Source organism: Sphingomonas antarctica (assembly GCF_965137005.1).
In the GTDB taxonomy this organism is placed as follows: domain Bacteria; phylum Pseudomonadota; class Alphaproteobacteria; order Sphingomonadales; family Sphingomonadaceae; genus Sphingomonas_O; species Sphingomonas_O antarctica.
In genome coordinates this window covers 110241-163943 of sequence record NZ_CBCRXM010000005.1, presented here as the reverse complement: position 1 = coordinate 163943, position 53703 = coordinate 110241, and the positions used below count along the sequence as shown (strand labels likewise).

Annotated in this window: 66 protein-coding genes and 1 tRNA gene (2 of these 67 running past the window's edge); 19 read left to right on the top strand and 48 right to left on the bottom strand. The window is 63.7% G+C overall.

The features are described 5' to 3' along the window. The 5 genes in view from ACM9ME_RS07775 to ACM9ME_RS07755 are tightly spaced (at most 46 nt apart) and all read right to left on the bottom strand, a layout consistent with a single transcriptional unit that may run on beyond the window. Positions 1–335: the start of a CaiB/BaiF CoA transferase family protein gene (locus ACM9ME_RS07775; RefSeq protein WP_415642884.1), read on the bottom strand. The gene continues 856 nt to the left of window position 1, outside the view; the window shows 335 of its 1191 coding nt (coding positions 1–335); it begins with the start codon at positions 333–335; its stop codon lies off the left edge, out of view. After that, complete coding sequence (locus ACM9ME_RS07770) at positions 332–1510, bottom strand: acyl-CoA dehydrogenase family protein (protein WP_415642883.1); 1179 nt, start codon at positions 1508–1510, stop codon at positions 332–334. The genes ACM9ME_RS07775 and ACM9ME_RS07770 overlap by 4 nt, the downstream gene beginning before the upstream one ends. An 11-nt stretch (positions 1511–1521) precedes the next feature. Then, entirely contained in the window at positions 1522–2031 is a 510-nt protein-coding gene (locus ACM9ME_RS07765) for a MaoC family dehydratase (protein WP_415642882.1), read from the bottom strand. Then, a complete protein-coding gene (locus ACM9ME_RS07760; RefSeq protein WP_415642881.1) occupies positions 2024–2836 on the bottom strand; it encodes an HpcH/HpaI aldolase/citrate lyase family protein in 813 nt (270 codons plus the stop codon). Before ACM9ME_RS07760 ends, ACM9ME_RS07765 begins: the two co-directional genes overlap by 8 nt. Positions 2837–2882: 46 nt before the next feature. Next, positions 2883–3557 carry a hypothetical protein gene (locus ACM9ME_RS07755; protein WP_415642880.1) on the bottom strand — a complete coding sequence of 225 codons (675 nt, stop codon included), beginning with the start codon at positions 3555–3557 and terminating at the stop codon, positions 2883–2885. A 116-nt stretch (positions 3558–3673) separates the two neighbouring features. Here ACM9ME_RS07755 and ACM9ME_RS07750 point away from each other — a divergent pair, with 116 nt between their 5' ends. Genes ACM9ME_RS07750 through ACM9ME_RS07720 form a run of 7 tightly spaced genes read left to right on the top strand, consistent with a single transcriptional unit; the run spans position 3674 to position 12216 of the window. Beyond that, entirely contained in the window at positions 3674–6196 is a 2523-nt protein-coding gene (locus ACM9ME_RS07750) for a TonB-dependent receptor (RefSeq protein WP_415642879.1), read from the top strand. After that, positions 6196–6903 (top strand): DUF3108 domain-containing protein, encoded by a 708-nt coding sequence (locus tag ACM9ME_RS07745; RefSeq protein WP_415642878.1) that lies wholly within the window; start codon positions 6196–6198, stop codon positions 6901–6903. The genes ACM9ME_RS07750 and ACM9ME_RS07745 overlap by 1 nt, the downstream gene beginning before the upstream one ends. Beyond that, a complete protein-coding gene (locus ACM9ME_RS07740) occupies positions 6900–8132 on the top strand; it encodes an MFS transporter (RefSeq protein WP_415642877.1) in 1233 nt (410 codons plus the stop codon). Before ACM9ME_RS07745 ends, ACM9ME_RS07740 begins: the two co-directional genes overlap by 4 nt. After that, positions 8116–9642 (top strand): FAD-binding oxidoreductase, encoded by a 1527-nt coding sequence (locus tag ACM9ME_RS07735; protein ID WP_415642876.1) that lies wholly within the window; start codon positions 8116–8118, stop codon positions 9640–9642. The genes ACM9ME_RS07740 and ACM9ME_RS07735 overlap by 17 nt, the downstream gene beginning before the upstream one ends. Continuing rightward, the gene (locus tag ACM9ME_RS07730) at positions 9639–10670 is read left to right on the top strand and encodes a nitrilase-related carbon-nitrogen hydrolase (RefSeq protein WP_415642875.1); all 1032 of its coding nucleotides are present in this window, start codon (positions 9639–9641) and stop codon (positions 10668–10670) included. The genes ACM9ME_RS07735 and ACM9ME_RS07730 overlap by 4 nt, the downstream gene beginning before the upstream one ends. Then, positions 10667–11860, top strand: coding sequence for a class I SAM-dependent methyltransferase (locus tag ACM9ME_RS07725; protein WP_415642874.1), 1194 nt, complete (start codon positions 10667–10669; stop codon positions 11858–11860). The genes ACM9ME_RS07730 and ACM9ME_RS07725 overlap by 4 nt, the downstream gene beginning before the upstream one ends. Further along, on the top strand, positions 11857–12216 hold the full coding sequence (locus tag ACM9ME_RS07720; protein ID WP_415642873.1) for a hypothetical protein: 360 nt from the start codon (positions 11857–11859) through the stop codon (positions 12214–12216). Before ACM9ME_RS07725 ends, ACM9ME_RS07720 begins: the two co-directional genes overlap by 4 nt. Position 12217: 1 nt before the next feature. Here ACM9ME_RS07720 and ACM9ME_RS07715 read toward each other — a convergent pair whose 3' ends face one another. From ACM9ME_RS07715 to ACM9ME_RS07685, 7 genes are read right to left on the bottom strand one after another with little or no spacing between them, the layout of a single operon-like run. Beyond that, positions 12218–12757, bottom strand: a complete 540-nt coding sequence (locus tag ACM9ME_RS07715) for a VOC family protein (RefSeq protein ID WP_415642872.1) — start codon at positions 12755–12757, stop codon at positions 12218–12220. Continuing rightward, on the bottom strand, positions 12757–13200 hold the full coding sequence (locus ACM9ME_RS07710) for a hypothetical protein (RefSeq protein ID WP_415642871.1): 444 nt from the start codon (positions 13198–13200) through the stop codon (positions 12757–12759). Before ACM9ME_RS07710 ends, ACM9ME_RS07715 begins: the two co-directional genes overlap by 1 nt. After that, positions 13197–14609, bottom strand: coding sequence for an aldehyde dehydrogenase family protein (locus ACM9ME_RS07705; RefSeq protein ID WP_415642870.1), 1413 nt, complete (start codon positions 14607–14609; stop codon positions 13197–13199). The genes ACM9ME_RS07710 and ACM9ME_RS07705 overlap by 4 nt, the downstream gene beginning before the upstream one ends. After that, on the bottom strand, positions 14606–15520 hold the full coding sequence (locus tag ACM9ME_RS07700) for a polysaccharide deacetylase family protein (protein ID WP_415642869.1): 915 nt from the start codon (positions 15518–15520) through the stop codon (positions 14606–14608). The genes ACM9ME_RS07705 and ACM9ME_RS07700 overlap by 4 nt, the downstream gene beginning before the upstream one ends. Further along, positions 15517–15879, bottom strand: coding sequence for a hypothetical protein (locus tag ACM9ME_RS07695; protein ID WP_415642868.1), 363 nt, complete (start codon positions 15877–15879; stop codon positions 15517–15519). Before ACM9ME_RS07695 ends, ACM9ME_RS07700 begins: the two co-directional genes overlap by 4 nt. An 8-nt stretch (positions 15880–15887) precedes the next feature. Beyond that, positions 15888–16748 carry a polysaccharide deacetylase family protein gene (locus ACM9ME_RS07690; RefSeq protein ID WP_415642867.1) on the bottom strand — a complete coding sequence of 287 codons (861 nt, stop codon included), beginning with the start codon at positions 16746–16748 and terminating at the stop codon, positions 15888–15890. Then, positions 16745–17407, bottom strand: coding sequence for an isochorismatase family protein (locus tag ACM9ME_RS07685; protein WP_415642866.1), 663 nt, complete (start codon positions 17405–17407; stop codon positions 16745–16747). The genes ACM9ME_RS07690 and ACM9ME_RS07685 overlap by 4 nt, the downstream gene beginning before the upstream one ends. 78 nt (positions 17408–17485) lie before the next feature. Here ACM9ME_RS07685 and ACM9ME_RS07680 point away from each other — a divergent pair, with 78 nt between their 5' ends. The 9 genes from ACM9ME_RS07680 to ACM9ME_RS07640 all read left to right on the top strand — a co-directional run bounded on the left by ACM9ME_RS07680 (position 17486) and on the right by ACM9ME_RS07640 (position 28973). Beyond that, a complete protein-coding gene (locus ACM9ME_RS07680; RefSeq protein WP_415642865.1) occupies positions 17486–18763 on the top strand; it encodes an alpha/beta hydrolase in 1278 nt (425 codons plus the stop codon). A gap of 2 nt (positions 18764–18765) precedes the next feature. Then, positions 18766–19254: a DUF3598 domain-containing protein gene (locus tag ACM9ME_RS07675; RefSeq protein WP_415642864.1), complete on the top strand. Its 489-nt coding sequence runs from the start codon at positions 18766–18768 to the stop codon at positions 19252–19254. Further along, positions 19247–20602, top strand: a complete 1356-nt coding sequence (locus tag ACM9ME_RS07670; RefSeq protein WP_415642927.1) for a 3-isopropylmalate dehydratase large subunit — start codon at positions 19247–19249, stop codon at positions 20600–20602. Before ACM9ME_RS07675 ends, ACM9ME_RS07670 begins: the two co-directional genes overlap by 8 nt. Then, positions 20599–21198, top strand: a complete 600-nt coding sequence (leuD, locus tag ACM9ME_RS07665; protein ID WP_415642863.1) for a 3-isopropylmalate dehydratase small subunit — start codon at positions 20599–20601, stop codon at positions 21196–21198. The genes ACM9ME_RS07670 and leuD overlap by 4 nt, the downstream gene beginning before the upstream one ends. Further along, positions 21195–22103 carry a hydroxymethylglutaryl-CoA lyase gene (locus ACM9ME_RS07660; protein WP_415642862.1) on the top strand — a complete coding sequence of 303 codons (909 nt, stop codon included), beginning with the start codon at positions 21195–21197 and terminating at the stop codon, positions 22101–22103. The genes leuD and ACM9ME_RS07660 overlap by 4 nt, the downstream gene beginning before the upstream one ends. Further along, a complete protein-coding gene (locus tag ACM9ME_RS07655; RefSeq protein ID WP_415642861.1) occupies positions 22103–23197 on the top strand; it encodes a CaiB/BaiF CoA transferase family protein in 1095 nt (364 codons plus the stop codon). The genes ACM9ME_RS07660 and ACM9ME_RS07655 overlap by 1 nt, the downstream gene beginning before the upstream one ends. Before the next feature lie 86 nt (positions 23198–23283). Next, the gene (locus ACM9ME_RS07650; RefSeq protein WP_415642860.1) at positions 23284–24294 is read left to right on the top strand and encodes a Vgb family protein; all 1011 of its coding nucleotides are present in this window, start codon (positions 23284–23286) and stop codon (positions 24292–24294) included. A 178-nt stretch (positions 24295–24472) separates the two neighbouring features. Further along, positions 24473–25459 (top strand): ribosome small subunit-dependent GTPase A, encoded by a 987-nt coding sequence (gene rsgA / locus ACM9ME_RS07645; protein ID WP_415642859.1) that lies wholly within the window; start codon positions 24473–24475, stop codon positions 25457–25459. A 91-nt stretch (positions 25460–25550) separates the two neighbouring features. Beyond that, positions 25551–28973, top strand: a complete 3423-nt coding sequence (locus ACM9ME_RS07640) for an amidohydrolase family protein (RefSeq protein ID WP_415642858.1) — start codon at positions 25551–25553, stop codon at positions 28971–28973. Between the two features lie 40 nt (positions 28974–29013). Here the strand turns inward: ACM9ME_RS07640 and ACM9ME_RS07635 are convergent, their stop codons facing one another. The 3 genes from ACM9ME_RS07635 to ACM9ME_RS07625 are packed head-to-tail and all read right to left on the bottom strand — an operon-like array spanning position 29014 to position 31926. Continuing rightward, entirely contained in the window at positions 29014–30240 is a 1227-nt protein-coding gene (locus ACM9ME_RS07635) for an NAD(P)/FAD-dependent oxidoreductase (protein ID WP_415642857.1), read from the bottom strand. Positions 30241–30255: 15 nt separating this feature from the next. Next, positions 30256–31275 carry a tRNA preQ1(34) S-adenosylmethionine ribosyltransferase-isomerase QueA gene (gene queA, locus ACM9ME_RS07630; RefSeq protein ID WP_415642856.1) on the bottom strand — a complete coding sequence of 340 codons (1020 nt, stop codon included), beginning with the start codon at positions 31273–31275 and terminating at the stop codon, positions 30256–30258. Next, complete coding sequence (locus ACM9ME_RS07625) at positions 31276–31926, bottom strand: peptidylprolyl isomerase (RefSeq protein WP_415642855.1); 651 nt, start codon at positions 31924–31926, stop codon at positions 31276–31278. Between the two features lie 144 nt (positions 31927–32070). On the opposite strand from ACM9ME_RS07625, the gene ACM9ME_RS07620 reads away from it, so the two are divergent. Then, a tRNA-Val gene (locus ACM9ME_RS07620) sits at positions 32071–32146 on the top strand. Positions 32147–32246: 100 nt separating this feature from the next. Here ACM9ME_RS07620 and ACM9ME_RS07615 read toward each other — a convergent pair. Both ACM9ME_RS07615 and ACM9ME_RS07610 read right to left on the bottom strand, forming a co-directional pair. Beyond that, on the bottom strand, positions 32247–32786 hold the full coding sequence (locus tag ACM9ME_RS07615) for a hypothetical protein (RefSeq protein WP_415642854.1): 540 nt from the start codon (positions 32784–32786) through the stop codon (positions 32247–32249). Beyond that, positions 32787–33350, bottom strand: coding sequence for a helix-turn-helix domain-containing protein (locus tag ACM9ME_RS07610; protein WP_415642853.1), 564 nt, complete (start codon positions 33348–33350; stop codon positions 32787–32789). A gap of 91 nt (positions 33351–33441) precedes the next feature. Between ACM9ME_RS07610 and ACM9ME_RS07605 the strand changes: the two genes are divergently transcribed. Continuing rightward, positions 33442–33927 carry a DUF6456 domain-containing protein gene (locus ACM9ME_RS07605; RefSeq protein WP_415642852.1) on the top strand — a complete coding sequence of 162 codons (486 nt, stop codon included), beginning with the start codon at positions 33442–33444 and terminating at the stop codon, positions 33925–33927. Here the strand turns inward: ACM9ME_RS07605 and ACM9ME_RS07600 are convergent. The 29 genes from ACM9ME_RS07600 to ACM9ME_RS07460 all read right to left on the bottom strand — a co-directional run bounded on the left by ACM9ME_RS07600 (position 33917) and on the right by ACM9ME_RS07460 (position 51489). Continuing rightward, positions 33917–34489 (bottom strand): DUF4287 domain-containing protein, encoded by a 573-nt coding sequence (locus tag ACM9ME_RS07600; protein WP_415642851.1) that lies wholly within the window; start codon positions 34487–34489, stop codon positions 33917–33919. The two genes, ACM9ME_RS07605 and ACM9ME_RS07600, sit on opposite strands and share 11 nt — an antisense overlap. A gap of 3 nt (positions 34490–34492) precedes the next feature. Next, positions 34493–35137: an adenylate kinase gene (locus ACM9ME_RS07595; RefSeq protein WP_415642850.1), complete on the bottom strand. Its 645-nt coding sequence runs from the start codon at positions 35135–35137 to the stop codon at positions 34493–34495. Beyond that, positions 35134–36501: a preprotein translocase subunit SecY gene (gene secY, locus ACM9ME_RS07590; protein ID WP_415642849.1), complete on the bottom strand. Its 1368-nt coding sequence runs from the start codon at positions 36499–36501 to the stop codon at positions 35134–35136. The genes ACM9ME_RS07595 and secY overlap by 4 nt, the downstream gene beginning before the upstream one ends. 70 nt (positions 36502–36571) lie before the next feature. Then, positions 36572–37126 (bottom strand): 50S ribosomal protein L15, encoded by a 555-nt coding sequence (gene rplO, locus ACM9ME_RS07585; protein WP_415642848.1) that lies wholly within the window; start codon positions 37124–37126, stop codon positions 36572–36574. A 68-nt stretch (positions 37127–37194) separates the two neighbouring features. Beyond that, entirely contained in the window at positions 37195–37371 is a 177-nt protein-coding gene (rpmD, locus tag ACM9ME_RS07580) for a 50S ribosomal protein L30 (RefSeq protein WP_415642847.1), read from the bottom strand. Positions 37372–37376: 5 nt separating this feature from the next. After that, positions 37377–38126, bottom strand: coding sequence for a 30S ribosomal protein S5 (gene rpsE, locus ACM9ME_RS07575; RefSeq protein ID WP_415642846.1), 750 nt, complete (start codon positions 38124–38126; stop codon positions 37377–37379). Then, a complete protein-coding gene (gene rplR / locus ACM9ME_RS07570; RefSeq protein ID WP_415642845.1) occupies positions 38127–38480 on the bottom strand; it encodes a 50S ribosomal protein L18 in 354 nt (117 codons plus the stop codon). Further along, positions 38480–39013: a 50S ribosomal protein L6 gene (gene rplF, locus ACM9ME_RS07565; RefSeq protein WP_415642844.1), complete on the bottom strand. Its 534-nt coding sequence runs from the start codon at positions 39011–39013 to the stop codon at positions 38480–38482. The genes rplR and rplF overlap by 1 nt, the downstream gene beginning before the upstream one ends. Continuing rightward, complete coding sequence (gene rpsH / locus ACM9ME_RS07560) at positions 39014–39409, bottom strand: 30S ribosomal protein S8 (protein ID WP_415642843.1); 396 nt, start codon at positions 39407–39409, stop codon at positions 39014–39016. A gap of 10 nt (positions 39410–39419) precedes the next feature. Next, entirely contained in the window at positions 39420–39725 is a 306-nt protein-coding gene (rpsN, locus tag ACM9ME_RS07555; RefSeq protein ID WP_415642842.1) for a 30S ribosomal protein S14, read from the bottom strand. Between the two features lie 3 nt (positions 39726–39728). Then, a complete protein-coding gene (rplE, locus tag ACM9ME_RS07550; RefSeq protein WP_415642841.1) occupies positions 39729–40322 on the bottom strand; it encodes a 50S ribosomal protein L5 in 594 nt (197 codons plus the stop codon). Beyond that, positions 40315–40632, bottom strand: a complete 318-nt coding sequence (gene rplX / locus ACM9ME_RS07545) for a 50S ribosomal protein L24 (RefSeq protein ID WP_415642840.1) — start codon at positions 40630–40632, stop codon at positions 40315–40317. The genes rplE and rplX overlap by 8 nt, the downstream gene beginning before the upstream one ends. After that, the gene (gene rplN / locus ACM9ME_RS07540) at positions 40632–41000 is read right to left on the bottom strand and encodes a 50S ribosomal protein L14 (protein ID WP_415642839.1); all 369 of its coding nucleotides are present in this window, start codon (positions 40998–41000) and stop codon (positions 40632–40634) included. Before rplN ends, rplX begins: the two co-directional genes overlap by 1 nt. Next, positions 41000–41266: a 30S ribosomal protein S17 gene (gene rpsQ / locus ACM9ME_RS07535; RefSeq protein WP_415642838.1), complete on the bottom strand. Its 267-nt coding sequence runs from the start codon at positions 41264–41266 to the stop codon at positions 41000–41002. The genes rplN and rpsQ overlap by 1 nt, the downstream gene beginning before the upstream one ends. A gap of 1 nt (position 41267) precedes the next feature. Continuing rightward, entirely contained in the window at positions 41268–41480 is a 213-nt protein-coding gene (gene rpmC, locus ACM9ME_RS07530) for a 50S ribosomal protein L29 (protein ID WP_415642837.1), read from the bottom strand. Next, entirely contained in the window at positions 41480–41914 is a 435-nt protein-coding gene (gene rplP / locus ACM9ME_RS07525) for a 50S ribosomal protein L16 (protein WP_415642836.1), read from the bottom strand. The genes rpmC and rplP overlap by 1 nt, the downstream gene beginning before the upstream one ends. A 10-nt stretch (positions 41915–41924) precedes the next feature. Next, positions 41925–42632, bottom strand: coding sequence for a 30S ribosomal protein S3 (gene rpsC / locus ACM9ME_RS07520; RefSeq protein ID WP_415642835.1), 708 nt, complete (start codon positions 42630–42632; stop codon positions 41925–41927). A 1-nt stretch (position 42633) separates the two neighbouring features. Continuing rightward, on the bottom strand, positions 42634–43017 hold the full coding sequence (gene rplV, locus ACM9ME_RS07515) for a 50S ribosomal protein L22 (RefSeq protein WP_415642834.1): 384 nt from the start codon (positions 43015–43017) through the stop codon (positions 42634–42636). Further along, a complete protein-coding gene (gene rpsS, locus ACM9ME_RS07510) occupies positions 43017–43292 on the bottom strand; it encodes a 30S ribosomal protein S19 (RefSeq protein WP_415642833.1) in 276 nt (91 codons plus the stop codon). The genes rplV and rpsS overlap by 1 nt, the downstream gene beginning before the upstream one ends. Positions 43293–43295: 3 nt before the next feature. Next, a complete protein-coding gene (rplB, locus tag ACM9ME_RS07505; RefSeq protein ID WP_415642832.1) occupies positions 43296–44147 on the bottom strand; it encodes a 50S ribosomal protein L2 in 852 nt (283 codons plus the stop codon). A 4-nt stretch (positions 44148–44151) separates the two neighbouring features. Then, the gene (locus ACM9ME_RS07500) at positions 44152–44499 is read right to left on the bottom strand and encodes a 50S ribosomal protein L23 (protein ID WP_415642831.1); all 348 of its coding nucleotides are present in this window, start codon (positions 44497–44499) and stop codon (positions 44152–44154) included. After that, complete coding sequence (gene rplD, locus ACM9ME_RS07495) at positions 44492–45121, bottom strand: 50S ribosomal protein L4 (RefSeq protein ID WP_415642830.1); 630 nt, start codon at positions 45119–45121, stop codon at positions 44492–44494. Before rplD ends, ACM9ME_RS07500 begins: the two co-directional genes overlap by 8 nt. Further along, positions 45118–45957: a 50S ribosomal protein L3 gene (rplC, locus tag ACM9ME_RS07490; RefSeq protein WP_415642829.1), complete on the bottom strand. Its 840-nt coding sequence runs from the start codon at positions 45955–45957 to the stop codon at positions 45118–45120. The genes rplD and rplC overlap by 4 nt, the downstream gene beginning before the upstream one ends. 189 nt (positions 45958–46146) lie before the next feature. Continuing rightward, positions 46147–46458: a 30S ribosomal protein S10 gene (rpsJ, locus tag ACM9ME_RS07485; RefSeq protein ID WP_415642828.1), complete on the bottom strand. Its 312-nt coding sequence runs from the start codon at positions 46456–46458 to the stop codon at positions 46147–46149. 104 nt (positions 46459–46562) lie between these two features. After that, positions 46563–47753, bottom strand: coding sequence for an elongation factor Tu (tuf, locus tag ACM9ME_RS07480; protein ID WP_415642827.1), 1191 nt, complete (start codon positions 47751–47753; stop codon positions 46563–46565). Positions 47754–47828: 75 nt separating this feature from the next. Continuing rightward, positions 47829–49925, bottom strand: coding sequence for an elongation factor G (fusA, locus tag ACM9ME_RS07475; protein ID WP_415642826.1), 2097 nt, complete (start codon positions 49923–49925; stop codon positions 47829–47831). 80 nt (positions 49926–50005) lie between these two features. Beyond that, positions 50006–50476: a 30S ribosomal protein S7 gene (rpsG, locus tag ACM9ME_RS07470; protein ID WP_415642825.1), complete on the bottom strand. Its 471-nt coding sequence runs from the start codon at positions 50474–50476 to the stop codon at positions 50006–50008. 166 nt (positions 50477–50642) lie between these two features. Further along, positions 50643–51014, bottom strand: coding sequence for a 30S ribosomal protein S12 (gene rpsL / locus ACM9ME_RS07465; RefSeq protein WP_415642824.1), 372 nt, complete (start codon positions 51012–51014; stop codon positions 50643–50645). 289 nt (positions 51015–51303) lie between these two features. Further along, complete coding sequence (locus ACM9ME_RS07460; protein WP_415642823.1) at positions 51304–51489, bottom strand: hypothetical protein; 186 nt, start codon at positions 51487–51489, stop codon at positions 51304–51306. Between the two features lie 121 nt (positions 51490–51610). Here ACM9ME_RS07460 and ACM9ME_RS07455 point away from each other — a divergent pair, with 121 nt between their 5' ends. After that, a complete protein-coding gene (locus ACM9ME_RS07455; protein WP_415642822.1) occupies positions 51611–52507 on the top strand; it encodes an iron-containing redox enzyme family protein in 897 nt (298 codons plus the stop codon). Positions 52508–52571: 64 nt separating this feature from the next. On the opposite strand, the gene ACM9ME_RS07450 is transcribed toward ACM9ME_RS07455, so the two are convergent. Both ACM9ME_RS07450 and lepA read right to left on the bottom strand, forming a co-directional pair. Continuing rightward, positions 52572–53189: a CatB-related O-acetyltransferase gene (locus tag ACM9ME_RS07450; protein ID WP_415642821.1), complete on the bottom strand. Its 618-nt coding sequence runs from the start codon at positions 53187–53189 to the stop codon at positions 52572–52574. Continuing rightward, on the bottom strand, positions 53189–53703 hold the 3' portion of the coding sequence (gene lepA, locus ACM9ME_RS07445) for a translation elongation factor 4 (protein WP_415642820.1). Its footprint extends 1291 nt past the window's final position; the window shows 515 of its 1806 coding nt (coding positions 1292–1806); the start codon falls outside the window, past its right edge; it ends in the stop codon at positions 53189–53191. Before lepA ends, ACM9ME_RS07450 begins: the two co-directional genes overlap by 1 nt.

The window sequence follows — 53703 nt, the reverse complement described above, 5'->3', positions numbered from 1 at the left end:
TAGGTCAGACCGAGCTTCGCCGGCAGGTCGCCACGCGCATTGTTGGTGACCGCATGCGCCGTCGTGACCAGCTTCCGAAAGATTGCCTGCCCCTCCGCCACCCGCAAATCGAGCGTCAACGACCGCTTGTTGAGGTTGAACGTCTGGTAAAACAGGCTGTCATTTTCGCCGAGGTAGAACGGCCCCGCCCCCCGCGCGCTGTCACCGCCTTTTGGCGGTTCGATCTTGATGACCTCCGCTCCCAGCTGCGCGAGAAACATCGTGCCATAGGGTCCGGCACCATATTGCTCGGATGCCAGGATGCGGGTGCCGGTAAGAGGAAGCGCGTCGGTCAAATGGGGTTGGCCTTCAGCCATTGTTTGGCGACGATCATCCGCTGCATCTCGTTGGTGCCCTCGCCGATGCACATCAGGATCGAATCGCGATAATAGCGTTCGATCTCATACTCCTTCGAATAGCCATAGCCGCCATGGATGCGCAGCGCCGTTTCGCTGTTCTTGACCGCCGCTTCGGAGGCGAAATACTTCGCCATGCCGGCTTCCATGTCGCACCTTTCGCCGCGGTCATAGGCCGCCGCCGCGTCGAACGTCAGCAGTCGCGCCGCGCGCGCGCGCGTCACCATTTCGCCGAGATAGAGCTGGATCGCCTGATGGTCAGCGATCTTCTTGCCCATCGTCTCGCGCAATTGCGCATATTCCGTGGCGAGGCGTAGCGATCCTTCGGCCAGTCCGACACCGCGCGCGGCAACATTGATCCGCCCCAATTCCAACCCGCCCGTGGCCTGGAAGAACCCCTGCCCCTCGATGCCTCCGATCAGGTTGGCTGCGGGAATGCGATAATCCTCGAACAGCAATTCGGCGCTGTCGATGCCTTTATAGCCCAGCTTCTCAAACTTCTGGCCGGTGGTGAAACCGGGACCCTTGGGCGCGATCATCAGGCTCATGCCCTTGTAGCGCGGGCTGGCCTTGGGATCGGTCTTGACGAGCAGCGCGAAGCACGACCCCTCAATCCCGTTCGAAATCCACGTTTTGGTGCCATTGATGACGTAATCATCGCCGTCGCGGACCGCGGTCATACGGATCGCCTGCAGGTCGGTGCCGGCATTGGGCTCGGTCAACGCCAGGCCGCCGCGAATGTCCCCGCTGGCGAATTTGGGCAGCCACTCCCGCTTCTGATCTTGGGTGCCGAAGCGTTCGACAGCCGCAGCCATGATCAGATGCGAATTAAAGATGCCGGTGATCGCCATCCAATAGGACGATATGTGCGCGACGATCTTCGCATAGGTCGTGGCGGGCAAACCCAGCCCGCCATAGTCCGCGCTGATCGTCGCGCCGAACAGGCCCATATCGGCCATTTGCGCCACCAGTTCGGCCGGCCAGATGTCGTCGTGATCGTGATGCATCACAACCGGGCGCACTTCTTTTTGCACCCAGCGGTCGATCGAATCGAGCAAGGCGGCTTCTTCGTCCGCATCCATTTCGGGGCGGGCGGTAGACGGGGCTGTGATCATGCTCGACATCCTCAATCGTCCATCGCGCCGAAGCCACGCTTCCACACGAGGACGGTTCGCTTGTAATGGCTGACGACCTTGCCATCCTGGTTCTTGCCGACAGTCTTGAAGGTCACGATCCCCTGGTCGGGACGGCTCTTGCTCTCGCGCTTTTCCAGCACTTCGCTTTCGCAATAGAGCGTGTCGCCGACGAACAGCGGGTGAGTCATGCGGACTTCGTCCCAGCCCAGATTGGCGATCGCTTTTCCGCTGGTATCCGACACGCTCATCCCCGTCATCAACGCGATGGTGAACGGGCTGACGACGAGCGGCTTCCCGAACTCGGTCTTCTTTGACAATTCATAATCGAAATGCGCCGGATGCGTGTTCATCGTCAGCAGCGTGAACCATACATTGTCAGCGTCGGTGATGGTCCGGCCGGGACGATGCTCATAGATATGGCCGACCTCGAATTCCTCGAAGTAGCGCCCTTGCACCTCGCGGAAGCGCCCGGGGGCCACCTCGATCACGCCGTCACGCATTCAGTTTCTCCAGTTCCAAAATCCGGCGGTATCGCGCCATCACCGGCGCTTCGAGCATCTTGCCATTATGCCGCACCGCAGCTTCGCCAGCCGCGGCGTAAACCGCCTCCGCCTCATGCGCTTCCGTCACCTCGTCGGCGGTGGGCCGCATCACCTGATGGACGACTGGCACATGTTTGGGATGAACCACCGATTTGGCGGTGAAACCCATGGCTTTCACGCGAGCGACATCGGTGGCCAGGCCATCGAGATTGTCGAGGTCGAGATACGGCACGTCGACGCTGGCGATCCGCGCCGAAGCACAAGCCATGACGATTTGCGCGCGCGCCGCATAGAGCGCGTCCCAGCTCATCTCGACGCCGAGCTCGCCCGCAAAATCGGCTCCACCAAGCATGATCCCGGCAACTCCGGGCGCGCGGGCGACCGCATCGGCCTGGCGCAACCCGCGCACCGTTTCGATCAGTGGCAGTAACGCGACCTGCGGTCCAAACGCGGCGTGCACGATTTCAAGTTCGGCGGCACTTTCGACCATTGGCACCATTACAAAAGGTGGCGGGATGGTCGCATCGCCGATCGCCCACAAATCGGCGAGACCATGCCGCGTCCGCACCCCGTTGACGCGAATCCCGAGGCGCGTATCGCCCATCGCAGCGAGCGCGGAAGCGCGAGCCGACTCCTTATCCGCCGGGCCAACCGCGTCTTCCAGATCGATAACGACGATGTCAGCCCCCGACGCCAAAGCCTTGGCAAACCGTTCGGGACGGCTTCCGGGCACAAACAACAGGCTTTGAAACGCTTTCAACATCGACCCCCGTAATAGCCTCTAAATTTGTCCGGACAAATTATCCGCGTCAAGCTGGTTTGACGAGGCCTATCCAACTGGCGACTATTAGCAGGGCATAGACGCACCATACCCAGATGCGGGTCCGGTTCATCACGCGCAACAATGGAATCTCAATCTCGTCACAGGATCCTTGGGCAATCAGGCGGCCGAGCAATGGCCCGACGGGCTTGAACGCGACATCGATCATGATTGCCGCGGCGAAGATCAGGCCGAACAGGATCGCTTTCCACGCCAGCCATCCAACGGCGATCGGACCTCCGGTCGCAAGACTGGTAAGTCCGACGCCCAGATAACCGGCGAGGATGACTAGCTTTAGCGGCAGTTCGATTCGCCGGTTGCGCGCGGCGCGCGGCGTGCCGTCATGCGCGTGCGCGTCCCAGATCAGCCACAGCCACAAAGCGGCGATCGCATAGGCCGCCACAACGACTGGCAGCGGCACCTCCCACCATCCCCCTACCCGCGCGACGCTGAGCGAGACCGGCACCATCAGCGCCCATGCGGTGCGCGGTGTCATGTCGACCAGCACCAGCAATTTGAGCAGCGCCAGCCGTTGGTCGAGCGAATAGACGTGGCGCTTGCGAAAATGCTGGCCGAGCACGAACACCCCGACATCTGCGCCAAGCCACAGCACGAAGAGCAGCAGGTGCAGATAGACCAGGCTGGGATAGGCATAAGCGGTCATTTTTTGCGCTCCGCTGACATGGGCTTGACAGGTCAGCCCACACATGAAAATTTGTCCGGACAAATCATAAAAAGACTTCGCGGGCAAGGGCGGCACCGAACAGGGAGTACGCGATAATGAACAGGGTTGACTGGCTATGCGGCGCGGCACTGGCGCTGGCAATTTCGGCTCCGGCTCAGGCGCAGGATACGGCGAGCAGTACGTCCGCCGACGAGACGCGGCCGGGCGATGGCGTCACCGACATCGTCGTGACGGCGCAACGCCGTGCGGAGCGCATCCAGGATGTGCCGATCGCGATCTCCGCGTTCTCCGCCGACCAGCTACGCACCCAAGGTATTTCGAACACGCTGCAGATCGGCCAGTTCGTCCCCAATCTCGTCGCGCAGAACAATACCGGCATCGGCTCGGCCAATGCCTACTTCCTGCGCGGTCTTGGTTCGACCGAGACGATTGCGACCTTCGATCCGCCGGTCGGCACCTATGTCGACGACATTTACCTCTCGCGCCAGAATGCCAACAACCTGTCGCTGTTCGACGTCGAGCGGGTCGAGGTTCTGCGCGGGCCGCAGGGCACTTTGTTCGGGCGCAACACCACTGGTGGCGCGATCAACGTGATCATGGCCAAGCCCGGCGACGAGGTGAAGGGTTTCGCCGAACTGGGTTATGGCCGCTACAGCAAAGTCGCCGGACGCGCGTCGATCGATCTGCCGATTGCGCCGGGCTTTGCGATTAAGGTATCGGGCTATGGTCAGCATGATCGTGGCTATGCCAAGAACGTCACCACCGGCGAGCGGCTCAACGACGATAACGGCTGGGGCGCACGGGTCGGCATTCGCGGCGACCTGTCACCCGATGTTCACTGGAATGCCGCATACATGCATGTCGTCAGCGAAGGCGACAATATCCTGAACTTCGATTGCAATCCAAAGAATCCGACAGACTGCGATGGACGCTTCGTCACCACCGGATTGCGCAAGGCGAAAGGGCTCAACCAGTTTGCGCCGGTCGTGGTTACGGGACGCAAGGCAAATTACGGCCTCGGCCAACGAGCGGCGAGCGACATCATCACATCAAACCTGTCGATCGGCATTGCGGACAAGACCACGCTGTCGCTGATCACCGGATATGTCAGCCTGGTCCAGCAATTCGCCTATGACTTTTTCGACGGACGCGGCGGGCCATCGATCACCACGCCGTTCCCAACGGTGCAGGGTTATGCCCGTGGCGGGTTTACGATCGCCAATGACGGTCATCACGACCAGTTCACGCAGGAGGTGAAGCTGAACGGATCGGTCGGTCCGTTCGATTACGTTGCCGGCGGCTATTATCTCGATGAGCGCAACAAGACCGACTTGGCCGATTTGTTCAGCATCTCTCCGGCGACGACGTTGCTGCTCGGCGATCGCTTGGTCCGCAACAAGACCCGGGCGTTGGCGGGTTACGCCCAAGTCGATTGGAACATCACCGACCAGTTCAAGGTGACGGCGGGCGTTCGTTACACCGACGAAAAGAAGACGCTGAAGCTCAGCGACAATCGCGCGTCGTGTAACGACGGTACGCTGGAGGCGACATGCCTCGACAATTCGACGCTGATCGTCCCCGCCAACGGGACGACGGTGCTGACGCCGCAAATCATCCCGACGGTTCAGCGCGCCAAATTGTGGACGCCGCGCTTCGCCATCAATTACAAGCCCGACCGCGATATCCTGCTATTCGCCAGTGCGACGCGCGGGTTCAAATCGGGCGGCTGGAACGCGCGTGCGACCGCGCCGAGCCAGTTCCTGCCATTCGATCCGGAAAAAGTGTGGAGCTACGAAGTCGGCGTCAAATCCGAATTCTTCAATCACCGCGTCCGCGCGAACCTGACCGCGTTCCGGCTGGATGTCAGCGACCTGCAGATCCTTGCGGGCCTGCTCAATCCGACGACCGGCGCGCTGACTTTCCTGACGCGCAATTTCGCCAACTACCGCAACACCGGGCTGGAGGCGGAGTTCACTGTCGTCCCAACGCAGGGATTAAACCTCTACGCCAATGTCGGCTATCAGGATGACAAGTATCGCGTGCCCACCGGGCGCCCGGCCTATGACAAATACGGCATCCGCTCAGTCGAAGGGCAGCTCGCCGATTGCCGCGCGGCGCTGGCGGCGGGCAAAGTCGCAACAGGCCCGAACACGCCCGCGACGCAACCGTCGATCACGGCTTGCGCGGCAGGCATCGTTACCGCAGACGGACAAATCGCGACACCGGTACGAACGCCGAAAATCAGCCTCGCCATCGGCGGCAGCTACGAGGCCAAACTCGGCAATTACAGCCTCGTGCCCTCGATCAACGGCTCGTACCATTCGAAACAGGAAGTCGCGATCGCCAACTTGTCGCTGTACAATGGGGCGGTGACCGGAACCAACGGGACGTTTCCCGCCAACCCCAATGGCAACGGCGCGTTCATCACCGGCTCGCAATCCGACGCCGCGTGGCTGGTCAATGCCGGGCTGACGCTCAACGGACCCGAAAAACGCTGGGCGTTGTCGGTCGAATGCACCAATTGCCTGAGCGAAAGCTTCATCCAGTCGGCGCTGTCGAACTACAGCTATCTCAACCAGCCAATGATGTGGATGGTCCGCGGACGCATCAACTTCTGATGCCGTTCACCTCCATCCCCCGCATGCGCGGGCGCGTCGAGTACAAGGCCCGCGCCGACGGGCGGGTGTGGGGTTTCGAGGATTGGTCGATCACGCGCGGGGCCGACGGTCTCCGCGTGTTCCAGGCGCATTGCGAGATGAGGTTCGGGGACGATGATGTCGTCCGCGACAACATCCTGTCGGTGCATCCCGATTTCCACCCGCACGACGCCTTCGTGCGCATCATGAACAAGGGCGCGGTGACCGGCAGCGGCTGGTTCCGCTTCACCGACACGGAAGCCGAGTGCGAAAGCTGGAGCGTCGATAGCGGGCGGATCAGCCAGCGTTTCCCGATCACGCGCCCGACGCGCGGGTTCGGGGTCCATGCCGTGCAGGGCGACGGCTGGCTGGGTGCAACATTTCCGTACGACAAAGGGCCGGGGCATACCCAATTCTTCGGTCGCAATTTGATCCATTCGCTGCATCATTTCGGCGCGACCGGCCCGTTCATCCACACCAGCGGGTCGGGCCTCAGCTATGTCGGCGACGAGACGATTACGGTGCCCGCAGGCACATTCGACTGTTACCGCATCCGCTTTGTCGGATTGACGAACAATCACCCCGAATATGACATGTGGCTGACGCGCGACGGCGAATTCATCTACGTTCGGGGTGAGGTGAGCGGCTATATGGATTCGGTGCTCGAACTGGCGGAGTTTCAGCGGTGAGCGAATTTCGCCGGGGTTGGAAACCGCTGACCGCGGCGCTGATCGGCACCGCTTGTGGCGCGTCGCCGATCCCGTTTAACGTGCTGCCGCTTGTACTGGGTCCGGTCCATGCTGAATTCGGCTGGGACTTCGCACAGGCCGCGGCGGGCGTCACGATCTTCGGGCTGATCGCCAGCTTCCTGGCGCCGGTGTTCGGCGGGATGGCCGACCGGTATGGCGTGCGGCGCGTTGCGATCGGCTCGACGATCGCATTTGCCATCGCTTTTGCTGCGTTCTGGTTCATGCCTCCCTCGCTGGGCGGCTGGTATATTTTATGGGCGGTGCTCGGCCTGGTCGGAATCGGCTCGACGCCCGTCACGTGGAGCCGCGCGGTCAGCATGTGGTTCCAGAAGAACCGCGGGCTGGCGCTGGGTCTGATGCTGATCGGCACCAGCATCTCGGCCATGATCGTGCCGCAGGTCGTGACGCGGGCGATCTCGGCTTACGGAAATTGGCGCATCGCCTTCCCGGTCGCTGCCTTATTCCCGCTGTTGATCGCTCTGCCCGTCGCCTTGCTATGGTTCTGCGAGCCGCGTCCCGATGAGCGACCAGCAGGGGTTGCCGACGCGAGCGGCGCGCTCGTCGGGCTGACCCTGCGCCAGGCCGCCGGTGGACGACATTTCTGGATCCTGTTCGCGTCGATCCTGATCATCGCCACCGCTTATGGCGGCGCGCATATCCACATGGCGCAGATCGTCGCCTTGCACGGCTTCAGCCCGCAGGCGGCGGCGAGTACGTTGGGCGTGGTCGCTTTGGGCATCCTCACCGGGCGGCTGGTCGTCGGACTGTTGTTCGACCGCTTCTGGGCGCCCGGCGTGGCGTTCCCCGTAATGCTGATGCCAGCGCTGGCCTGTTATTTGCTGAGCGGTACGGGCAGCAGCCTTGGCATCGTCATGACCGGCGGGTTCCTGCTCGGACTGGCGGCGGGGACGGAAAGCGACGTCATCGCCTTCATGGCCGCGCGCTATTTCGGTATGGCGCATTACGGGCGCATCTACGGCATGTTGTATATGCCGTTCGGGATCGGCAGCGCGATTTCGCCGATCATCTATGGTGTGGTGCGCGACCGGACCGGCAGTTACGACGCGATCCTGTTTGCGGCGGTGTTCATGTTTATTGCGGGCGGCGCGCTGCTGCTGGCTTTGGGTCGCTATCCGCCGTCGGAGGACTTGCATGGCGAGCGCGCTTGACGACCTGCCGCCCGCGTCGCTGATCCGCGACGACGCCGAGCGCGATTTTTACGCGCAGGACGTTTTCACGCAAGGGCCGCGCCCGGCGGCGGTGTTGCGGCCCGCCAATATCGATGAACTGAGCGCAGGCCTGAAAGCCGCGGCGCAAGACGGCTTGACGATCATCCCGCGCGGCGGCGGGATGAGCTACACCTCGGGCTATGTCGCGAGCGACGCGGGCGCGCTGATCGTCGATCTCGGCCGCATGGACCGCATCCTGTCGATCGATGAGACCGATATGACGGTGACGGTCGAGGCCGGCTGCAGCTGGGGAGCCCTGTACGAGGCGTTGCATCCCAAGGGGTTGCGCACGCCGTTATGGGGGACGCTTTCGGGCATCAAGGCCAGCGTCGGCGGCGGGATGAGCCAGAACGGGCTGTTCTGGGGTGCCGGGCGCGGCACGATCGCCGGCAGCGCGTTGAGCTTCGACATGGTGTTGGCCGATGGCGCGGTGATCCGCACGGGCAACGGCTTCCTGCGCCCCTATGGCCCCGACCTCACCGGCCTGTTTGCCAGCGATGCGGGCGCATTCGGCATCAAGGCGCACATCACCTTGCCGTTGATCCGCGAGGCCGAAGCCCTGGCTTATGGCAGCTTCGCGTTCGACGCCCCTGCCGCCTTTGCCGCTGCGGCCAGCGAAGTCGCAAGGCAGGAACTGGCGACCGAAAGTTTCGGCTTCGACCCGTTCCTCCAGGCACAGCGCATGAAGCGCGACAGCCTTGCCGCCGATGCCGGAGCTTTGGTCAAGATGATGAAGGCGCAGGGCGGCTTCTGGCGCGCGGTCAAAGAGGGCGCAAAAGTCGTCGCCGCCGGGCGCTCGTTCCTCGACGATGCCGCCTTTTCGATGCACTTCGTCGCCGAAGGGCTGACCCAGACCGAAGCCGATGAACGGATGCGGCGCATCGCCGGGATTTGTGCGGCCCAAGGCGGCCGTCCCGTCGAAAACACCATCCCCAAGATACTTCGCGCCAATCCGTTCCCGCCGGTCAATTCGATGCTCGGCCCCAATGGTGAGCGCTGGGTGCCCATCCACGGCATCGTCCGTCATTCCAAGGCGCTGTCGACGATTGACGCGATCACCGCATTGTTCGAAGCCAATCACAGCGAGATGGAGCGGCTGGAGGTCGGCGCGGGCTATATGTTCCTGACGGTCGCGACGACGGCGTTCCTGATCGAACCGGTATTCTATTGGCCCGGTGCTTGGGGCGAGTTGCATCGCCGCAGCATCGAACCCGGGCACCTCGCCAAACTGACCGAGTTCGCCGACAATCCCGAGGCACGCGCGCTGGTCGAACGTTTGCGTGGCGCAATCATCGGCATTTTCGGGCAGCAAGGCGGGATGCATTTTCAGATCGGTCGCACCTATCCGCTCAAAGCCGGCCACGATCCGCGCGCGTGGACGATCCTCGAAGCGTTGAAAGCGGCACTCGATCCCGATGGCCGAATGAACCCGGGCGCGCTCGGGCTGTGACTTACGCTGCGGTCGCGATGCAGATGACCGCGCGGAGCGTTGCGCCGGGGGCGACGCGCGATACCCAGCGTGAGTCGATGCTGCGCCATCTGACCGATGTAACCGGGCAGATTCGCGGCGCGACGGCGTTCATCACCCAATATGGCGGCGCACCCGTGCGGCTCGCCGTTCTTCCCGAATATCTCTTCACATCCTATCCTATCCGCACCGGCATTAGTGCGTTCGCGGAAGTCGCCGCCTGGGACATGCGCGGCCCCGAGTATGACGCGCTGGGCAAGGCCGCGCAGGATTTGAACCTCTTCCTCGCCGGGAATGCGTATGAGCGCGATCCGCATTTCCCCGGATTATACTTCCAGACCTCGTTCATCGTTGCACCGTCGGGCGAAATCGTGCTGCGGTATCGCCGGATCAATTCGATGTTCGCGCCAACGCCGCACGATGTGTGGTCGAAATATCTCGACATTTACGGCCTCGACGGGGTGTTTCCGGTAGCGCGGACCGAAATCGGCAACCTCGCAGCAATCGCCTCCGAGGAAATTCTCTACCCCGAAATCGCGCGGGCCCATGCGTTGCGCGGTGCGGAGATCTTCGTGCACAGCTCGTCCGAGATTGGCGGGCCTCGACGCACGCACAAGATGATCGCGAAGCAAGCGCGCGCATTCGAAAACCTCGCTTATGTCGTCAGCGCCAACACTGCCGGGATTGATGGCTATGCCAGCGCCGATGGCAATTCGATGGTCGTGGATTGGAAAGGGCAGGTGCTGGCCGAAGCGGGCGCCGGCGAAACCTACACCGCCTTCGCCGATATCGACTTAGACGGGCTCCGCACCGCGCGGCGCAAACCCGGAATGACCAATTATCTGGCGCGCCAACGCACCGAGGTTTTCGCCGCCGCCTATGCCGCCGCGACGGTTCATCCCGCCGGGTCGCTGCTCGACGGCGATATTGCGCGCGTACCGGACCGCGCGCATTTTATCGAGACGCAGGAATCGATAATTTCCCGCCTCGCCAAGGAGGGCTTGATATGAGCGAAGACCCCGCCCCGCCTTACACGGCGGTTGAACGCCACGCGATGTTTCCGACGCCCAGCCATGATGAGGCGGCACGGTTCGATTTCTTGGCGAACTTCAATAAATATCTCAGCGGCACGATCGGTGCGGGAAATGCGCGCGCCTATGAAACCCGCGTCCTGCCGGCGATCGAGCGCGAACAGGGCCGCCTGCCCGCCGACCGCTTTGAAATTCGCCGTGCGATGAACAAGGACCCATGGCACCGTTTCTGGTCGGGCCTCAAACGCAATTCGATGGAGATGCGCCAGCAAAACGGGCGGCAGATGGTGCTGCGTCAGATCGACGCGCTCGATGCCAAGGCGTCGTCGTTCAACGCGAACAAGGCGACGCTCGAACTCGACCCGTCGGTCGACGTGCCGCGGTACCAGCGCGCGGTCGATATTCACTGCATGCCGGGCAGCTATCATGGCGAGGAACGCCCGGGCGATGTCTCGGCCGGGGCCAATTACGATAGCGGGCTGTTCGCTACCACGGCGGGCGGGCTGGGCGCGTTGAGCGACGGCGGCGGACAGGCTCTGGTCGACTGGATCAGGCGCGAACGCCCCGGCTGGAGTCCGCGCCGGATCCTCGATCTCGGCAGCACCATCGGCCATAACATCGTGCCGCTGGCGCTGGCCTTTCCCGATACCGAAGTGGTGGCGATCGACACCGCCGCGCCCTCCCTACGCTATGGCCATGCCCGCGCGCAGGCGCTGGGCGCAATCAACCTCCGCTTCGTGCAGATGAATGCGGAGGACATGGCGCGCTTCCCCGACGGGCATTTCGACTGGGTGCAGACGACGATGTACCTGCATGAATTGTCAGGCACCGCCTTGCCGCGCGTCATCCGCGAAGGGTTTCGGGTGCTGGCACCGGGTGGACTGATGCTGCACCTCGAACAGCCGCAATATTCGGACGCAATGCCGCTCTACGAACAGTTCATCCGCGATTGGGATGCTTTCAACAACAACGAGCCGTTCTGGTCGGCGATGCACGCGCTCGACCTCAAGGGGATCATGCACGATGCCGGTTTCGCCCGGGACAGCCTGTTTGTGACCGGCGTACGCGCCGTCGTCGATGAGAGCATATTTCCGCGCCAGGATGAGGGCGCCGAAGATCATGGCCGCGCGGCGGTATGGAACGCTTATGGGGCATGGAAGTCCGCATGAGCGATGACCTTGATTGGGTCGCCGCCTCGGTCAAGCGTGCCAAGGGCAAGCGGCCCGACTATTTCGACGATCCCGCGACCGATCGGCTGATGTCGATCGTGCTGGCGCTCGCCGCGGAGGTGTCGGTGCTTAGGCAGCGTCATGATACCGTCGAACGGCTGCTGGCGACCAACGGCACGCTCAGCCGTGACGACATCGAGGCCTATAGCCCCGACGCCGCAACGGCGCGCGAGCGCGGTTTGGAAACCCGCGCCTATATCGCCCGCATCATGCGCGGCGTGACGCAGGCGATGGACGCGATGGCGGTCGACGAAAAACCAGTCGAAGAGGTCAGTCGCGAACTGCGCGACCTCTAGCTCACTTCAGCAACTGGTTCATCTCTATCAGTATACCGTCGGGATCGAAGAAGTTGCAGCCCTTCACATGAATCGGCGGCGCGCCGTTGCGTCCGGGATATTCCTGCATCCGCGGCTGCGCGGTCATGGTCACGCCGGGGACCTTCGCCGCCGCGGCACAACGCCCTTCGACATCGTCGGTATTCATCACGATCACCGTTCCGCCGAACGTCATGCGTTTGGGATAATCGGCCGGCCCGTCGAGCGGCGTATCGACCCATTGCATCAGCCCGACCCAGCCGACGAACGGGTCATTCGAATTGAGCAGCACGAGCCGCGCCTTGGCACCCGGTTTGCCAGCGGGCAGCGCGACGCCCGAAGTCGTGACCACCGTGTCGTAATTGACCTTGAGGCCGACCACGTCTCGATACAGCTTTAGCGAGCGTTCCATGTCGCGCACGATTAACGTGACGCGCCGCACGTCGGTTGGCACACGCTCGGTTGGTTTGGTCACCCCGGGTGACGCAGTGGCGGCGGCCAGTCCGATCAGGAGGCTAAACATCAGGAGGTCCTCCATTCGTCACACAGGGTCCGGCGTACGGGCAATCCGTCCTGAAACCATTGCCAGGTCCGCGACCGGCTGTTGCCGTCCGCCGACAGCTCGATCATTTCGGTGAAATGCGCGTCGGGCACATCCTTGCGGTCGAGATGCAGCATGACGACGCCATGCATTTCCCAGCCAAAGCCCGAAAATCGGTCCGTGTCCCACCACAACAGACCGTCGCGATAGATGCCGGGGAACGACCGTTCCTCGGTTCGCCCATCGGCCCACGTCAGCCGGTTGTGCTGGATATAGGCATAAGGCCCGACGCGCGGGAACTCGCAGCGCGTCCACATACCGTGTTCATCGATCAGCGTGAAATCGCGATCGACATGACGGTACACGCCCTCCCACTCGCCTTCGTGGCGCAGCATTTCGGGCATGGCGTCGGCAAAACTGGTCATCGTGGGGCATCCTCGGCATAAGCGGCGATCGGCAGCGGACGGTCGGTCTGGCGAATGATCGCCTGCCGCCGGAAGAAGCGCAGGATGCCGCTGTCACCCATCCGGCTGGCACCGAGCCCCGACGTTCCAAAACTCGATTTCTCAGCCTCCCAAACAAAGGCGGTGAGCGACCCGTCGTTGATCGAGATGCCGCCGGCGCAAAGTCGTTCGCCGACCGCCTCGGCCTCCTCCGCCGTTCCCGCCAGCACTGCTGCAGACAGACCGAAGTCGCCGGAATTGGCCAGTTCAACCGCCTCGTCGATAGTACCGAACAGCGTCACCGGCACCACCGGCCCGAACGTTTCCTCGCGCATCAACGCCATGTCGGGCGTCACGCCGCTGACCACAGTCGGCCGCAAATACAGGCCACCGCCCAGCGTTTCGACACGCCCACCTGTGTGAATTGTTGCTCCTTGCGCCAGCGCGTCGTCCAGTTGCGCCTGGACGATCGTGGCCTGTTGTTCGAAGATGAATGGGCCGATGTCGCCTTGACCGATGTCCACATCATTAAGCCGCACCGCCGCCGCTTGCTCGGTCAACGCGGTCAGGAACGCTTCGGCAATCGCGCGCGCGACATAGACTCGCTCGATCGACTGGCACGCTTGACCCGAATTGACGATCGACGCGCGCAGCGCGACCTCAGCGGCGCGAACCGGATCGGCGCTGGCGAGGACGATCATCGCGTCCTTGCCGCCCAGTTCGAGGCTCGCCGGAATCATGGCGTGCGCCGCCGCCGCCGCGACCTTGCGCCCCGTCGTTACGCTGCCGGTAAAGGCGATATAGTTGACCAGCGGAACCAACGCTTCGCCGGTTTTGCCGTCCCCCTCGATCACCGCCAACGGCAGTTCGGCGGGGATCGCCGCGATCAACGGAGCGATGAACCGCGGGGTCACCTCGCTCGGCTTGACGATCACCGCACATCCCGCAGCCAGCGCGGGGATCGCGTCGATCAGCGCCAGCGTCAGCGGGAAATTCCACGGACTGATCACCCCGACCAACGGATAGGGGATCAACCGCGTGCGGGCCGTGATGCCGGGCACACTGGTCGCCGCCGCGGCGGGATACGCGCCGGTCACGACACCCTCCGCGCGCCCGGCCCAGCGGCGGATGGCGGCGATGCTCGCGGTGACTTCGATCCGACTGATGGCACGGCGCCCGGTATCGATTTCGAGTGCTCCCGCGATAGCCGTTGCCTGCGCCTCGATTGCTGATGCAAATGCCTCGAGCACACCGGCGCGCTGTTGAAACGGCAGTGCTGCCCAAGCGCGCTGCCGTCCGCGCAAGTCCTGTTCGACAGCGCGCAGCGCACCATCGCCGAGCGGCGCGATCTCGTAATCCAGCGCCCCGGTGCGCGGGTTGCGCACCTTCATTGCTGCGCCTCCCACGCGTCGACGACCTCCGCGCCCGTCGCGAACCAGGCACCCTTTGCTTTCAGATCGGCGAGCAGCGTTTCGAGCGCGCCGATGCGGTACGGCAGGCCCATGATGTATGGCGTCACATGCAGTGGCAGCATCCGTCCACCGCGCTCACGCGCCGCCTCGCCGTTCAACCAGTCGAACGCGTCATTGATCGACTGCGCATAACTGTCTGCCGATTGCTGCTGCGTGGCGACGATCTGGCGGTCGCTCAATTCGTGATTGAGCGGCAGGTCGATCAGGCCGTTGGTGAAGCGATAGGGCAGCTCGTCATTGACCCAGTCGCACGTGTAATCGACGCCCGCTTCGCAAAGCAGGCGCGGCGTGTTCCAGCTTTCGCTGCGCGCGATCGACAGCCAGCCCCGCGGGCGTTTGCCGCCGATGCGTTCAAGGGTGTCGAGCGACGTTGCGATCAGAGCGCATTCGTCCGCTTCCGGCATCCCGCTGGCGATGGTGCCGTTCATGTCGGTCGAATGCGCGATGATCTCGTGACCACCGGCCACAATGTCGGCGATGATTTGTGGGTAACGCTCGGCAATCGCGCTGTTGCAAGCGATGCTCGCGCGGATACCCGCCTTCGCGAATGCATCGAGCAACCGGTAAAAGCCGATCCGCGTGCCGTATTCGCGCGCAGTGTAATGGCGGTAGTCGGGATAGGGCGTCTGCATATGCCCCGGTGCCCGGAACGGCGTGTCGACGGGTGTCAGCGGGAAATATTCCAGACTGACGCACAGCCATACCGCCACCGCCGCGCCGCCAGGCCAATACACCGGCGCGCGGTCTTTGAGCGCCGACCAAGGATAAAGGTCGTGATCATAGCCTTCGCGCCGGCGTGGATAGTCGAGATAGGCGGCGTCGAGCGTCATCCGCGCGCCTTGGCCCACAGCGCAAAGACCAGCAGCCAGCCGACGCCCCACAGAATCATCGCCGCGCCCATCTGCGTCATATTGGACAGGCCTGCGTAGAGGTGCGGCGCCCAGGCGATGGCGATCCCGTCGAACAGCGCTGCCGCCGCCGTGCCGATCGCAACGATTTCGACGGCCAGCAGCTTTGGAGCGCGCGCGATGGCCAGTGCCAACGGCACACTTGCCCAGCTCAATGGAATGACGGCCGCATAGACCGCCATCTGCTGCCACCCTCGATCGAACAATTGCGGGAAAAAGTGGACGAACTGCGCCGCCAAAAACCAAAAGACGATCCCGAAGATGATCGTGCGACTTGCCATTGCGCGCGTCATTGTTGGGCCCTCCATGCATCGGCGATCTCGCCCGCAGTCGTCGCCCACGCCCGTCCGTCCGCGGCTATTTCATGGAGCGCCTCGGCAAACGGGCCGATGCGATGCGGCTGGCCGATCAGATAGGCGTGCAGCGGAATACACATCACCGTGCCGCCCTCGTCCGCCAGCCGGCGGAACTGGCGCACCAGCGTGTCGGCATAATCGCGCGGGCTCATATTATAGACGAAGAAACCGTAATGGTCGTTCACCTCGAGACTGTACGGCATCGAAATCAGGTCGCCGGACTTCGTGGCGATGCGCGTCGGCTGATCGTCGTGATACAGGTCGCAGGTGTAATCCAAGCCGTATTCGGCGATCAGATTGAGGGTATTTTCGGTGTGCGTCAGCGCGGGTGCGAGCCAGCCGCGGATCTTCTGGTCGGTCGCATCACGGACGGTGCGGATCGAATCCTCGATGATCGCGCGTTCCTGCGCTTCGGACATGTCGTACGCGTAGCGGGTGTTATAGATGCCATGGCTGAAATACTCCCAGCCTCGCGCGACGCCATCGGCGACGACAGCCGGGTGATGCTGGCACAGCGCGACCGACAGGCTGACCGAACCCGGAAAGCCGTGGCGCGTCATCACGTCGGCCATGCGCCAGTGCGACACGCGGTTGCTGTGATCGCGGTGGCTATAGCCGACGACATCGGGATGCGGTTTGGTCCACGCCTTGCGCCGCGGGTGCGCGGGCGGATCAATCTCGTAATATTCGAGGTTGGGCGCGACCCACACCGCGACTTGTTTGCCGCCGGGCCAGGTGATCCGTGGCCGGTCGCGATAAGGCGAGAAAGCATACAGGTCCGGGTCGGATTTCACCGGGCCTCCATCCAGTCGATCACCACTTGGACCGGCTCGACATCCGCATATTTCAACTGAAGATCGGTCAGGTTCGCGAAATGATAGCTCTCATGCTTGTCGGCGACACATTCGATCGGGACGATCGTGCGGTAACCGTGACTCACGCTGTCGATTGCCGTCGCCCGAACGCAGCCCGATGTGCTGCCGCCGGTGACGATCACCGTGTCGACCTTGTGCCACACCAGCCACGACGCCAGCGGCGTCTCGAAGAACGCCGACGGCATGCGTTTGGTGTAGATCGCATCCTGCGTCTTATCGATCTCGCAGCGCGGGTCGAAATCCCAGCGCTCGGAGCCGATTTGAATATTTTGCAGGCTGTCGGGCGTGTTCGTCCGCGTCCCCCACACGCCGGCATCCTCGCCACCCGCCATATAGCCGACATGCGTCCAGATGACCGGCATGCCCTTGGCACGAGCGAGGCGGCTGATCGTGTTGACATGCTCGATCTGACGCGGGTCGGTTTCGTAAGCCGTCTTGAAGGCATGGATGTCGGTATAAGCCCGCTGGAAATCGACGTTCACGATCGCCAGCTTTTCGCCCATGCCGAATTTGGCGCGCGCGGGATTGGCCATCGTGTCGTCGAAAATCTGGCGTGCCGTGCGGTCATCGGCGATCATGCGGGTTCCAAGCATATTGTGACTGTGCCGCGACGATTTGGGGTTGTCGAGATGAATTTGTCCGGACAAATTAGCGGTATGCAGATTACACGCCATTTCGTCGATGTCGGCACCCGCCGCGTCCATTACCGGCGCTGTGGCGACGGACCGCCGCTGATCATGATTCATCAAAGCCCGCGCTCCTCGGCCGAATATGCGCCGTTGATGCGCCAATGGGGCACGCAGTTCACCTGCCTTGCGCTCGATACTCCGGGGTTCGGACAATCCGATGCGCTGCCCGGCACCCCCGATATCGACGATTTCGCCGATGCCTTGGTCGCGACCCTCGACGCGCTGGGTCTCGACAAGGTCGCCGCCTACGGCTTCCATTCGGGCGGGATCATCCTGGTCGCGGCGCTGAAGCGGCACCCCGACCGGTTCCACGGTCTTGCAGTCGGCGGCTATGCGGTTTGGACGGACGATGAAATGCGGGTGTTCGCCGAATCCTATCTGCCGCCATTCCAGCCCACCGCTTATGGCGAGCATTTGACCTGGCTGTGGAACCGCATCCTCGAACAGAGCTGGGTCTTTCCGTGGTTTGACGTGCGCGATGCGACGCGGTTGAGCGGGGCTCATGACGATCCGGTGAAGGTGAACGACACGGTGATGGACATGCTCGCGGCGGGAGATGCTTATCGCGCCGGCTATGGTGCCGTGCTCAGCGCGCCGCGCGATGTCCCAACACCCGACAGCGTGACGCCGCCGGTTTTGATCACCGCTTATGATGGCGATCCGCTGCAGGCGCATATCGATCGACTGGGCCTGCTCCCGGCGTCCTGGCTCGCGCGCAAGGTCGCGACCCCGGCGGACCAGCAAGCGGCCAGCTTAGCCTTCCTCGCCGAACTGGCGCAGGGATCGTGTCCCGTCCTCGCACAAGCGGAGGACGAAGGGTTTGTGACCGTCACCACCACTGACTTTGACGGCCAGTTGCACTGGCGGGGCGCGCATGTCGATTTGCCAGGCTTTGGACTGTCGGACGATTGGCCGGGTACCGCGCCTGAGACATGGGCACCGTGGCAAGCGGTAATCGATGCGCTTGACCGACCGGTCACGCTCGAACCGTTACCCAGAGGCGGTCCGGACAAGCTCTATCCCGATTTCACCCCCGACCGCTTTGGCAGTCATCTGGCGCGTGCGTGGGGTATCGCCCGCGCCCGCGCACTGTTCGATCCGTGGTATGCCGCTAATGCACGACATGAGCGCCCGATCGATGCCGCGACACTCGACCCCGACGCGCTGGCCCGCGACACTCTATCCATTCTGCGGGCACACGCGGCGAAAGCCTTTCATATTGCCAGACAACAGGGAGGATGCTGACCATGGGAATTCGCGAGGACATGCCACTGCTCGCGCGGCACGAAGGCGTGTGGGACGGCATCTACACCTATTTCAACGCTGCGAATGAGAAGATCGACGAGCACAAATCGCGCTTGTTCTGCCGCTTTCCGGACAGTGGCCCGCATCTCTATCACCAGACCAATTATTACACCTGGGCCGACGGGCGCACCGAGGTCCGCGAATTTCCCGCCGAATATCGCGACAAGCGCGTGTGGTGGGACAATGATCTGATCAAGGGTTGGGCCGCCGAAGTGCCGCTCGACGAATATAACCGTACGGTAATGCTGTATTGGCAGCGACAGGGCGATCCCTCGCTATATCTCTATGAACAGATCCAGATTGCCGACGACGGTCATAATCGCTGTCGCACCTGGCACTGGATTCGCAACGGGATGCTGGAGACGCGCACGGCTATTCAGGAAAAGTTCGTGACGCGCGACTGGCGGTCGCTGGAGGGACAAACTGGCTAAAACCCTGTTCGCCAAGATCTGGGATGCGCACGTCGTCGCCGATCTGGGCGACGGCGCGGCGCTGCTCGCCATTGATCGGGTGTTCCTTCACGAACGCACCGGGGCGGCGGCACTCAAGTCGATGGCGGCGGCAGGGCGCAGCGTCGCCGACCCGGCGCGCGTGTTTGCGGTGATGGACCATATCGTCTCGACGCGAGACCGTTCGGGCGACGCGACCGAAGTCCCGGGCGGCAGCGCGTTCATCACCGAAACGCGGGCTGCGGCAGAGACGGCAGGCATCACCTTGTTCGACGTCGATGACCCCGATCAGGGCATTACGCATGTCATTTCGCCCGAACTCGGCATCGTGCTGCCCGGCCTGACGCTGGTCGCGCCCGACAGCCACACCTGTACGCAGGGCGCGTTCGGGGCGTTCGCGTGGGGCATCGGCAGCAGCGAAGCCGAGCATGCTATGGTCACCGGCACGCTCCGGATACAGCGGCCGCGTACAATGCGGATCACCTTCACCGGCGCGCTGCAGCCCGGGGTCACCGCCAAGGACATGGCGCTTTTTCTGCTCACCAAGCACGGTGCGGGCGGCGGATCGGGCCATGTCGTCGAGTTCGCCGGCGAGGCGGTGTCGGCGCTCGACATGGAAGCGCGCATGACCCTGTGCAACATGGCGACCGAATTCGCCGCAGTCGGCGCGATCATGGCGCCTGACACTGTGGCATGCGACTATCTCGCGGGGAGACGTTACGCGCCCGATCCGCTGCCCGACTGGTCGGATTTATACAGCGACGCCGATGCGCAGTTCGACACCGAGATCGTCATCGACGCCAACGGCATCGCACCGATGGTCAGCTGGGGCACCAGCCCCGAACACAGCATCCCGATCGATGCGATCGTGCCACACGGACCGGGGCGTGCACACGATTATGTCGGCCTGACGCCGGGCGACCGGATCGAGCATACGCCAATCGCTGCGGCGTTTCTCGGCAGCTGCACCAATGCGCGCCTGTCCGATCTGCGCGCCGCTGCAACCATTCTCGACGGCAAACATATCGCAGCGGGTGTTGTCGCCTTGGCCGTGCCCGGCAGTCGCGCCGTCAAGCGTGCCGCCGAAGCCGAGGGGCTCGACAAGATCTTCACCCGCGCCGGTTTCGAATGGCGCGACAGCGGCTGTTCGCTGTGTTTCTATGCCGGCGGCGAAGGTTTTGCGCCCGGCAGCCGCGTGATCTCCTCCACCAACCGGAATTTTGAGGGGCGTCAGGGGCCGGGCATCCGCACGCATATCGCCAGTCCCGCAACCGTCGCCGCCAGCGCCATCGCCGGGGCCATCGCCGATCCGCGAAAAATCGCCGGATGACGCCGTTCACGCGCCTGACCTCGCTCGCTGCGCCGCTGCTCCGCGACAATATCGACACCGACACGATTATCCCGTCGCGTGAGATGAAGTCGACAGGGCGTACCGGCCTCGCCGACGGCCTGTTCGCGCCCTGGCGTTATCAACAAGGCCGTCAGCCGCATCCCGAATTCGTGCTCAATCGCCCCGAATTTGCCGATGCCCGGATTCTCGTCACCGGGGCCAATTTCGGCTGCGGGTCGAGCCGCGAACATGCGGTGTGGGCGCTAGCCGGATGGGGCATCCGCGCAGTGATTGCCGAAAGTTTTGCACCGATCTTTCGTAACAATTGTGTCCGCAACGGCCTGCTGCCCGTGGCGCTGGATGCGGCGGCGATTGCTGAAGTCGCCGGGCAAGAAGCGACCATCGACCTCTCCGCACAAAACGTCGGCGCGGTCGGCCAGGATTGGCCGTTCGAGATCGACGCCGAGTCCAAAACGATGCTGCTCGAAGGGTTGGAAGCGATCGACCTGACGCTCAAGCATCAAGCGGCCATCACATCATGGACTCAGCGCGACCGCATGGCGCGACCATGGGTCTATCTGGAGCACGCGTCATGATCCTGATCTCCGAAGTCGGTCCGCGCGACGGACTGCAATCGATCGATCGTGTCATGCCGACCGAAGCGAAAAAGCGCTGGATCGCAGCGGAGGCTGCCGCCGGCGTGCGCGAAATCGAAGTCGGCAGCTTCGTGCCACCGTCGCTTCTGCCGCAAATGGCCGACACCGCAGAAATCGTTGCCTTTGCCAAGACGCTGCCGGGCCTCAACGTCGTCGCCTTGGTGCCCAATGCCAAGGGCGCCGCACGCGCGGTCGCTGCCGGGGTCCACGGCATGTCGATCCCGTTTTCGATGTCCGAAACGCACAGCCTGAACAATGTGCGCAAATCACACACGGAGATGCTCGCCGAAATCGCCAAGGTCGCGGCGATGGCGCATGACGCTGGCGTGCACTTCGCGGTCGGCCTGTCCACCGCTTTCGGCTGCACGCTGGAAGGCGCGATCCCCGAGGAACAAGTGGTTCGCCTCGCCGCCGCCGCCTATGAAGCGGGTGTGCGCGAATTCAGCCTGAGCGACACAACCGGCTATGCCGATCCGGCGCAGGTCAGGCGGCTGGTGAGGAAGGTAAGGGACGCGGTCGGCGATGCGCTGACCACGCTGCATCTCCACAACACCCGCGGACTGGGTCTGGCCAACGCCTTGGCGGGTCTGGACGAGGGCATCACGACGCTCGATGCGTCGCTGGGCGGGCTGGGCGGTTGTCCGTTCGCGCCGGGCGCGTCGGGCAACATCGTTACCGAGGATCTGGCGTTCATGCTGCACGCGATGGGTTACGATACGGGAATCGAGCTCGACGCGCTGATGAAGGTGCGAGAGATCGTGGCCGAAGCGCTGCCCGGAGAGCCGCTCTATGGCTTCACGCCCGATGCCGGACTGCCGCTGGGGCTCGCGGACAGGGTCGGGTGATGACCGGACCGCTGGCCAATCTCAAAGTCGTCGAATTCACCCATATGGTCATGGGTCCGGCGGCGGGTGCGATCCTCGCCGCATTGGGCGCCGAGGTGACACGCGTCGAGCCTAAAGGCGGCGACCCCACGCGGCGGTTGATCGGGTCGGGCGCGGGCTATTTCCCGATGTACAACCGCCACAAATCGAGCCTGTTTCTCGATCTGAAGTCCCCCGGCGGCGTGGCCGAAGCCAAGGCGCTGACCGCGGATGCCGACATCGTCATCGAGAATTTCCGTCCTGGCGCGCTCGACCGGCTCGGGCTGGGATACGATGCGCTCGCTGCCGCCAATCCGCGCCTGATCTATTGCTCGCTCAAGGGGTTCCTGCCCGGCCCGTACGAAAATCGCACCGCGCTCGACGAAGTGGCGCAGATGATGGGCGGGCTCGCTTACATGACCGGCCCGCCGGGCCAGCCGCTGCGCGCCGGGGCAAGCGTCATCGACGTGTCCGGCGGCATGTTCGGGGTGATCGCCGTTCTCGCTGCGGTCGAAGATCGTCATCGCAGCGGCAAAGGCCAGAAAGTGTCGGCGGCACTGTTCGAAACCACGGTCTATCTGGTCGGCCAGCACATGGCGCAAATGGCCGTCACCGGACAGGCTGCAGCACCCATGCCGGCGCGTATATCCGCTTGGGCGATTTACGATGTCTTCGCGACCAAAGACGAACCGGTCTTTATCGGCGTCGTCAGCGACAAGCTGTGGGCGGACTTTTGTGCGCTGTTCGGCCTCGACGATTTGTGGAACGATCTGTCGCTCCGCACCAATAACGATCGGGTGGCGCGGCGTGACCAGCTTTTACCCCGAATTCGGGCGCTGGTCGCCGGCTATACGCGACAGGAGATCGTTGCGAAGCTCGACGGCACCGGAATTCCCTTTGCGCCGATTGCGCGGCCCGAAGACCTGTTCGCCGATCCCCATCTTGTCGCATCCGGGCAGCTCGAAAAAGTCGTCTTGCCGTCAGGCGATGCGACCTTTCTGCCGCGCTTGCCGATAAATTTCAGCGACCACGATCTGCAAAGCGGCGACGCCAAACTCGCCGCTGAACCCGGCTAGCCATAGATTATTGTCCCGATAGTCCCATCGCCGCCAAGTCTGAAAAAGCCATATCCGGCACCGTTGCCCGCCACTATCACAACGACATGGGGCGACGACAACGGCAGCGCTGGATCATCGCGTTGGTGGCGCTGTGCCTTTTGGCGACGCTCGCCTGGTTCGTGCAGACGCGCCTGCGTTACGATCGCCGCTTCACGGAGTTCGTGCTGCCCTCGCGCGCCGCGCGACCGACATTCATCACGGCGGGGCCTGATGGTGCCCTGTGGTTTACCGAAATGGCGGCCGCGCGCATCGGCAGGATCACGGCGGGCGGCGGCATCAGTGAATTTGCCCTGCCAACCGCGAACAGCGCCCCTTATTCGATCGCCGCGGGCCCCGACGGCAATTTGTGGTTTCTCGAATTCGACGGAGGGCGCGTCGGGCGCATCACGCCTGCGGGGCAAATCAGCGAGTTCGTCATTCCCGTTCGCGGCGCCCAGCCGGTCGGGATCGCGGCCGGGCGTGATGGCAAGATGTGGTTCACCGAGATCCGCAGCAACCGGGTGTGGCGGGTCGATAGCGCAGGGGCGATGCTGTCGTACGCGATCCCGACCCGCGCGGCGATGCCACGGATGATCGCCGCCGGCCCCGACGGCAATATGTGGTTCACCGAAGCCGCGCCGCACGCCAACGCGATCGGCCGGATAACGCCACAGGGCGTGGTCACCGAATTTCGCGTGCCGACGGCGAACGCGTCGTTCGGCTGCATCGCGGCTGGACACGATGGAGCCATGTGGTTCGCCGAGGAACTTGGCGAGCGCGCCGGTCGTGTGACGATGGCTGGCGTCATGACCGAATATGCCGTCGGCGCGCCCGGGTCGCTGCCGACCTGCATCGCCGCGGCTCCCGATGGGGCGATGTACATGAATGAGGGTTACGGCAACCGCATCCTGCGGATCGCGGCGGATGGTACGGCGACCGCTTATCGCATCCCCCGGCCCGGGCATCCCTATGGCATCGCGGCGGCGCGAGACGGCACGATCTGGTATACCGATCAGCATCGCGGCGTGATCGGCCGTTTCGATCCTGGCGTCGGCCGATGGACCGGCGCGCGATAGTGTTTACGGGCGGTGGATTGCTCGAACTGTGCGGATATGGGCCGGCTGCCTGGAGCCGGTCAGTCGCGATTGTCCAGCATGGCATCTCGCGGGGAGTTCGGACCACGCGCCGATGTGCCTGACGCGTAAAACTGCTAGCCCGGTCGCGAAGAAAGCCCTTGCCGCCCCAGATATGACGATGATTGACGAAACCTTGGATGATCTGGGCTGGACCGCTTTCTTCAAAGCGCAGGTGACGGATGAGGAATTGCAGCACAGCCATCCTGTCCGGGTCATGGCCGTCCATCGTGGCAAGATCGCCGTGACTGGCGCGGGGGTCCAGCATTCGATCTCCCCCCATATTCCCGGCGCGTTGCCGTCGGACGATCATCCCACGGTGGGCGACTGGCTGATGGTCGATAACATGACGCTTCAGCCGACCCGCGTTCTGCAAAGGATGAACCTGTTCAAACGGCGCGCACCCGGCGATCCGCGCAAGGATCAGATGATCGCCGCCAACGTCGACACGCTGTTCATTGTCGCGTCCTGCAACCAGGATTTCAGCAGCGCACGGCTTGAGCGCTATCTGGTTTTGGCGCGCGAAGTGGGGGTGACGCCGGTGGTGGTGCTCACCAAGACCGACCTGACCGACACGCCGCAACAGTTCGCGGCGGCGGCGCGCGCGATCGAGCCCGGATTGCGTGTCGAAACGATCAATGGTCGCGATCCCGCCAGTGCCGTCGGTCTCGCGGTCTATTGCGGCAAGGGTAAAACCGTTGCGCTGCTCGGCTCTTCGGGCGTCGGTAAATCGACGTTGGTCAACACGTTGCGCGGGTCGGACAGCATCGCCACTCAGGCGATCCGCGCCAGCGACGATACCGGCCGTCACACGACCACCGTGCGCGAAATGCACCGGCTCGATCAAGGCGGCTGGCTGCTCGACACTCCCGGCATGCGCGAGTTGCAACTGTCCGACGCGGGAAGCGGCATTGCGGAGGTGTTCGACGACTTTATTCAGGTCGCGCAGGAGTGTCGCTTTTCCAACTGCGCGCATCACAGTGAGCCCGGCTGCGCGGTTCAGGCCGCTATTGCCGCCGGGACGTTGACGCCGGACCGCCTCGATCGCTGGCACCAACTGGCCGCGGCGGACGTGGTCGCGCCCGTCTACCGGAGGCGTCGCCGGTAACGTTCTTGCACCGTGTGCGGCGACCGACATGCCGATTTCGAGAGTGACCCGCCCAACGCATCGGCTAAACGCGTCGGAAAGGGAGCCCGTCATGACCTATCGCGCCACCACCGCTATCGCGCTTTGCCTGTGCGCCGCCCAGTTGAGCGCGCAAGCGACGGCACCCGCCGGCGACAAGCCAGTCCAGGAAACGCAGGCACCCGAAAATCAGGCAACCAGGCCCGACGATGCAGCGGCAGTCCTGCCCCCCGCCGCGCCACCCGCAACGCCCGCGCCATCGGCAAACGCCATGCCGGCGCCCGCTGCCAGCGCCAAGCCGGCCAAGTGGGACGTCAACGCGCCTCCGGGCATGCGCACGCACATGATCGGCATCGACGTCACCGAAGGCAGCTGGATGAACGTCGATGCGTCACCCGACGGGCGGACGATCGCGTTCGACATGCTCGGCGACATCTACACCATGCCCATCACCGGCGGCACGCCGACGCGCATCGCCGAAGGTCTGGCCTATGAGCACCAGCCGCGCTTCTCGCCCGACGGACGACGGATCGCCTTCACATCGGATCGCGGCGGCGGCGACAATATCTGGGTGATGAACGTCGATGGCAGCGACAAGCGCCAGGTCACCAAGGAAGATTTCCGCCTCCTCAATCAGCCGTCGTGGAGCCCCGATGGACGCTTCATCGTCGCCAAGAAGCATTTCACCACGGGGCGCAGCCTCGGCACCGGCGAAGTGTGGATCTACCACGTCTCGGGCGGCGGCGGCGTGCAATTGGTCAAGCGGGCCAGCGAACAGCTGCAAAAGGAACTCGGCGAACCAATCTATGCCGCCGACGGCAGGAGCATCTATTACACGCGCAACGTCACGCCCGGGCCGATCTTCGAATACGCGCAGAATTCGCGCACCGATCTGTTCGACATCGAACGTTACGACATCGCCAGCGGCGAGGTCGAAACCGCGGTGAGCGGTGTCGGCGGTTCGGTCCGCCCGACGCCGAGCCGCGACGGCAAGCGCATCGCGTTCGTCCGCCGCGAGAACAACCAGACCAAATTATGGGTCAAGGATTTCGCCACGGGTGTCGAGCGCGTAATCTACGAAGCGCTCGACCGCGATGTTCAGGAAACCTGGGCGATCACCGGCCTGTACCCGAACATGGCGTGGACCGCCGACGATAAGGGCTTGGTGTTCTGGGCGGGCGGCAAATTGCGCCGCGTCGGCGCGGACGGCAGCGGCGCGACCGAAATTCCGTTCCACGTCGCCGATACGCGCGTCGTGATCGACGCCACCCACCCGGTCGTCGAGGTTTCGCCCGACCGCATCCAGACCAAGATGCCGCGCTGGGCCAGCGTCTCGCCCGATGGCCGTCAGATCGTGTTCGAAACGCTGGGCCGGTTGTGGATCAAGCCGGCGACGGGCGGCGAAGCGCATCGCCTGACCCGCGGCGCCGAAATGGAATTATGGCCGAGCTGGTCGCGAGACGGGCGTCAGATCGTGTTTGTCGGCTGGACCGATGCGGGCCTCGGCCAGATCAAAATCGTCGGCGCGGGCGGCGGCGCGCCCCGCACCGTCACATCGGTCGCCGGACATTATGCCCGTCCGCGCTTCTCCCCCGACGCGCGGACCATCGCTTTCGAACAGAGTGAGGGTGGCGGGCTGACCGCATCGCGCGGCAATCCGGGCTCGGGCGCTTACCGCGTTGCGGCTGCTGGCGGCGCACCGGTGCGGATCGCCAAAGATGCCGCCGAACCGCAATTCGGCGCGAGCAACGACCGCGTGTTCCTGCTGACCAATGACAAGGGCAAGCGCCAGTTGGTCAGCACCGACCTTAATGGCGAAGCACAGCGCGTTCACGCCACCGGCGAATTGGTCAACGATTACCAGATTTCGCCCACGGGCGATTACGTGGCGTTCCGCCAGAATTATCAGGCTTTCGTCATGCCACTGATGCCCGGCAAACAGGCGGTCGATGCCGATAAAAAGGGTGGCCCGCTGCCAGTGACACAGGTCAGCGCCGAAGGCGCCGATTTCATCAACTGGTCTGATGGCGGCAAGCGCATCCACTGGAGCATGGGGCCAACGCTTTATTCGGCGGACACGGCCGCCTTGTTCGCCGCCGGACCAATCGGAGAAAATGCGCCGAAATTCATCACCCCGCGCACCGGTGTGTCACTGTCGATGAATGTGCCTGCCTCGAAACCGACCGGCACGGTGGCGCTGACCGGCGCACGCGTCGTGACGATGAGCCGTCCTGATGGCGGCATCGTAGACGACGCGACGATCCTGATCCGCGGCGAACGCATCGTCGCGGTCGGACCCCGCAGCAGCGTCACGATCCCCGCCGGTGCAGTCACCGTCGATGTCGCCGGCAAGACGATCATCCCCGGCCTGATCGATGCGCATGCGCACGGATCGCAGGGCGAAGACGGCTTGATCCCGGAGCAGAACTGGAACGCGATGGCCAATCTCGCCTTCGGCACCACGACCGTGCACGATCCGTCGGCCAGCTCGCAGGAAATCTTCCCGGCGGCGGAGATGCAGCGCGCGGGCATGCGCCTCCAACCGCGCACTTTCTCGACGGGTGAGATCATTTACGGTGCCAAGGCGGCGGGCGTCTATGCCGAGATCAACAGCTATGACGACGCGCTCGCCGACGTGCGGCGGTTGAAGTCGCAGGGCGCGCACAGCGTCAAGAACTACAACCAGCCGCGCCGCGAACAGCGCCAGATGGTCGTGGCCGCAGCGCAGGCCGAAGACATGGAGGTCGTACCCGAAGGCGGTTCGCTGTTCACGATGGATGTGACGTTGGTGCAGGACGGCAATTCGACGCTCGAACACAATATCCCGCTCGAGCATTTCTATGCCGACCTGGTGCAATTCTGGACACAGACCAAAACCAATTACACGCCGACTCTGGTTGTCACCTATGCCGGACCGGCGGGCGATCCCTATTGGCGCGCGCATACCGACGTGTGGCGCCAGCCGCTGCTGATCCGGCATGCCCCGCCCGCCGCGCTCGCCGCCCAGAACGCGCGGCGCGAACTCGCGCCCGAAGAAGACTATGTCGACGCCGCCAGCGCGCGCGAGGCCAAGAAGCTGATGGACAAAGGCGTGCAGGTGTCGATCGGCGCGCATGGCCAGCAACCCGGGCTCGGCGCACATTGGGAAATGTGGAGCTTCGTGCGCGGCGGCTGGTCGCCCATCGAGGCCCTTCGCGCCGCGACGATCATGCCCGCGACCTCGCTCGGTTACATCAAGGATATCGGTTCGCTGGAGGTCGGCAAGCTCGCCGATCTGGTGGTGCTCGATGCCGATCCGACGACGAACATCCGCAACACCGAAAAGGTGCATCAGGTGATGCTCGGCGGACGCCTCTACGATGCGGCCACGCTCAACGAAGTCGCGACGGGGACATTCAAGCGGCAACCCTATTGGTGGGAAGGCGCCAATGGCGGACGGAGCACCGGCGTTGCCCTCACCACCGGCCACGGCGCGGGAAATGCGGATCAGGATTAGGGTGAGGTCCGGGTCCCGCGAAACGTTGCGCGGCCCGGACCTAAGCCAGCGTTTTCAACGGCACATCGGCATCGGCCAATCTGTCCTGCGCGATCACTGCGCCGGTCACCACCAACGCCTTGCCCTGAACATAATCCTTTACGCTGTTCACACAGTCGAGCGCGATAACGCGTCCTTCGCGCAAATAGATCAACGACCAGCTGCGCGATGCGGGATCGCCGCGGATCACGGTCGCGTCATATCCCGACGACAGGCCGACCGTCTGCAACCGCAGATCATATTGGTTCGACCAGAACCACGGCACCGCGTGATACGGTACCGCTTCACCGTTCGCGATCAGCTTGGCGACGGTGTTCGCCTGGTCGTTGGCATTCTGCACCGATTCGAGGCGGATGACCGCCCCCCGCGCGAAATCATTGGCATGCGCCGCACAGTCGCCGATCGCGAACACGTCGGGCAGGCTGGTCCGGCACAAGGCATCGACATCGACCCCGTTCGAACATGCCGCACCCGCCGCGCGCAGCGGCTCGATCGCCGGGATGATGCCGATGCCGACGATGACCATGTCGCAGCCCAACGGCTCGCCATCCGCCAAATGAACCCCGGCGGCGCGGCCATTCGCGACCTCGATATGATCGACCGACACGCCCAACCGGACATCGACGCCGTGCGCGCGATGCTCGGCCTCGTAGAACCGCGACAGCGGCTCGCCGGCCACCCGCGCGAGGATCCGGTCGAGCGCCTCGAGCAACGTGACGCGCTTGCCCAGCTTGACCAGCACCGCCGCCGCCTCGAGCCCGATATAGCCGCCGCCGACGACCACCGCATGCTCGACCGTGGCCAGCTCCGCCATCATCCGGTCGACATCGCCGCGTGTGCGCACCGTGTGCACCCCGCTCGCGTCATGCCCGTCGCATGACAGGCGACGCGGCGCGCCCCCCGCTGCCCAGATCAGCTTGCCGTATTGGACGGTCTGCCCGTCCGACAACGCGACCTCATGCGCCTCCGAACGAACCGTTTCGACGCGCTTGTCCGTCAAAAACACGATGTCCCGCTCGGCCCAAAACGCCGCGGGCCGGATCAACAGTCGCTCGAACGGCTTTTCGCCCGCCAGATAATCCTTCGACAGCGGCGGCCGCTCATACGGAAGTTCTGGCTCCTCGCCGACGATGCCGATGGTCCCGGAAAATTTCGCCTGGCGCAGCGCTATCGCCGCCTGCGCTCCGCCATGGCCCGCGCCGACAATCAGGACATCAAAAGCGGTCATCGTTCCTCCGGGTCATCACGGCAAAAGCAAGGATGCGTCTCCGTAGGAATAAAACCGGTATTTGTCGCCAATCGCGTGCGCATAGGCCGCCTGCATCCGCTCCAGCCCCATCAGCGCCGAGACCAGCATGAACAGCGTGCTTTTGGGCAGATGGAAATTGGTGATCAGCCCGTCGATCGCTTTGAACCCATAACCCGGCGTGATGAAAATCGCGGTGTCGCCTTCGAACGCCTGAATCCCGCTGTCGCCCGCCGCGCTTTCGAGCAAACGCAGCGACGTCGTACCGACCGCAATCACCCGCCCGCCCCTGGCGCGGACGGCGTTAAGTCGCGTGGCGGTGGCGGCGTCCATCCGACCCCATTCGGCGTGCATCCGGTGCTCGATCGTATCATCGACCTTGACCGGCAGGAACGTCCCCGCCCCGACATGCAATGTCAGCGTCTCGTGCGCGATCCCCGCCGCCGCGAACCGTGCCATGAGTTCGGGCGTAAAATGCAGCGCGGCGGTCGGCGCCGCGACCGCGCCGGGCTCGGTCGCGAACATCGTCTGGTAATCCACCGCGTCGCGCGCGTCGGTCGGCCGTTTGCCGGCGATATAGGGCGGCAACGGCATCCGCCCGGCGCGCTCCAGCAGCAGTTCGACCGGCTCGCCGCCGGCAAAGCTCAACACCCAGCTGCCATCCTCGCCGCGCGCGGACGCGGTGGCGAAAACCGCATTGCCGAAATCGACAATGTCCCCGTCGTGCAACCGTTTGGCGTTGCGAATGAAGGCGCGCCAGTCGCGCGGCCCTTCGCGCTTGTGCAAGGTCGCGCCGATCCGCGCATTTCCGCGCGTGCCTTCGAGCTGGGCGGGAATGACGCGCGTATCGTTGAACACCAGGCAATCACCCGCGCGGAGCAGGTCGGGCAAATCGCTGACGACCGCGTCCGTCAACCCGTCGCCGACCACCAGCAACCGCGCGGCATCGCGCGGGTTCGCCGGGCGAAGCGCGATCCGGTCGTCGGGCAAATGGAAGTCGAAAAGCTCGGTGCGCACTTACTTTGCGGGTGCGGGCGCCGGTACCGGATCGGCCGGCGCAGGTGTCGCCGCGGCCGCTGCGGGCGCCACAACGGGCAGTGGAATGCGCGGGGCATTGGCACCATCCGCTTCGATCCATGTCCGGACGATGGTCGAAGGGTTGGCAGGCGGTTCGCCCCGCGCCACCGCATCGACGAAGTTCATGCCCTGCGTCACGCGTCCGAACACGGTGTATTTGCCGTCGAGGCGCATCACCGGCAGCAACACGACGAAGAACTGGCTGTTGGCGCTGTCGTTCGACTGCGCGCGCGCCATCGCCGCCGCGCCGCGCACATGCGGCAGGTCGTTGAACTCGGCCTTCAGATCGGGGAGCGACGATCCGCCCTCGCCAGTCCCCTTGGGATCGCCGGTCTGCGCCATGAACCCTTCGATCACGCGATGGAATTTCAGCCCGTCGTAAAACCCCGCGCGAGTCAGCATCTTGATCCGCGCGACATGGTTGGGCGCCTTGTCCGGGCGCAGCTGGATCACGACATCGCCGCCGGTCGACAGCGTCAGATGCCACAGATTATCGGGCGTGGCGGGCGGCGTGACCGCACTCGCGGGGACGACCGGAGCCGCCGGCTTCTTCTTGGCTTCCGCCGTTCCAGCCAAGGCCACCAGTGCCATTGCCGCCCACATTAATCGCATTCGTCGAAGCTCCACCCGCAAAGCGCGCGCCGTGCCGCACAGACGCTGTCATTCGGCTGAACCGCCTAGGGCTGGCGCGCGGCGCTGGCAATGGCGCGCCAGCCTTGTATAGGCTTGCTGCGAGGGCGATTAGCTCAGTTGGTAGAGCGCCTCCCTTACACGGAGGATGTCGGCGGTTCGAGCCCGTCATCGCCCACCACATGATCGTCGAGACGCTTAGCGACGCTAAGCGCCCGAACGACATGTGCGGCCGGCGGGCCATCGGCCCGACCGACGACGTGGCTTCGCCACCGCGCCGCTCACCAAAACACCCACCATAACCCCGCAACCAGCCCCACCAAGAGCACGAAGCTCTTCTTTGCCACACCTTTCGGCCCTGCCTCCTCCTGCCCGTTATAGCGATACACCGTGCGATAATATGGTGGCACGGCCAGCCCCAAACCGCTCGACACCGCGTTCCACTCGCCCTGTTCCAGCAATTGCACACTGGTGAAGAATGGCCGCCTCCGTCCCGGCGAATAGGACAATGCAACCCGCGCTTGCCCCGTAATCAGCCCTTCGAACGCCCGCCGCGCGCGGTTCCAGATTGCGACGCGTTCGATGTCGTGAAAATTGGCGGACCAGTCACGCTGGCCGAACCGCACCGAATTCTCCGCCAGCGAAAACCACAGGTCGAGCGCCAGCCCGCGCTGCGGCGCGATCTCGCAATAGAGATCGTAACTCGGGTCCTCGACCCATTCGACGCGCAGGTGATGGCGCTCGGCCAGGGCATAGATGAACCGCCGCGTCTCGCCGACGACGTCGAACCCCGCCAACCGGTCGGCAAATTTCTCGTCCACTTACAATGCCCGCACCAGAACCCGCGCCACCGCTGCCCAGGCCGGCTCGCTGACCACCTGCTGTCGCCCGCCCGCGCCCAAGGGCAACACCTGCAGCCGTTCCCCCTCGCGCCCGATCAGCCGCCCGAAAATGAACCGCCCGCCCGGTCGCGGCAACAACACATCGCGGTTGAGCAACCCCGCAAACCCGTCGGGCGCAACCCGGTCGCACCACAGCACATCACCGCTGCGGTACTCGCCGACGCTGGTCTCGACCTGCACCGCGACCATCCCGGAACCCGGCTGCGGCGCGGCGGCGACGCTGGCGTGACGCGGCGCGTGCACCCCGTCGTGGCCGAGGATTGCGGCAACGGGCAGATCGGCGGTTTCGGGCAATTCGACCAGATCCTTGGCGGTCGTGCCGAGTGCGTCGGCGATCCGGTTGAGCCACCCGACCGACACCGTGCGGGTGCCGGTTTCCAGCCGTCCGACGGTTTGCGCGGTCGTCGGCGGCGCACACGCCGCGGCCACGTCGGCGAGCGTCATACCCTTGGCGCGGCGGACTTCACGAATACGCGTGATCATGTTTCGCGAACCTCGTTGGTAAAAAACACCTGTCCTACACCCAACCGAATCTGACAAGAGGCGATTCGCAATCAGGTAAAGGAGAGACGTCATGCGCGATCTGGTCGAAGTCGGAGTGGAGACGAATGGAGCGCCCGCGATACTCGCCGCAATGCGTCGCGCGAGCCGCAAGACGCGCGGGCGCAGCGTCACCGTCAACCGCGCCGAATCCCCCTTGTCGTGGTTGCGCGCGCGGGACTTGATCGACGCGCGTAGTTTCGAGGCGGGTGAGCGGCTGCGCGCCGATTACGAACGCGCCGCCCTGGCTCCGGGCGTCACGATGCGCTGGGATCCGGCCCGCGCCAAATCGACCGGCGGCGGGGACCCGACCACGCTGCAAATCGATGCGCGTGTCCGCTTCGACCGCGCCATCGACCGTGTTGGCCCCGGCCTGTCGGATGTGCTGTGGCGCGTGGTGTGCGCCTGCGAGCCGCTTCCCGCCGCCGAACGCGCGCTCGGCTGGCCGACGCGCAGCGGGCGGCTCGTCCTGACCCTCGCGCTCGACCGGCTGGCCGATGCCTATGGACTCAGCCGTTGAGACTCGCCTGGCGAAACAAGTCTTGCGCCTCGTCGTCGAACGCCGCGGCGTCGGGCAACAGGATCGTCGCGGTCAGCCGCTCGGACCAGCTTTCGGCGCGCACCGGTGCTATCAGGCGAGGGGACAACGCAGGGTCGAGCTTCAGGCCCAACAGCGCACCCTTGCCCTTGACCGGCCGCATCGCCGCAAACTGCACATCGCGTGAAAACGCGGTGAAGCTCTTGCGCTGGCCGACGACGATTGGGCCTAAACTTTCACTAAACTTCCGCACGGACTCGAGGGTCTCCCGCGCCTCCGGATCGCGCCACAACGCGTCGCGCAGCGCTCCGGCATCGTCCGCTTCGGGAAACGCCTCGTGCAACACGAACATCGCAGAATTCTGGAGCAAGCCGTGCTCCGCCTTCAGCCAGTCGCGCCGTGCATTCGGCTTGTCGTGCGGACAGGTCTTGGCAATCGCGACCCATTGGTCGAGCGTCTTGCCGGTTCGCGTTTCGAGCGACGCTTTCACACTCGCGAACCATTTCTGCTGACGTTCGGTCAGATGGGCGAGGTCGGAGGGCATCGGCTAGCCGAGAATGCGCCCGATCGCGGCGCTGACCGTATCCATGTCGGCCATGCCGTCGATCCGCGTCACCAATCCGCGCGCGTCATAGATTGGCAGGATCGGCGCGGTCTTGGCGCGATATTCGGCCATGCGCGTGCGTACCGTCTCCGCATTGTCGTCGGGACGGCGCTTGAACTCGGTCGCGCCGCATACGTCGCACACACCGGCAACCTTGGGCTGGTGGTGGCGGTCGTGATAGCCCGTGCCGCACTTGGCGCAGGTGTAGCGCCCGGTGATCCGATCGACCAACGCGTCCTCATCCACCTCAAGTTCAATGACATGGTCGAGCGTGCGCCCCCGCGCGTCGAGAATGCGGTCGAGCGATGCAGCCTGCGCTGCCGTGCGCGGATAGCCGTCGAAGATCGCGCCCTGATCGGCGGGCATGGTGTCGAGCTTCTCGCCGATCAACGCATCGACGATATCGTCGCTGACCAGTTCGCCCGCATCCATCACCGCCGCGACGCGCGCACCCAGTTCGGTGCCCGACGTCCGCGCCGCGCGCAGCATGTCGCCGGTCGACAGCTGCGCCATGCCGCGCCCTTCGACCAGCCGCTGCGCCTGCGTCCCCTTCCCCGCTCCGGGCGGCCCGAGCAGGATCAGGTTCATCGCGCGCGCGCACCCTTCAACTTCGACTTCTTGATCAGGTCACCGTACTGATGCGCCAGCAAATGGCTCTGGATCTGCGTCACCGTGTCCATCGTCACGTTGACGACGATCAACAGGCTGGTCCCGCCGAGCGTCACCGACAGGCCGAACTTCGCCGCCGCGAACTCGGGCACCAGACAGATCAGCGCCAGATATGCCGCACCGATCACCGTGATGCGCGTGAGCACATAATCGAGATAGGTCTCGGTCGCCTTGCCCGGACGGATGCCCGGGATGAAGCCGCCATGACGCTTCAAATTCTCGGCGGTCTCTTCCGGATTGAACACAACCGCGGTGTAGAAGAACGAGAAGAAGATAATCCCGGCGGCGTACAGCGCGATGTACAGCGGCGAACCATGCTGTAGCGACGTCGTCACGCCAAGCACGAAATCGCCCCAGCTGCTTTCACCGGCAACACGGTTGCCCGCAAACTGCGCAATCGTCAGCGGCATCAGCAACAGCGAAGACGCGAAGATCGGCGGAATCACGCCCGACGTGTTGATCTTCAACGGCAGGAAGCTCTTGTCGCCCTGCTGCATACCGCGCGCAGTCTGGCGCTTGGGATATTGGATCAGCACGCGTCGCTGAGCGCGTTCCATGAAGCAAATACCCGCGATCAGCCCAAGCACCACCGCCGTCGTCGCGACGATCAGCAACGGGGACACCGCGCCGGTGCGGCCGCTCTCAAACAGCTGGACCAGCACGACGGGAAGCCGGCTGACGATGCCCGCCATGATGATCAGCGACGCACCGTTGCCGATGCCGCGGCTGGTGATCTGTTCGCCGATCCACATCAGGAACATCGTGCCGCCGACCAGGCTGACCATGCAGGTCACCCGGAACAGCAGACCGGGTTCGACCACCGCCGAAATGCCCGATGTCGCGCCCCAATTCTCGAGACCGACGGCGATGAAATAACCCTGGATCGCGGTGAGGAACACCGTGCCGTAGCGCGTATATTGGTTGAGCTTCTTGCGCCCGCTCTCGCCTTCCTTCTTGATGGCGGCGAGCTTGGGGCTGAGCGAGGTCGCCAGCTGCACGACGATGGACGCGGTGATGTAGGGCATGATGCCCAGCGCGATCACCGACATGCGTTCGAGCGCGCCACCCGAGAAATTGTTGAAGAAGTCGAGCACGCCGCCCTTGGTGCCCGCGTACAATGTCGCCAGCGCGCGCGGATCGACGCCCGGCAACGGCACGTGGCTGAGGAAGCGGAATACGATCAGCGCACCGATCGTGAACCACAACCTTTTCTTCAGATCGGTCGCCTGGGCGAAATTCGCCAGGCTGATGCTGGATGCCATACGGTCGGCGGCGGATGCCATAGTCGCTCTAATTCCTGAATGCCCGCAGCGTCATATAGGTGCGCGGCGCGCTATGTCACCCGTTGGCCGTTCAGGCGCGTGCGGCAGCCTTCTTGGCTTCCTTGTCCGCAGCCTTCACCTTTTGCACCGTGCGGTGCTTGGCCTTGGCCTTGTCGGCAGCGGCGACGACTTCGATCACTTCGACAGAACCACCGGCTTTTTCGATGGTTTCGCGCGCACCCTTGGAGATGCCGGCGACCTTGAAGCTCAGCTGCGACGAGAACGCGCCCTTGCCCAGCAAGCGCACACCGTCCTTGCCGCCGCGGCCGATGCCCGCAGCCTTCATGGCTTCATGATCGATCACGCCGTTCGACGACAGCGTTCCCGCATCGACCAGCTTCTGGATCGCACCGAGGTTCACCTCGGCATAATCCTTGGCGAAGATGTTGTTGAAGCCACGCTTCGGCAGCCGCATGTGCAGCGGCATCTGGCCGCCCTCGAAACCCTTGATGGCGACGCCCGAACGGCTGGTCTGGCCCTTCTGGCCGCGACCGGCGGTCTTGCCTTTGCCCGAGCCGATGCCGCGGGCGACGCGCATGCGGCTCTTGCGAGCACCGGCGTTGTCGGAAATTTCGTTCAGTTTCATGTCAGTGCACTCGCTTTCGCTTTTGTCGCGCTTTGAAAGTTTAGTCGAAGTTTAGCCCTGAATCGGGTCTAGCTAACGACTTCGACCATATGCCGCACCTTGCGGATCATGCCCTGAACTTCGGGGCTGTCGGTCAGCTCCGAAACCTTGTGCATCTTGTTAAGTCCGAGACCTTTCAGGGTCGCGCGCTGATCGTCGGTGCGGCGGATCGGCGAACCGGTCTGCTTGATCTTGATGGTTGCCACGTCGATTACTCCGTGATCGCTTCGGCATCGGCTTCGGCGGTCTTGGAACCACCACGGCCGAGCAGGTCGACGATCTTCTTGCCGCGACGCTGCGCCACGCTTTTGGGTGAGGTCTGCTCGCCCAGCGCTTCGAAGGTCGCCCGGATCATGTTGTACGGGTTCGACGTGCCGACCGACTTGGTCACCACATCGGCCACGCCCAGCGATTCGAAGATGGCGCGCATCGGGCCACCGGCGATGATACCGGTTCCCTGCGGCGCCGAACGCAGCGTCACGCGACCGGCACCGAAGTGACCATTGCCGTCATGATGCAACGTGCGCCCGTCCTTCAGAGGAACGCGAACCATCGCCTTCTTGGCCGCAGCGGTCGCCTTCGAAATGGCTTCGGGCACTTCGCGCGCCTTGCCATGACCGAAGCCGGCACGACCCTTGCCGTCGCCGACGACGACGAGCGCGGCAAAGCCGAAGCGCTTGCCGCCTTTGACCGTCTTCGAGACGCGGTTGATGTGGACCAGCTTTTCGATCAGCTCTTCGCCGCCATCGTCGCGGGGACCACCGCCATCGCGACGCGCACGATTGCGATCGTTGCCGCCACGATTGCCACCGGGACCACCGCCGCGATTGCCGCCGGGGCCACCACGACCGCCGCCGCCGCTACGCGGACCACGACCGGGACCACCGCCGCCCGGACCCGACTGGGCGGGCGCGGCAGGTGCTTCGGCCGGAGCCGCCTGAATTTCGGTTTCGTCAGCCATTTAAAACTCCAATCCGCCTTCGCGGGCGCCATCGGCCAGCGCCTTGACGCGGCCGTGGAACAGGAAACCACCACGGTCGAACACGACCGCGGTCACGCCGGCAGCCTTGGCCCGCTCGGCGAGCGTCTTGCCGACCGCCGTCGCCGCGGCCGCGGTGGCGCCGGTCGTGCTGCGCGCGTCCTTTTCGAGGGTCGAGGCCGAAGCAACGGTCTTGCCCGCCGCATCGTCGATCACCTGCGCATAGATATGCCGGCCCGAACGATGCACCGACAGGCGCGCACGCCCACCGGCACGAGCGGCGAGTGCCGTGCGCACGCGTTGGCGGCGCTTGGCGAAAAGCGACAGCTTGGCCATTACTTTTTCTTACCTTCTTTGCGGAAGATGATCTCGCCCGCATATTTGATACCCTTGCCCTTATAGGGTTCGGGCTTGCGCCAGCGGCGAATTTCGGCAGCGAACTGGCCGACCTTCTGCTTGTCCGCACCGGTGATTTCGACCGTGGTCTGATCCGGCGTCTTCACGTCCACGCCCTCGGGAATGTCCATGTCGACGTCATGCGAATAGCCGAGCTGAAGCTTCAGCTTGCGGCCCTGCGCATTGGCACGATAGCCGACGCCGGTGATCTCAAGACGCTTGTTGAAGCCCTCGGTCACGCCCGTCACCAAATTCTGCACTAGCGTCCGCTGCATGCCCCAAAAGGCACGCGCTTGCTTGGTGTCGTTGGCCGGCTGCACCGAAATGCCGTCCGCTTCGATATCGTATTTGATCTCGTCACGCATAGCGAGGCTGAGCGTGCCCTTGGGCCCCTTCACCGACAGCGTGCTGCCTTCGGTCGTCGCCGTGACGCCCGAAGGCATCGCGACCGGCCGTTTTCCGATCCGGCTCATTTAGAATACCTCCGCGAGCACTTCGCCGCCGACATTCTGGTCACGTGCCTCGGCATCCGAGAGCACGCCCTTCGGCGTCGAGACGATGGTGATACCCAGGCCGTTGCGTACGCGCGGCAGCTCGGTGCTTCCCGAATAGACACGGCGGCCCGGCTTCGAGACGCGCGCGACGTGCTGGATCGCGGGACGGCCCTCGAAATACTTCAGTTCGATGCGAATGCCGTCATGTCCGGCCAGCTCTTCCGAGGAATAGCCGCGGATATAGCCTTCGCGCTGAAGCACATCGAGCACGCGCTGGCGCAGCTTGGAGGCCGGCGTCATGACGCTGTCCTTCTTCGCCTGCTGCCCGTTGCGGATGCGGGTGAGCATATCGCCCAGGGGATCGGTCAATGCCATCTGTCTACCCTTACCAGCTCGACTTGGTGAGGCCGGGGATCTGGCCCTTGTTGGCCAGATCGCGAAGCATCACACGGGCGAGCCCGAACTTGCGGTAATAAGCACGCGGACGCCCGGTCAGCGCGCAACGATTGCGGATACGCGTCGGATTGCCATTGCGCGGCAGCTCCGCCATCTTCAGGCGCGCCATCAGGCGGTCGCCGTCATCCAGCGACATATCGTTGGCAATCGCCTTCAGCTTGTCCAGCTTGGGCTTGGTGCGCGCGACGAGGACCTTACGGCGCTCGTTCTTGTTGACGCTCGATTGCTTGGCCATCGCTTATGCCGCCTTCTTTTCTTCGGTCTCTTCGACCGGGAACGGGAAACCGAACAAACGCAGCAGCTCGCGCGCTTCGTCGTCGGTGTTGGCCGTCGTGGTGACGATCACGTCCATGCCGCGCACCTTGTCGACCTGGTCATAGCTGATCTCCGGAAAGATCAGCTGTTCCTTCAGGCCACAGGCGTAATTGCCACGACCGTCGAAACTGGTCGGCTTCAGGCCACGGAAATCTCGCACGCGCGGGAGCGCGATGGTGATGAACCGGTCGAGGAACTCGTACATCCGCTCACGGCGCAAGGTCACCTTGCAACCGATCGGCATGCCTTCGCGCAGCTTGAACTGCGCGACCGACTTCTTCGCCTTGGCGATCACCGGCTTCTGGCCCGAGATCAGCTCCATTTCGGCCGCTGCCTGCGTCACGAACTTCTTGTCGTTGACGGCTTCGCCCACGCCCATGTTCAGCACGATCTTGTCAATCCGCGGAACCTGCATGGCGTTCTTATAGCCGAACTTCTCGGTCATCGCCTTGACGATGCTGGCCTCATAAAGGCCCTGCATACGCGGCTTGTAACCACCTTTAGTCGCTTCAGCCATTGATGGCCTCCCCGGTCTTGACCGCAACGCGGACTTTCTTGCCGTCGCGCATTTCGAAACGAACGCGCGTCGCCTTGCCGTCCGCCGTCACGTGCGCGACCTTGCTGATGTGCATCGGCGCCTCGAACCGGTCCAGACCACCCTGCGGGTTGGCCTGGCTCGCCTTGCGATGACGCGTTGCGATGTTGACGCCCGACACGACGACCTTGCCGTCCTTCGGCATCGCCGTGGTGACTTCACCCGTCTTGCCCTTGTCCTTGCCGGACAGGACGATGACGCGGTCGCCCTTCTTGATCTTTGCGGCGGCCATTACAGCACCTCCGGCGCAAGGCTGATGATCTTCATATAGTTCTTCGCGCGCAACTCGCGCACCACCGGCCCGAAGATACGGGTGCCGATCGGCTCCTCGTTCTTGTTGACCAGCACCGCGGCATTGCCGTCGAAACGGATCGTCGAGCCGTCGGCGCGATGAATGTCCTTGGCGGTGCGAACGATGACCGCGCGATGCACGTCACCCTTCTTCACCTTGCCGCGCGGTTGGGCTTCCTTGATCGACACGACGATCACGTCGCCGACGCCCGCGAACTTGCGCTTGGAGCCGCCCAGCACCTTGATGCACTGGACACGCTTCGCGCCGCTGTTGTCCGCGACGTCGAGATTGGATTGCATCTGGATCATTAGGCCACGTCCTCGACACCGGTGTCGGCCACGCCGCCACCCTCGATCACCTTCCAGGTCTTTAGCTTGCTCATCGGCGCGCACTCTTCGATGCGCACGGTCTGACCCAGCTTGAACACATTGCCCTCGTCATGGGCGTGATATTTTTTCGTGCGACGAATGATCTTGCCATAGAGCGGGTGCTTGACCTTGCGCTCCACGTTCACGACCACTGTCTTGTCGCCCTTGTCCGAGACGATGGTCCCGGTCAGTACGCGCTTCGGCATGTTACTGTCCCTTCGTCGCGGCAGCGGCACGACCCGTTTGCAGCGTCTTGATGCGAGCGATGGTGCGGCGAACGACGCGCACACGGCTCGGCTTTTCCAGTTGGTTCGTCGCCGCCTGAAACCGGAGGTTGAACGCCTCGCGCTTCAGATCACCCAGCTGGGTGGTCAGTTCGTCGTCGGTGCGAACCTTCAAATCGTCGATCTGCTTGGCCATTATTTGGCTCCCAGATGGCTGAAGTCGCCGAGGCGGGCGACGACCTTGGTCTTGATCGGCAGCTTTTCCATCGCGCGGCTGAACGCCACCGCCGCGATCGGACCGGGAACGCCGTCGAGCTCGAACAGGATGCGGCCCGGCTTCACGCGCGCGGCGTGATATTCGATGGCACCCTTGCCCTTGCCCATGCGGACTTCGGCCGGCTTCGACGTGACCGGCACGTCAGGGAAGATGCGGATCCACAAACGCCCCTGGCGCTTGATGTGACGCGTGATCGCGCGGCGTGCCGCTTCGATCTGGCGCGCGGTGATCCGCTCGGGCTCGAGCGCCTTCAGACCGTAGGAGCCGAAATTCAGATCGGTGCCGCCTTTGGCGTCGCCGTGAATCTTGCCTTTGAAGGTCTTGCGGAACTTGGACTTTTTGGGTTGCAGCATGTCCTAATCCTTAGCGCCGGTCGTCGCGCGCCGGGCGAACGCCCGACGTCTGCGCTTCCATCATCAAACGCTCCTGGCTCATCGGGTCGTGGCCGAGAATCTCGCCCTTGAAGACCCAAACCTTGACGCCGCAGACACCGTAAGTGGTGAACGCCTGCGCTTCGGCATAATCGATGTTCGCGCGCAGCGTGTGCAGCGGCACGCGGCCTTCGCGATAGCTTTCCGAACGCGCGATTTCCGCGCCGCCCAGACGACCGCCGCAAGCGACGCGCACACCATCGGCACCCAGACGCATCGCCGATTGCACCGCACGCTTCATGGCGCGGCGGAACGCGATACGGCGCTCCAGCTGGTCGGCAATGCCCTGCGCGACCAGCTTGGCGTCGACTTCGGGCTTGCGGATTTCGACGATGTTCAGGCTGACGTCGGATGCCGTCATCGAACCGATCTTCTTGCGAAGATTTTCGATGTCCGCACCCTTTTTGCCGATGATCACGCCGGGGCGCGCGGCATAGATCGAAATGCGGCACAGCTTGGCCGGACGCTCGATGACCACCTTCGAAATCGCGGCCTGGGGCAACGACTTGATGATGTGCTGACGGATCTTCAGATCTTCCAGCAGCAGGCGGTTATAGTCGGCGCCTTCGGCGTACCAACGGCTGTCCCACGTCCGGTTGATCTGGAGCCGCAGCCCGATCGGATTGCTCTTCTGACCCATATTAGGCTTCCTGATCCTGGACTTCGCGCACGACGACGCGGAGCTTGGAGAACGGCTTGACGATGCGGCTCGAACGGCCGCGCGCGCGGGTGGCGAAACGCTTCATGCTGAGACCCTTGCCGACCGACGCCTCGGTGACGATGAGCGCATCGACGTCGAGGTTGTGGTTGTTTTCGGCATTGGCGATCGCGGAGGCGAGCACCTTGCGAACGTCCGTCGCCATTGCCTTGGGCGAAAACTGCAGGATGTTTAGCGCGTCGCCGGCCTTGCGGTTGCGGATCAGAGCCGCCACCAGGTTCAGCTTCTGGGCCGAGCCACGGATGTTGGTCGCTGTCGCCAGCGCCTCGTTATCCGCGACGCGGCGAGGTGATGCGGGCTTGGACATTAGCGCTTGCCCTTCTTGTCGGCGGCGTGGCCGGGGAAGAAGCGCGTGGGCGCGAACTCGCCCAGCTTCATGCCGACCATGTCTTCGTTGACCGAAACGGGCACGAACTTGCGCCCGTTATAAACACTGAAGGTCAGGCCGACGAACTGCGGCAGGATCGTTGAACGGCGCGACCAGGTCTTGATCGGCGCACGCGCATTGGCTTCCTGTGCAGTTTCGGCCTTCTTCAGAAGGTGGAGGTCCACAAACGGACCCTTCCAGACGGAACGAGCCATCGCTTACCTCTTCTTCTTCGCGTGACGCGAACGGATGATCATCTTGTCGGTCGACTTGTTGGAACGCGTGCGCGCACCCTTGGTCGGCTTGCCCCACGGGGTAACCGGGTGACGGCCGCCCGAGGTCCGGCCTTCACCACCGCCGTGCGGATGGTCGACCGGGTTCTTGGCGACACCGCGCGTCAGCGGGCGGATGCCCTTCCAGCGGTTGCGACCGGCCTTGCCCAGATTGGTGTTCTGGTTGTCCGGGTTCGACACCGCGCCGACCGTGCCCATGCAGTTCGCATGGATGTAACGCTGCTCGCCCGAATTCAGGCGGACGATGACCATGCCGCGGTCACGACCCACGACCTGGACGTAAGTCCCTGCCGAACGGGCGATCTGGCCGCCCTTGCCCGGCTTCATCTCCACATTGTGGACGATGGTGCCGACCGGCATCTGGCCCAGCTCCATGGCATTGCCCGGCTTCACGTCGGTCTTTTTGTCCGCGATCACCTTGTCGCCGACGGCCAGACGCTGCGGTGCGATGATATAGGCGACGTTCGCCTTGCCATCGTCCGTGTCGCCGTAATTGATCAGCGCGATGAACGCGGTGCGGTTGGGATCGTATTCGATCCGGTCGACCGTGCCTTCGACTCCCCAGTTACGGCGCTTGAAATCGAGGATGCGATAACGCTGCTTGTGGCCGCCCGCGATGCCGCGGCTGGTCACATGGCCCTTGTTATTGCGTCCTCCGGTCTTGCGCTTGCCTTCGGTCAGCGCCTTGACGGGGCCGCCCTTCCACAAGGCCGACTTGTCGACGAGAACCAGCGCGCGTTGCGACGGCGTGGTGGGGTTGAATGATTTAAGTGCCATCGGATCAGATTCCCGTGGTCACGTCGATCGACTGGCCATCGGCCAGGCGAACGATCGCCTTCTTGAAGTCCGACCGCTTGTAAGGGGCGCCTTTCCAGCGCTTGGTCTTGCCCTTTTGCACGATCGTGTTGACGCCGATGACCGACACGCTGAACAACGCCTCGACGGCTTCCTTGATCTGCGGCTTGGTCGCGTCGTTGGCGACCTTGAACACCACCGCGTTGAATTCCGACGCGAGCGTCGCCTTCTCGGTGATGTAAGGCGCCACGATCACGTCGTAATGACGCGTCGCGATGCCGCCTTCCGGCTTGTCCGCGCTTTTGCGACGGAACGGGTTGACGATTTTAGCCATTAAAGCGTGCCTCCAGCTGTTCGAGGCCGGCACGGGTCAGGACCAGCGTGTCGTGCTTCAGAATGTCGTAAACGTTCGCGCCGATCGCCGGCAGGACGTTGACGCCGTGGATGTTGCCCGAAGCGTGGCGAAAGCTCTGCTCGACCGACGTGCCGTCGATGACCAAAGCGGTCTTGCCCCAACCCATCGTCGCCAGGCTTGCGACCAGCGACTTGGTCTTGCCTTCGGCCACCGACAGGCTGTCCATGACGATCAGCGTTCCGGCTTGCGCCTTGGCCGACAGCGCCATCTTCAGGCCCATTACGCGAACCTTCTTGTTCAGCGACGGGTTGAAATCGCGGAGGCGGGCGCCGTGCGCCTTACCGCCACCGATGAACGTCGGGCCGCGACGGTTACCGTGACGGGCGGTGCCGCCACCCTTTTGCTTGCCGAACTTCTTGCCGGTGCGGGCGACGTCGGCGCGTTCACGCGTCGGACGCGCGGTCGCGCGGCGCTTTTCGAGCTGCCAGGTGACAACACGGTGCAGGATGTCGGCCCGCGGCTCGACGCCGAATACCTCATCGTTCAGCTCGACGTCCGAAGGCTTGGCCTTGGCGTCGAAGGATTGAACCTTGACCTTCACGAGGCTGCCCCTTCTTCGGTTTCATCGCGCGCGGTTTCGGCCGCGTGCTGATCGGCAATGGCAACACCGGCCGCGACTTCTTCAGCGCTCGGATCGTGCGGCAATTCGTGCACGGCGCCCGCTTCGACCATGCCGGCCGGCGCTTCTTCATGCTCGAGCTTCGCGGAGGTCAGTCCGGCGGGGTACGGCGCATCGGCATGACGCGCCAATTTCACCGAGTCCTTGACCGTCAGCCAGGTGCCCTTGTGACCGGGAACCGAACCCTTGACGAACAACAGCCCGCGCTCGAGGTCGGTGCGGACGATTTCGAGATTTTGCTGGGTGCGCTGACGGTCGCCCATATGGCCGGCCATCTTCTTGCCCTTGAACACCTTGCCCGGATCCTGGCGCTGGCCGGTCGAGCCGTGCGAACGGTGCGACACCGAAACGCCGTGCGTCGCGCGCAGACCACCGAAGTTCCAGCGCTTCATCGCACCGGCAAAACCCTTGCCCTGCGTGTGACCGGCAACATCGACCATCTGGCCGGCGACGAAGTGACCGGCGGACAGCTCGGCACCGACGTCGATCAGCGCGTCTTCGGCAACGCGGAATTCGCAAACCTGCGCCTTGAGCTCGACTTCGGCTTTACCGAAATGGCCACGCTGCGGCTTGGCGACGTTCTTTGCTTTCGCCGTGCCGGCACCAACCTGCACAGCGACATAGCCGTCGCGATCAATAGTTTTTTGCGCGATGATCTGGTTGCCCTCGAGCGCCAGGACCGTGACCGGCACGTGGCGGCCGTCGTCCTGGAACAGGCGGGTCATCCCCATCTTCTTCGCGATCACGCCAGTGCGCATGATCAGTGGCTCCTTATGTCAGAGGCCTACGAAGGACGATCCCCCGCAGGCTTGGCTTGCCCAAATTTTAAACGGCCCCGTCCGGGCTTTTCTCACCACCTGAATGGGAGAGGACGGGGACGCAGCCCGGACAGGTCCGGCGGTATCCCTGAATTCCCTCGCGCAACAGAATCGCGCGAAGCCGGCTTATTAGGCCAGTTTGATCTCGACGTCCACCCCGGCGGCCAGATCGAGCTTCATCAGCGCGTCGACCGTCTGCGGGGTCGGCTGGATGATGTCGAGCAGGCGCTTGAAGGTGCGCACTTCGAACTGTTCACGCGACTTCTTGTCGATGTGCGGTCCGCGGTTGACGGTGAATTTCTCGATGCGCGTCGGCAACGGGATCGGCCCGCGGATCAGCGCGCCCGTGCGCTTCGCCGTATCGGCGATGTCGCCCGTCGCCTGGTCGAGCACTCGATGATCGAACGCCTTCAGGCGGATGCGGATGTTCTGCGTGTCCATGATTCTACCGATTTTGTTGTTTGGCGGCCGTCGCGCGGCCTCACAAAAAAAGCGAACCGCCCGACTCTCGGTTGAGAATCGGGCGGTTCGTTTCGTCTGCTATATTACTTGGTGATGCTCGCGACAACCCCCGAGCCGACCGTGCGGCCGCCCTCGCGGATCGAGAAGCGCAGGCCCTGCTCCATCGCGATCGGCGCGATCAGCTTGATGCCCAGCTGCACGTTGTCGCCCGGCATGACCATTTCGGTGCCCTCGGGGAGGATCACTTCGCCGGTCACGTCCGTCGTGCGGAAGTAGAATTGCGGACGATAGTTCGCAAAGAACGGCGTGTGACGGCCACCTTCGTCCTTCGACAGGACATACACTTCCGAAGTGAACTCGGTGTGCGGCTTGATCGAGCCGGGCTTGCAGAGAACCTGGCCACGCTCGACTTCTTCACGCTTCGTGCCACGCACCAGCGCGCCGATATTGTCGCCGGCCTGGCCCTGATCGAGCAGCTTGCGGAACATTTCGACGCCGGTGACGACGGTCTTGGTGGTGTCCTTGAGGCCGACGATTTCGACTTCTTCACCAACCTTGACGATGCCGGTTTCGACACGGCCGGTGACGACCGTGCCGCGGCCCGAGATCGAGAACACGTCTTCGATCGGCATCAGGAACGGCTTGTCGAGCGGACGCGCCGGCTGCGGGATATACTCGTCGACCTGCTTCATCAGCTCGAGAATGGCTTCCTTGCCGAACGTGTCGTTCGAACCCGACAGCGCGCACGTCGCCGAACCACGGATGATCGGAATGTTGTCGCCGTCGAAATCGCGCTTCGAAAGCTCTTCACGGATTTCCATTTCGACCAGCTCGAGAATTTCCTCGTCGTCGACCAGGTCGACCTTGTTGAGGAACACGACCATCGTCGGCACGCCGACCTGACGCGCGAGCAGGATGTGCTCCTTGGTCTGCGGCATCGGGCCGTCGGTCGCCGACACGACCAGAATCGCGCCGTCCATCTGGGCGGCACCGGTGATCATGTTCTTCACATAATCGGCGTGGCCCGGGCAATCGACGTGCGCATAGTGACGCGCTTCGGTCTCATACTCGACGTGCGCGGTCGAGATCGTGATGCCACGCTCGCGCTCTTCGGGAGCCTTGTCGATGTTGGCGAAGTCGACCGCGGTGCCGCCGGTCGTTTCGGCCAGCACCTTGGTGATCGCCGCGGTCAGCGACGTCTTGCCATGGTCGACGTGACCGATGGTGCCGATGTTGAGATGCGGCTTGTTACGCTCGAACTTGGACTTCGCCATTTTTTCCTACCTTCTTGAACTGATTCGGGCGGCCTGCCGCCCTGCGCGGCGGCCCCCATAGGTTGAAACCGATGATTATGCCAGCTTCGCCTTGACCTCTTCCGCCACGTTCGCCGGAACTTCGTCATAGTGGCTGAACTGCATGCTGTACTGCGCGCGACCCTGTGTGAACGAACGCAGCGAATTGACGTAGCCGAACATGTTGGCGAGCGGGACCATCGCTTCGACGGTCTGCGCGTTGCCCCGGCTGTCGGTGCCCTGGATCTGGCCACGACGGCTGTTCATGTCGCCGATGACGTCGCCGAGGTAATCCTCGGGAGTGACGACTTCGACCTTCATGATCGGCTCGAGCAGCTTGATGCCCGATTTCTGAGCCCCCTCGCGCATCGCGGCGCGAGCGGTGATTTCGAACGCCAGAGCCGACGAATCGACGTCATGGTAGGCGCCATCATACAACAGGATCTCGAAATCGATGATCGGGAAGCCGACCAGCGAACCCGTCGCCGCCGTTTCGCGAAAACCCTTTTCGATCGCCGGGATAAATTCCTTCGGAATGTTACCGCCCTTGATCTCGTCCTTGAAGATGATGCCCGAACCGCGCTCGCCCGGCGTCAGCTTGACCTTCACGCGGCCGAACTGACCAGTGCCACCCGACTGCTTCTTGTGGGTGTAATCGATGTCCACCGGCTTGCCGAGATATTCGCGATACGCGACTTGCGGCGCGCCGACATTGGCCTCGACCTTGAATTCGCGCTTCATGCGATCGACCAGGATTTCGAGGTGGAGCTCGCCCATGCCCTTGATGATGGTCTGGCCGCTCTCATTGTCCGATGACACGCGGAACGACGGATCTTCGCGCGCCAGGCGATTGAGCGCGACGCCCATCTTTTCCTGGTCGGCCTTGGTCTTGGGCTCCACCGACAGTTCGATGACCGGCTCGGGGAATTCCATGCGCTCGAGGATGATCGGCGCATTCATCGCGCATAGCGTATCGCCGGTCGTGGTGTCCTTGAGGCCCGCGAGAGCGACGATGTCGCCGGCATAGGCGATCTGAATGTCTTCGCGCTCATTGGCATGCATCAATAGCATGCGGCCGACCTTTTCCTTCTTGTCCTTGACCGAATTGGTCACCTGCGACGCGGTCTCGAGCTTGCCCGAATAGATGCGGGCAAAGGTCAGCGTGCCGACGAACGGATCGTTCATGATCTTGAACGCCAGCGCCGAGAACGGCGCCTCGTCCGACGACGGACGCTCGTCCGGGGTCACGCCGTCGAGCTTCAGGCCCTGAATGGCGGGCACGTCGAGCGGCGACGGCAGATAATCGACGACCGCGTCGAGCAACGGCTGCACGCCCTTGTTCTTGAATGCCGAGCCGCACACGACCGGCACGAACGCCATCGCCAGCGTACCCTTGCGGATCATCCGCTTGAGCGTCGCGACGTCGGGTTCATTGCCTTCGAGATACGCTTCCATGACATCGTCGTCCTGGTCGACGACCAGTTCGATCAACGCGGTGCGCGCGGTTGCGGCCTTGTCGGCCATGTCCTCGGGAATGTCCTGATATTCGAACTTCGCGCCGAGGCTTTCCTCAAGCCAGACGATTGCACGGTTCTCAACCAGATCGACCAGGCCCTTGAACCCGCCTTCGATCCCGATCGGGAGGTACAGCACCGCCGGCTTCGCGCCGAGACGATCGATGATCGACTGGACGCAGAAGTCGAAGTTCGCGCCGGTGCGATCGAGCTTGTTGATGAAGCACATGCGCGGCACGCCGTATTTGTCGGCCTGACGCCACACCGTTTCCGACTGCGGCTCGACACCGGCCACACCGTCGAAACACGCCACGGCACCGTCGAGCACGCGCAACGAACGCTCGACTTCGATGGTGAAGTCGACGTGCCCGGGGGTGTCGATGATGTTGATCAGATGTTCTTCACCCTTGCCCTCTTCGGCCTTCCACTTGCACGTGGTCGCGGCGGAGGTGATGGTGATCCCGCGCTCCTGCTCCTGCTCCATCCAGTCCATCGTCGCGGTGCCTTCATGCACTTCGCCGATCTTGTAGGACTTGCCGGTGTAATACAGGATGCGCTCGGTCGTCGTCGTCTTGCCGGCGTCGATGTGCGCCATGATGCCGATGTTGCGATAACGGTCGAGCGGATGGCTGCGGGCCATGTCAGGTTCCTTAGCGATGTGGGGAGCCGGCTACGCGCCAACTCCCCACGAGATAGGTATAATTCGAGGCTTTTAAAGCCTTACCAGCGATAGTGCGAGAACGCGCGGTTGGCTTCGGCCATGCGGTGCGTGTCTTCGCGCTTCTTGACGGCATTGCCACGGTTGTTCGCGGCATCCATCAATTCGCCCGACAGGCGCGCGGCCATCGTGTTCTCGCTGCGATTGCGCGCAGCGGTGATCAGCCAGCGGATCGCCAGCGCCTGCGAACGCTCGGCGCGCACTTCGACCGGCACCTGATACGTCGCGCCACCGACGCGGCGGCTGCGTACTTCGATGCCCGGCTTTACGTTGTTCAGCGCGTCGTGGAACACCCCGACCGGCTCGCGCTTGGCGCGCTGCTCGACGGTTTCCATGGCGCCGTAAACGATGCCTTCGGCGACGGCTTTCTTGCCGTCCAGCATGACGCTGTTCATGAATTTCGAGAGAACCTCATCACCATATTTGGGATCAGGGAGGATAATCCGCTTTTCGGGACGACGACGACGAGCCATTCTTCTTTTTCCTTTACTCTTCAGCCTGTTCCGGAACCCGTCCGGGGCTTACTCACCTCAACACGTCACCCCGGACTTGATCCGGGGTCCATTCGCCCTCCGTTCGATCGGAGCACCAATGGATCCCGGCCTGCGCCGGGATAACTCTACGGCCTTGCGGCCTCGGTCACTTGGGCCGCTTGGCCCCGTACTTGGAACGCGACTGCTTGCGGTTCTTCACGCCCTGCGTGTCGAGCACACCGCGCAGCACGTGATAGCGGACGCCGGGCAAGTCGCGCACGCGGCCGCCACGGATCAGCACCACCGAGTGCTCCTGCAGATTATGCCCCTCGCCGGGGATATACGAAATGACCTCGCGCTGATTGGTCAGGCGGATCTTGGCGACCTTGCGCAGGGCCGAGTTCGGCTTCTTCGGGGTCGTGGTATAAACGCGGGTACAGACGCCACGCTTTTGCGGGTTCTGTTCCATCGCAGGAACCTTGGACTTGGCCTTTTGCGGCTCGCGGCCCTTGCGGACCAACTGGTTAATCGTCGGCATTTGAAGCCTTCACCTTTCGAGTGGTTACTTTACCGGTGCCCAAAACACGAAGGGCCGGGCGACCAAAGCCACCGGCCCACTGCATCGGCAATGTTCAATTGCCTGCGTGAGTGTCCACGCAAGCGAGCGCGCCCTTACGCCTCGATTCCCGGATCGTCAAGGATTCGAGCCGCCGCCCAGAAGGCAAGCGGAGCGCAGCGAGCGCAACTTCTGCGCCGAGCCGGCGAAATCCGGACGGCGGGCCGCAGGACCCGACCGACGAGACAGCGGATTTACTTTGCTGGCCGGATCACTGCCCCTGCGGCTGTGTTTCTTGCGTCGCGGCCGACTTGCGTGCGGGCAGCCAGCCATAGAGCCGCCCCTTCGTCGCCGGGTCCGCAAACTCCAGCACGACCACGACAACCGCCGCCAGCAGCACGATCAGCAACACTGTCAGCGTCGCCCAATTCTTCCGTCGTGTGCCGCGCCTGCTCATCCCGTTCAACCGCACGAAACCGCCCGATGTTCCCCCGCTTGATCGGCATCAATTCGGAACCCGAGCAACGGGCCGGCCGTTTCCTGAACAACCGATAACCTATCGAAATCAGGATGACCCGATGGCAACCCGCTTCATGGATGTGGGCGAGCAGCGACGCTCGCAATTTTCCAATGCTCCCTTTCAACGATCGCTCGCACACTGGAATCGCCAGCGCCTGACCCCCGCCGCGCCGCGCGACGATTGGTCCGCGCAAATCGATCGCGACGCCAAGATGCTGCGGCTCGAAGGCGCCTTCCTTCAGGAGCTGTGCAGCGACGTGGCCGTGCGCGCCGCCAACATTCCGACCGATCCCGAAGGCTTTGTCGCCTGGTTCGAAGCCCTCAACGAGAGCGGCCCCGGCCAGAACGACCCGCTCTTCCCGTGGATCGCCGAAGCTGCCACCCGCGATCAACTCTTGTGGTTCTTCACTCAGGAAGCCGCGGGCGAAGCCGGTTTCGACGACATTGTCGCGATCACCCAGGTCAAGATGCCCGCCATCCCGAAGATGGAAATGGCCAACAACTATTGGGACGAAATGGGTCGCGGCCAGCTCGCCGGTATGCACGGCCCGATGCTCGACGCGCTCGCCGAAACTCTCGGCGTCTCACCCAGCATCGACGACACCGTGTGGGAAAGCCTCGCCCTCGCCAACACCTTCACCGGCTTTGCGATGAACCGTCGCTACGCGTGGCATTCGGTCGGCCTGCTCGGCATCACCGAACTCACTGCGCCATGGCGCTCCGCCCATGTCGCCAAGGGCCTCAAGCGCCTCGGCCTCAGCGAGCGCGAACGCCGCTACTTCGCGCTCCACGCGCACATCGACGTCAAGCACAGCAAGGACTGGAACGAACAGGTCCTAAAACCCCTGATCGCCGAAGATCCGTCGCGCGCCCGCTGGATTGCCGAAGGTGCCCTCGCGAGATTGGTCTGCGCCCAACGCGCCTTCGAGCGTTACCGCCGCGAATTCGGCTTTTAAAATCCCCTCCCGGCCTTCCGGGAGGGGCCTCGCGCCCACTTCGGGCGCGGCGGGGGTGGGCAAACTAAAGATCCCCCGCCTCCACCTTGGCAATAAACGCCGCGATATCCCCCTGCATCAGCATCGGCACCGCCCGGTCGATCCGCTCCTGCGGCCAATCCCACCACGCGATCCGCCGCAGCGCCGCGACCTGCTCGGGCGCAAAGCGGTGCCGCACGAACTTGCCCGGATTGCCCGCGACGATCGCATAGGGCTCGACATCGCGCCCCACGACCGCGCGCGCGCCGATCACCGCGCCGTCGCCGATCGTCACGCCCGACAGGATCATCGCCCCCTGCCCGATCCACACATCGTTGCCGACCACGATATCGCCCTTGGTCGCGGCGGACGGCGGCAAGTGCTTGAACCGCTCGAACCGCGGCGAAAAGGGAAAGGTCGTCACCCAATCGTGCCGGTGATTGCCGCCGAGCATGAATTCGACATCGACCGCGATCGAGCAATAGGCGCCGATCTTCAGCCCGCCGCTAACCGTGAATCGGTGCACCGTGACGCGATTGCCATAGCTCTCCCGCCCCAGCGTTCCCGCCGGCATCGCCGACAAGGCAATCGCACCACCCGCCCCCGGCACCGGCCCGCCGCGAAGACGGGCAAGGACGCGCCGAAGAACCGCCTTCGCGCCCATCAGTTTTCGTCACCCATCCTGAGCGCCGCGATAAACGCCTCCTGCGGAATGCTCACCGAGCCATACTCCCGCATCTTGAGCTTACCCTTTTTCTGCTTGTCGAGCAGCTTGCGCTTGCGCGTCGCGTCCCCCCCGTAACATTTCGCCGTTACGTCCTTGCGCATCGCCGCGATCGTCTCGCGGGCGATGACCTTGCCACCGATCGCCGCCTGGATCGGGATCTTGAACAGATGGCGCGGGATCAGATCCTTCAGGCGTTCGACCATCCCGCGGCCGCGCGTTTCCGCGGTGCCGCGGTGGACGATCATGCTCAGCGCATCGACCGGCTCTTCGTTGACGAGGATGCTCATCTTGACGAGGTCGCCCTCGCGGTGGCCGATCTGGTGGTAATCGAAGCTGGCATAGCCCTTCGACATGCTCTTCAACCGGTCGTAAAAATCGAACACCACTTCGTTGAGCGGCAGTTCGTAGGTCAGCTGCGCGCGGCCGCCGACATAGGTCAAATTCTTCTGGA

Excerpts from the sequence above, each read along its gene's own strand:
- ACM9ME_RS07770 (WP_415642883.1), bottom strand. The coding sequence starts at position 1,510 with ATGATCACAGCCCCGTCTACCGCCCGCCCCGAAATGGATGCGGACGAA.
- ACM9ME_RS07765 (WP_415642882.1), bottom strand. The coding sequence starts at position 2,031 with ATGCGTGACGGCGTGATCGAGGTGGCCCCCGGGCGCTTCCGCGAGGTG.
- ACM9ME_RS07760 (WP_415642881.1), bottom strand. The coding sequence starts at position 2,836 with ATGTTGAAAGCGTTTCAAAGCCTGTTGTTTGTGCCCGGAAGCCGTCCC.
- ACM9ME_RS07755 (WP_415642880.1), bottom strand. The coding sequence starts at position 3,557 with ATGACCGCTTATGCCTATCCCAGCCTGGTCTATCTGCACCTGCTGCTC.
- ACM9ME_RS07750 (WP_415642879.1), top strand. The coding sequence starts at position 3,674 with ATGAACAGGGTTGACTGGCTATGCGGCGCGGCACTGGCGCTGGCAATT.
- ACM9ME_RS07745 (WP_415642878.1), top strand. The coding sequence starts at position 6,196 with ATGCCGTTCACCTCCATCCCCCGCATGCGCGGGCGCGTCGAGTACAAG.
- ACM9ME_RS07735 (WP_415642876.1), top strand. The coding sequence starts at position 8,116 with ATGGCGAGCGCGCTTGACGACCTGCCGCCCGCGTCGCTGATCCGCGAC.
- ACM9ME_RS07725 (WP_415642874.1), top strand. The coding sequence starts at position 10,667 with ATGAGCGAAGACCCCGCCCCGCCTTACACGGCGGTTGAACGCCACGCG.
- ACM9ME_RS07720 (WP_415642873.1), top strand. The coding sequence starts at position 11,857 with ATGAGCGATGACCTTGATTGGGTCGCCGCCTCGGTCAAGCGTGCCAAG.
- ACM9ME_RS07715 (WP_415642872.1), bottom strand. The coding sequence starts at position 12,757 with ATGTTTAGCCTCCTGATCGGACTGGCCGCCGCCACTGCGTCACCCGGG.
- ACM9ME_RS07710 (WP_415642871.1), bottom strand. The coding sequence starts at position 13,200 with ATGACCAGTTTTGCCGACGCCATGCCCGAAATGCTGCGCCACGAAGGC.
- ACM9ME_RS07705 (WP_415642870.1), bottom strand. The coding sequence starts at position 14,609 with ATGAAGGTGCGCAACCCGCGCACCGGGGCGCTGGATTACGAGATCGCG.
- ACM9ME_RS07700 (WP_415642869.1), bottom strand. The coding sequence starts at position 15,520 with ATGACGCTCGACGCCGCCTATCTCGACTATCCACGCCGGCGCGAAGGC.
- ACM9ME_RS07695 (WP_415642868.1), bottom strand. The coding sequence starts at position 15,879 with ATGGCAAGTCGCACGATCATCTTCGGGATCGTCTTTTGGTTTTTGGCG.
- ACM9ME_RS07685 (WP_415642866.1), bottom strand. The coding sequence starts at position 17,407 with ATGATCGCCGATGACCGCACGGCACGCCAGATTTTCGACGACACGATG.
- ACM9ME_RS07680 (WP_415642865.1), top strand. The coding sequence starts at position 17,486 with ATGCAGATTACACGCCATTTCGTCGATGTCGGCACCCGCCGCGTCCAT.
- ACM9ME_RS07675 (WP_415642864.1), top strand. The coding sequence starts at position 18,766 with ATGGGAATTCGCGAGGACATGCCACTGCTCGCGCGGCACGAAGGCGTG.
- leuD (WP_415642863.1), top strand. The coding sequence starts at position 20,599 with ATGACGCCGTTCACGCGCCTGACCTCGCTCGCTGCGCCGCTGCTCCGC.
- ACM9ME_RS07660 (WP_415642862.1), top strand. The coding sequence starts at position 21,195 with ATGATCCTGATCTCCGAAGTCGGTCCGCGCGACGGACTGCAATCGATC.
- ACM9ME_RS07655 (WP_415642861.1), top strand. The coding sequence starts at position 22,103 with ATGACCGGACCGCTGGCCAATCTCAAAGTCGTCGAATTCACCCATATG.
- ACM9ME_RS07650 (WP_415642860.1), top strand. The coding sequence starts at position 23,284 with ATGGGGCGACGACAACGGCAGCGCTGGATCATCGCGTTGGTGGCGCTG.
- rsgA (WP_415642859.1), top strand. The coding sequence starts at position 24,473 with ATGATTGACGAAACCTTGGATGATCTGGGCTGGACCGCTTTCTTCAAA.
- ACM9ME_RS07640 (WP_415642858.1), top strand. The coding sequence starts at position 25,551 with ATGACCTATCGCGCCACCACCGCTATCGCGCTTTGCCTGTGCGCCGCC.
- ACM9ME_RS07635 (WP_415642857.1), bottom strand. The coding sequence starts at position 30,240 with ATGACCGCTTTTGATGTCCTGATTGTCGGCGCGGGCCATGGCGGAGCG.
- ACM9ME_RS07625 (WP_415642855.1), bottom strand. The coding sequence starts at position 31,926 with ATGGCACTGGTGGCCTTGGCTGGAACGGCGGAAGCCAAGAAGAAGCCG.
- ACM9ME_RS07610 (WP_415642853.1), bottom strand. The coding sequence starts at position 33,350 with ATGATCACGCGTATTCGTGAAGTCCGCCGCGCCAAGGGTATGACGCTC.
- ACM9ME_RS07605 (WP_415642852.1), top strand. The coding sequence starts at position 33,442 with ATGCGCGATCTGGTCGAAGTCGGAGTGGAGACGAATGGAGCGCCCGCG.
- ACM9ME_RS07600 (WP_415642851.1), bottom strand. The coding sequence starts at position 34,489 with ATGCCCTCCGACCTCGCCCATCTGACCGAACGTCAGCAGAAATGGTTC.
- ACM9ME_RS07595 (WP_415642850.1), bottom strand. The coding sequence starts at position 35,137 with ATGAACCTGATCCTGCTCGGGCCGCCCGGAGCGGGGAAGGGGACGCAG.
- secY (WP_415642849.1), bottom strand. The coding sequence starts at position 36,501 with ATGGCATCCGCCGCCGACCGTATGGCATCCAGCATCAGCCTGGCGAAT.
- rplO (WP_415642848.1), bottom strand. The coding sequence starts at position 37,126 with ATGAAACTGAACGAAATTTCCGACAACGCCGGTGCTCGCAAGAGCCGC.
- rpsE (WP_415642846.1), bottom strand. The coding sequence starts at position 38,126 with ATGGCTGACGAAACCGAAATTCAGGCGGCTCCGGCCGAAGCACCTGCC.
- rplR (WP_415642845.1), bottom strand. The coding sequence starts at position 38,480 with ATGGCCAAGCTGTCGCTTTTCGCCAAGCGCCGCCAACGCGTGCGCACG.
- rplF (WP_415642844.1), bottom strand. The coding sequence starts at position 39,013 with ATGAGCCGGATCGGAAAACGGCCGGTCGCGATGCCTTCGGGCGTCACG.
- rpsH (WP_415642843.1), bottom strand. The coding sequence starts at position 39,409 with ATGGCATTGACCGATCCCCTGGGCGATATGCTCACCCGCATCCGCAAC.
- rpsN (WP_415642842.1), bottom strand. The coding sequence starts at position 39,725 with ATGGCCAAGCAATCGAGCGTCAACAAGAACGAGCGCCGTAAGGTCCTC.
- rplE (WP_415642841.1), bottom strand. The coding sequence starts at position 40,322 with ATGGCTGAAGCGACTAAAGGTGGTTACAAGCCGCGTATGCAGGGCCTT.
- rplX (WP_415642840.1), bottom strand. The coding sequence starts at position 40,632 with ATGGCCGCCGCAAAGATCAAGAAGGGCGACCGCGTCATCGTCCTGTCC.
- rplN (WP_415642839.1), bottom strand. The coding sequence starts at position 41,000 with ATGATCCAGATGCAATCCAATCTCGACGTCGCGGACAACAGCGGCGCG.
- rpsQ (WP_415642838.1), bottom strand. The coding sequence starts at position 41,266 with ATGCCGAAGCGCGTACTGACCGGGACCATCGTCTCGGACAAGGGCGAC.
- rpmC (WP_415642837.1), bottom strand. The coding sequence starts at position 41,480 with ATGGCCAAGCAGATCGACGATTTGAAGGTTCGCACCGACGACGAACTG.
- rplP (WP_415642836.1), bottom strand. The coding sequence starts at position 41,914 with ATGCTGCAACCCAAAAAGTCCAAGTTCCGCAAGACCTTCAAAGGCAAG.
- rpsC (WP_415642835.1), bottom strand. The coding sequence starts at position 42,632 with ATGGGTCAGAAGAGCAATCCGATCGGGCTGCGGCTCCAGATCAACCGG.
- rplV (WP_415642834.1), bottom strand. The coding sequence starts at position 43,017 with ATGTCCAAGCCCGCATCACCTCGCCGCGTCGCGGATAACGAGGCGCTG.
- rpsS (WP_415642833.1), bottom strand. The coding sequence starts at position 43,292 with ATGGCTCGTTCCGTCTGGAAGGGTCCGTTTGTGGACCTCCACCTTCTG.
- rplB (WP_415642832.1), bottom strand. The coding sequence starts at position 44,147 with ATGGCACTTAAATCATTCAACCCCACCACGCCGTCGCAACGCGCGCTG.
- ACM9ME_RS07500 (WP_415642831.1), bottom strand. The coding sequence starts at position 44,499 with ATGGCTAAAATCGTCAACCCGTTCCGTCGCAAAAGCGCGGACAAGCCG.
- rplC (WP_415642829.1), bottom strand. The coding sequence starts at position 45,957 with ATGCGCACTGGCGTGATCGCGAAGAAGATGGGGATGACCCGCCTGTTC.
- rpsJ (WP_415642828.1), bottom strand. The coding sequence starts at position 46,458 with ATGGACACGCAGAACATCCGCATCCGCCTGAAGGCGTTCGATCATCGA.
- tuf (WP_415642827.1), bottom strand. The coding sequence starts at position 47,753 with ATGGCGAAGTCCAAGTTCGAGCGTAACAAGCCGCATCTCAACATCGGC.
- fusA (WP_415642826.1), bottom strand. The coding sequence starts at position 49,925 with ATGGCCCGCAGCCATCCGCTCGACCGTTATCGCAACATCGGCATCATG.
- rpsG (WP_415642825.1), bottom strand. The coding sequence starts at position 50,476 with ATGGCTCGTCGTCGTCGTCCCGAAAAGCGGATTATCCTCCCTGATCCC.
- rpsL (WP_415642824.1), bottom strand. The coding sequence starts at position 51,014 with ATGCCGACGATTAACCAGTTGGTCCGCAAGGGCCGCGAGCCGCAAAAG.
- ACM9ME_RS07460 (WP_415642823.1), bottom strand. The coding sequence starts at position 51,489 with ATGAGCAGGCGCGGCACACGACGGAAGAATTGGGCGACGCTGACAGTG.
- ACM9ME_RS07455 (WP_415642822.1), top strand. The coding sequence starts at position 51,611 with ATGGCAACCCGCTTCATGGATGTGGGCGAGCAGCGACGCTCGCAATTT.
- ACM9ME_RS07450 (WP_415642821.1), bottom strand. The coding sequence starts at position 53,189 with ATGGGCGCGAAGGCGGTTCTTCGGCGCGTCCTTGCCCGTCTTCGCGGC.